This is a genomic window from Pseudomonas sp. GM74, from assembly GCF_000282455.1.
GTDB lineage: Bacteria > Pseudomonadota > Gammaproteobacteria > Pseudomonadales > Pseudomonadaceae > Aquipseudomonas.
In genome coordinates this window covers 113,504-170,159 of record NZ_AKJG01000003.1, presented here as the reverse complement: position 1 = coordinate 170,159, position 56,656 = coordinate 113,504, and the positions used below count along the sequence as shown (strand labels likewise).

At 59.8% G+C, this 56,656-nt stretch carries 56 protein-coding genes (2 of these 56 cut by a window edge); 22 read left to right on the top strand and 34 right to left on the bottom strand.

Annotation, left to right across the window (positions count from 1 at the left end):
• Both PMI34_RS25690 and PMI34_RS25695 read right to left on the bottom strand, forming a co-directional pair.
• Positions 1-350, bottom strand: partial view of a hypothetical protein gene (locus PMI34_RS25690; protein ID WP_008045800.1) — the 5' portion only. 244 nt of this gene lie to the left of the window's left edge; only the first 350 of its 594 coding nucleotides appear in the window; it begins with the start codon at positions 348-350; its stop codon lies beyond the left edge, outside the window.
• Positions 316-1,056: an SURF1 family protein gene (locus PMI34_RS25695; protein WP_008045799.1), complete on the bottom strand. Its 741-nt coding sequence runs from the start codon at positions 1,054-1,056 to the stop codon at positions 316-318. Before PMI34_RS25695 ends, PMI34_RS25690 begins: the two co-directional genes overlap by 35 nt.
• 71 nt (positions 1,057-1,127) lie before the next feature.
• Between PMI34_RS25695 and PMI34_RS25700 the strand changes: the two genes are divergently transcribed.
• The gene (locus tag PMI34_RS25700; protein ID WP_008045798.1) at positions 1,128-1,331 is read left to right on the top strand and encodes a twin transmembrane helix small protein; all 204 of its coding nucleotides are present in this window, start codon (positions 1,128-1,130) and stop codon (positions 1,329-1,331) included.
• Positions 1,332-1,339: 8 nt separating this feature from the next.
• Here PMI34_RS25700 and PMI34_RS25705 read toward each other — a convergent pair whose 3' ends face one another.
• From PMI34_RS25705 to coxB, 4 genes are all read right to left on the bottom strand, one after another.
• Positions 1,340-2,227, bottom strand: a complete 888-nt coding sequence (locus PMI34_RS25705; protein WP_008045796.1) for a cytochrome c oxidase subunit 3 — start codon at positions 2,225-2,227, stop codon at positions 1,340-1,342.
• 25 nt (positions 2,228-2,252) lie between these two features.
• Positions 2,253-2,804: a cytochrome c oxidase assembly protein gene (locus PMI34_RS25710; protein ID WP_008045794.1), complete on the bottom strand. Its 552-nt coding sequence runs from the start codon at positions 2,802-2,804 to the stop codon at positions 2,253-2,255.
• 126 nt (positions 2,805-2,930) lie between these two features.
• A complete protein-coding gene (gene ctaD / locus PMI34_RS25715) occupies positions 2,931-4,523 on the bottom strand; it encodes a cytochrome c oxidase subunit I (protein WP_008045790.1) in 1,593 nt (530 codons plus the stop codon).
• An 82-nt stretch (positions 4,524-4,605) separates the two neighbouring features.
• Positions 4,606-5,733 (bottom strand): cytochrome c oxidase subunit II, encoded by a 1,128-nt coding sequence (gene coxB / locus PMI34_RS25720; protein WP_008045788.1) that lies wholly within the window; start codon positions 5,731-5,733, stop codon positions 4,606-4,608.
• Between the two features lie 369 nt (positions 5,734-6,102).
• On the opposite strand from coxB, the gene PMI34_RS25725 reads away from it, so the two are divergent.
• Entirely contained in the window at positions 6,103-6,753 is a 651-nt protein-coding gene (locus PMI34_RS25725) for a hypothetical protein (RefSeq protein WP_008045787.1), read from the top strand.
• A gap of 109 nt (positions 6,754-6,862) precedes the next feature.
• Here the strand turns inward: PMI34_RS25725 and PMI34_RS25730 are convergent, their stop codons facing one another.
• The 3 genes from PMI34_RS25730 to PMI34_RS25740 form a co-directional block, all read right to left on the bottom strand.
• Positions 6,863-8,389: a SulP family inorganic anion transporter gene (locus PMI34_RS25730; RefSeq protein WP_008045786.1), complete on the bottom strand. Its 1,527-nt coding sequence runs from the start codon at positions 8,387-8,389 to the stop codon at positions 6,863-6,865.
• A gap of 90 nt (positions 8,390-8,479) precedes the next feature.
• Entirely contained in the window at positions 8,480-9,211 is a 732-nt protein-coding gene (locus PMI34_RS25735; protein WP_008045785.1) for a carbonic anhydrase, read from the bottom strand.
• A gap of 243 nt (positions 9,212-9,454) precedes the next feature.
• Positions 9,455-10,513, bottom strand: coding sequence for a PA0069 family radical SAM protein (locus tag PMI34_RS25740; protein ID WP_008045784.1), 1,059 nt, complete (start codon positions 10,511-10,513; stop codon positions 9,455-9,457).
• Positions 10,514-10,722: 209 nt separating this feature from the next.
• On the opposite strand from PMI34_RS25740, the gene PMI34_RS25745 reads away from it, so the two are divergent.
• Together PMI34_RS25745 and PMI34_RS25750 are read left to right on the top strand one after the other, a co-directional pair.
• Positions 10,723-11,028 carry a hypothetical protein gene (locus PMI34_RS25745; protein ID WP_008045782.1) on the top strand — a complete coding sequence of 102 codons (306 nt, stop codon included), beginning with the start codon at positions 10,723-10,725 and terminating at the stop codon, positions 11,026-11,028.
• Between the two features lie 236 nt (positions 11,029-11,264).
• Positions 11,265-11,909 carry a dual specificity protein phosphatase family protein gene (locus PMI34_RS25750; RefSeq protein WP_032829313.1) on the top strand — a complete coding sequence of 215 codons (645 nt, stop codon included), beginning with the start codon at positions 11,265-11,267 and terminating at the stop codon, positions 11,907-11,909.
• A gap of 41 nt (positions 11,910-11,950) precedes the next feature.
• Here PMI34_RS25750 and PMI34_RS25755 read toward each other — a convergent pair whose 3' ends face one another.
• Both PMI34_RS25755 and prlC read right to left on the bottom strand, forming a co-directional pair.
• A complete protein-coding gene (locus PMI34_RS25755) occupies positions 11,951-12,238 on the bottom strand; it encodes a YheV family putative zinc ribbon protein (protein WP_008045778.1) in 288 nt (95 codons plus the stop codon).
• Positions 12,235-14,286 carry an oligopeptidase A gene (gene prlC, locus PMI34_RS25760; RefSeq protein WP_008045777.1) on the bottom strand — a complete coding sequence of 684 codons (2,052 nt, stop codon included), beginning with the start codon at positions 14,284-14,286 and terminating at the stop codon, positions 12,235-12,237. Before prlC ends, PMI34_RS25755 begins: the two co-directional genes overlap by 4 nt.
• 88 nt (positions 14,287-14,374) lie before the next feature.
• Here prlC and PMI34_RS25765 point away from each other — a divergent pair, with 88 nt between their 5' ends.
• Positions 14,375-14,920, top strand: a complete 546-nt coding sequence (locus PMI34_RS25765) for a gamma carbonic anhydrase family protein (protein ID WP_008045776.1) — start codon at positions 14,375-14,377, stop codon at positions 14,918-14,920.
• A 26-nt stretch (positions 14,921-14,946) separates the two neighbouring features.
• Complete coding sequence (locus PMI34_RS25770; protein WP_008045775.1) at positions 14,947-15,597, top strand: HAD family hydrolase; 651 nt, start codon at positions 14,947-14,949, stop codon at positions 15,595-15,597.
• Between the two features lie 129 nt (positions 15,598-15,726).
• Here the strand turns inward: PMI34_RS25770 and PMI34_RS25775 are convergent, their stop codons facing one another.
• From PMI34_RS25775 to PMI34_RS25815, 9 genes are all read right to left on the bottom strand, one after another.
• Positions 15,727-16,350: an ABC-type transport auxiliary lipoprotein family protein gene (locus tag PMI34_RS25775; RefSeq protein ID WP_008045774.1), complete on the bottom strand. Its 624-nt coding sequence runs from the start codon at positions 16,348-16,350 to the stop codon at positions 15,727-15,729.
• Positions 16,347-17,285, bottom strand: coding sequence for an MlaD family protein (locus tag PMI34_RS25780; RefSeq protein WP_008045773.1), 939 nt, complete (start codon positions 17,283-17,285; stop codon positions 16,347-16,349). The genes PMI34_RS25775 and PMI34_RS25780 overlap by 4 nt, the downstream gene beginning before the upstream one ends.
• A 1-nt stretch (position 17,286) precedes the next feature.
• The gene (locus PMI34_RS25785; RefSeq protein ID WP_008045771.1) at positions 17,287-18,090 is read right to left on the bottom strand and encodes an ABC transporter ATP-binding protein; all 804 of its coding nucleotides are present in this window, start codon (positions 18,088-18,090) and stop codon (positions 17,287-17,289) included.
• Positions 18,087-19,235: an ABC transporter permease gene (locus PMI34_RS25790; RefSeq protein WP_008045769.1), complete on the bottom strand. Its 1,149-nt coding sequence runs from the start codon at positions 19,233-19,235 to the stop codon at positions 18,087-18,089. The genes PMI34_RS25785 and PMI34_RS25790 overlap by 4 nt, the downstream gene beginning before the upstream one ends.
• 54 nt (positions 19,236-19,289) lie before the next feature.
• The gene (locus tag PMI34_RS25795; protein ID WP_008045767.1) at positions 19,290-20,318 is read right to left on the bottom strand and encodes a DUF5924 family protein; all 1,029 of its coding nucleotides are present in this window, start codon (positions 20,316-20,318) and stop codon (positions 19,290-19,292) included.
• A gap of 108 nt (positions 20,319-20,426) precedes the next feature.
• A complete protein-coding gene (locus PMI34_RS25800) occupies positions 20,427-21,803 on the bottom strand; it encodes a M16 family metallopeptidase (protein WP_008045766.1) in 1,377 nt (458 codons plus the stop codon).
• Between the two features lie 56 nt (positions 21,804-21,859).
• A complete protein-coding gene (locus PMI34_RS25805; protein WP_008045763.1) occupies positions 21,860-23,518 on the bottom strand; it encodes a Na/Pi cotransporter family protein in 1,659 nt (552 codons plus the stop codon).
• Between the two features lie 286 nt (positions 23,519-23,804).
• A complete protein-coding gene (locus PMI34_RS25810) occupies positions 23,805-24,572 on the bottom strand; it encodes a TerC family protein (RefSeq protein WP_008045761.1) in 768 nt (255 codons plus the stop codon).
• Positions 24,573-24,657: 85 nt separating this feature from the next.
• Positions 24,658-25,965 (bottom strand): CitMHS family transporter, encoded by a 1,308-nt coding sequence (locus PMI34_RS25815; protein WP_008045759.1) that lies wholly within the window; start codon positions 25,963-25,965, stop codon positions 24,658-24,660.
• 418 nt (positions 25,966-26,383) lie between these two features.
• On the opposite strand from PMI34_RS25815, the gene PMI34_RS25820 reads away from it, so the two are divergent.
• On the top strand, positions 26,384-26,785 hold the full coding sequence (locus PMI34_RS25820; protein ID WP_008045756.1) for a GFA family protein: 402 nt from the start codon (positions 26,384-26,386) through the stop codon (positions 26,783-26,785).
• Here PMI34_RS25820 and PMI34_RS25825 read toward each other — a convergent pair whose 3' ends face one another.
• Complete coding sequence (locus tag PMI34_RS25825; RefSeq protein ID WP_008045755.1) at positions 26,786-27,112, bottom strand: DOPA 4,5-dioxygenase family protein; 327 nt, start codon at positions 27,110-27,112, stop codon at positions 26,786-26,788. It lies immediately after the preceding gene.
• 86 nt (positions 27,113-27,198) lie between these two features.
• Here PMI34_RS25825 and PMI34_RS25830 point away from each other — a divergent pair, with 86 nt between their 5' ends.
• Positions 27,199-27,861, top strand: a complete 663-nt coding sequence (locus PMI34_RS25830; RefSeq protein WP_008045754.1) for an NAD(P)-dependent oxidoreductase — start codon at positions 27,199-27,201, stop codon at positions 27,859-27,861.
• On the opposite strand, the gene PMI34_RS25835 is transcribed toward PMI34_RS25830, so the two are convergent.
• A complete protein-coding gene (locus PMI34_RS25835) occupies positions 27,858-28,808 on the bottom strand; it encodes a choline sulfate utilization transcriptional regulator (RefSeq protein ID WP_008045753.1) in 951 nt (316 codons plus the stop codon). The genes PMI34_RS25830 and PMI34_RS25835 overlap by 4 nt on opposite strands.
• Before the next feature lie 114 nt (positions 28,809-28,922).
• On the opposite strand from PMI34_RS25835, the gene betC reads away from it, so the two are divergent.
• From betC to PMI34_RS25850, 3 genes are all read left to right on the top strand, one after another.
• A complete protein-coding gene (betC, locus tag PMI34_RS25840; RefSeq protein ID WP_008045752.1) occupies positions 28,923-30,437 on the top strand; it encodes a choline-sulfatase in 1,515 nt (504 codons plus the stop codon).
• A gap of 16 nt (positions 30,438-30,453) precedes the next feature.
• Positions 30,454-31,374, top strand: a complete 921-nt coding sequence (gene choX, locus PMI34_RS25845; RefSeq protein ID WP_008045751.1) for a choline ABC transporter substrate-binding protein — start codon at positions 30,454-30,456, stop codon at positions 31,372-31,374.
• Positions 31,375-31,527: 153 nt separating this feature from the next.
• A complete protein-coding gene (locus PMI34_RS25850) occupies positions 31,528-33,096 on the top strand; it encodes a SulP family inorganic anion transporter (RefSeq protein WP_008045750.1) in 1,569 nt (522 codons plus the stop codon).
• A gap of 73 nt (positions 33,097-33,169) precedes the next feature.
• Here the strand turns inward: PMI34_RS25850 and aroE are convergent, their stop codons facing one another.
• Positions 33,170-33,991: a shikimate dehydrogenase gene (gene aroE, locus PMI34_RS25855; RefSeq protein ID WP_008045749.1), complete on the bottom strand. Its 822-nt coding sequence runs from the start codon at positions 33,989-33,991 to the stop codon at positions 33,170-33,172.
• Between the two features lie 13 nt (positions 33,992-34,004).
• Complete coding sequence (gene hemF / locus PMI34_RS25860; protein WP_008045748.1) at positions 34,005-34,919, bottom strand: oxygen-dependent coproporphyrinogen oxidase; 915 nt, start codon at positions 34,917-34,919, stop codon at positions 34,005-34,007.
• 163 nt (positions 34,920-35,082) lie between these two features.
• On the opposite strand from hemF, the gene PMI34_RS25865 reads away from it, so the two are divergent.
• Positions 35,083-36,060, top strand: coding sequence for an NADPH:quinone reductase (locus tag PMI34_RS25865; protein ID WP_008045747.1), 978 nt, complete (start codon positions 35,083-35,085; stop codon positions 36,058-36,060).
• A 116-nt stretch (positions 36,061-36,176) separates the two neighbouring features.
• Here the strand turns inward: PMI34_RS25865 and PMI34_RS25870 are convergent, their stop codons facing one another.
• From PMI34_RS25870 to PMI34_RS25880, 3 genes are all read right to left on the bottom strand, one after another.
• Complete coding sequence (locus PMI34_RS25870; RefSeq protein WP_008045737.1) at positions 36,177-36,734, bottom strand: L-threonylcarbamoyladenylate synthase; 558 nt, start codon at positions 36,732-36,734, stop codon at positions 36,177-36,179.
• A 55-nt stretch (positions 36,735-36,789) separates the two neighbouring features.
• Positions 36,790-37,896, bottom strand: coding sequence for a DNA-processing protein DprA (dprA, locus tag PMI34_RS25875; protein ID WP_008045734.1), 1,107 nt, complete (start codon positions 37,894-37,896; stop codon positions 36,790-36,792).
• An 81-nt stretch (positions 37,897-37,977) separates the two neighbouring features.
• Positions 37,978-38,802, bottom strand: a complete 825-nt coding sequence (locus PMI34_RS25880) for a hypothetical protein (RefSeq protein WP_008045732.1) — start codon at positions 38,800-38,802, stop codon at positions 37,978-37,980.
• Positions 38,803-38,986: 184 nt separating this feature from the next.
• On the opposite strand from PMI34_RS25880, the gene def reads away from it, so the two are divergent.
• From def to PMI34_RS25905, 5 genes are all read left to right on the top strand, one after another.
• A complete protein-coding gene (gene def / locus PMI34_RS25885; RefSeq protein WP_008045730.1) occupies positions 38,987-39,493 on the top strand; it encodes a peptide deformylase in 507 nt (168 codons plus the stop codon).
• Positions 39,494-39,550: 57 nt separating this feature from the next.
• The gene (fmt, locus tag PMI34_RS25890; protein ID WP_008045729.1) at positions 39,551-40,510 is read left to right on the top strand and encodes a methionyl-tRNA formyltransferase; all 960 of its coding nucleotides are present in this window, start codon (positions 39,551-39,553) and stop codon (positions 40,508-40,510) included.
• On the top strand, positions 40,507-41,817 hold the full coding sequence (gene rsmB / locus PMI34_RS25895; RefSeq protein ID WP_008045727.1) for a 16S rRNA (cytosine(967)-C(5))-methyltransferase RsmB: 1,311 nt from the start codon (positions 40,507-40,509) through the stop codon (positions 41,815-41,817). Before fmt ends, rsmB begins: the two co-directional genes overlap by 4 nt.
• A 22-nt stretch (positions 41,818-41,839) precedes the next feature.
• On the top strand, positions 41,840-43,216 hold the full coding sequence (trkA, locus tag PMI34_RS25900) for a Trk system potassium transporter TrkA (RefSeq protein WP_008045725.1): 1,377 nt from the start codon (positions 41,840-41,842) through the stop codon (positions 43,214-43,216).
• A 159-nt stretch (positions 43,217-43,375) separates the two neighbouring features.
• Complete coding sequence (locus tag PMI34_RS25905) at positions 43,376-43,690, top strand: tetratricopeptide repeat protein (RefSeq protein ID WP_008045723.1); 315 nt, start codon at positions 43,376-43,378, stop codon at positions 43,688-43,690.
• Here the strand turns inward: PMI34_RS25905 and PMI34_RS25910 are convergent, their stop codons facing one another.
• The 3 genes from PMI34_RS25910 to PMI34_RS25920 form a co-directional block, all read right to left on the bottom strand.
• Positions 43,691-43,930 carry a hypothetical protein gene (locus PMI34_RS25910; RefSeq protein ID WP_008045721.1) on the bottom strand — a complete coding sequence of 80 codons (240 nt, stop codon included), beginning with the start codon at positions 43,928-43,930 and terminating at the stop codon, positions 43,691-43,693. It abuts the gene before it with no gap.
• Positions 43,931-44,002: 72 nt separating this feature from the next.
• A complete protein-coding gene (locus PMI34_RS25915; protein WP_008045719.1) occupies positions 44,003-44,890 on the bottom strand; it encodes a lysophospholipid acyltransferase in 888 nt (295 codons plus the stop codon).
• A 40-nt stretch (positions 44,891-44,930) separates the two neighbouring features.
• Positions 44,931-45,488, bottom strand: coding sequence for a DNA-3-methyladenine glycosylase I (locus PMI34_RS25920; RefSeq protein ID WP_007985082.1), 558 nt, complete (start codon positions 45,486-45,488; stop codon positions 44,931-44,933).
• Between the two features lie 81 nt (positions 45,489-45,569).
• Between PMI34_RS25920 and glyQ the strand changes: the two genes are divergently transcribed.
• The 4 genes from glyQ (at position 45,570) to PMI34_RS25940 (ending at position 49,994) form a co-directional block, all read left to right on the top strand.
• Positions 45,570-46,523, top strand: a complete 954-nt coding sequence (glyQ, locus tag PMI34_RS25925) for a glycine--tRNA ligase subunit alpha (RefSeq protein ID WP_003187265.1) — start codon at positions 45,570-45,572, stop codon at positions 46,521-46,523.
• Positions 46,520-48,574 carry a glycine--tRNA ligase subunit beta gene (gene glyS, locus PMI34_RS25930; protein ID WP_008045717.1) on the top strand — a complete coding sequence of 685 codons (2,055 nt, stop codon included), beginning with the start codon at positions 46,520-46,522 and terminating at the stop codon, positions 48,572-48,574. The genes glyQ and glyS overlap by 4 nt, the downstream gene beginning before the upstream one ends.
• 4 nt (positions 48,575-48,578) lie before the next feature.
• Positions 48,579-49,124: a D-glycero-beta-D-manno-heptose 1,7-bisphosphate 7-phosphatase gene (gene gmhB / locus PMI34_RS25935; protein WP_177318791.1), complete on the top strand. Its 546-nt coding sequence runs from the start codon at positions 48,579-48,581 to the stop codon at positions 49,122-49,124.
• 90 nt (positions 49,125-49,214) lie between these two features.
• Entirely contained in the window at positions 49,215-49,994 is a 780-nt protein-coding gene (locus PMI34_RS25940) for a lysophospholipid acyltransferase family protein (protein WP_032829311.1), read from the top strand.
• A 216-nt stretch (positions 49,995-50,210) separates the two neighbouring features.
• Here PMI34_RS25940 and PMI34_RS25945 read toward each other — a convergent pair whose 3' ends face one another.
• Positions 50,211-51,746, bottom strand: a complete 1,536-nt coding sequence (locus tag PMI34_RS25945; RefSeq protein WP_008045707.1) for a sensor histidine kinase — start codon at positions 51,744-51,746, stop codon at positions 50,211-50,213.
• Between the two features lie 170 nt (positions 51,747-51,916).
• On the opposite strand from PMI34_RS25945, the gene PMI34_RS25950 reads away from it, so the two are divergent.
• The gene (locus PMI34_RS25950; RefSeq protein ID WP_008045706.1) at positions 51,917-52,633 is read left to right on the top strand and encodes a response regulator transcription factor; all 717 of its coding nucleotides are present in this window, start codon (positions 51,917-51,919) and stop codon (positions 52,631-52,633) included.
• A gap of 63 nt (positions 52,634-52,696) precedes the next feature.
• Here PMI34_RS25950 and gyrB read toward each other — a convergent pair whose 3' ends face one another.
• The 3 genes in view from gyrB to dnaN are tightly spaced (at most 20 nt apart) and all read right to left on the bottom strand, a layout consistent with a single transcriptional unit that may run on beyond the window.
• Positions 52,697-55,114, bottom strand: a complete 2,418-nt coding sequence (gyrB, locus tag PMI34_RS25955) for a DNA topoisomerase (ATP-hydrolyzing) subunit B (protein WP_008045705.1) — start codon at positions 55,112-55,114, stop codon at positions 52,697-52,699.
• Between the two features lie 5 nt (positions 55,115-55,119).
• Positions 55,120-56,223 (bottom strand): DNA replication/repair protein RecF, encoded by a 1,104-nt coding sequence (recF, locus tag PMI34_RS25960; RefSeq protein ID WP_007969883.1) that lies wholly within the window; start codon positions 56,221-56,223, stop codon positions 55,120-55,122.
• 20 nt (positions 56,224-56,243) lie between these two features.
• A protein-coding gene (dnaN, locus tag PMI34_RS25965; RefSeq protein WP_007969885.1) for a DNA polymerase III subunit beta crosses the window boundary here: on the bottom strand, positions 56,244-56,656 show its final stretch. Its footprint extends 691 nt past the window's final position; 413 of the gene's 1,104 nt are visible here — the last part of the coding sequence; the start codon falls outside the window, past its right edge; the stop codon is at positions 56,244-56,246.

Sequence of the window (56,656 nt, the reverse complement as noted above, 5' to 3'; positions counted from 1 at the left end):
GCATGGCTGGCGCGGGACGCATCGCGGCCCAGGCCGATCTGAATTTGCCGCGCCAGATACACCAGTTGCTGGCAGTCCACCGCGCAATCCTTGGGCGCGGTCACCAGTATCTGCCAACGCTCTTCCTGGGCCTGCACGCCGATGTCCGCGCGGGTCTGGCCGTTGCCGATCAGTTCGCCGTGATAACTGCGGCCCTCGGGCACCCAGAAATTCAGCTTGTACATGCCGGTGGCGAGGATCATTGGACCGATCACCCCGAGCAGGATCAGCAGCAATTGCATACGGCCCTTGCGCCGGTTCACCGAAGGTTTCGCCTCAGACATGCTGGGTGGATTCATGGCCGCTCCCATGGTGTTTCTCCTTTGCGTTGTGCCAGCCGAGATAGAGATAAAGACCGAACAGGGCGATCGCCATGGCGAACCACTGCACGGCATAAGCGATGTGTTTTTCCGGCCCCATGGCGACTACGGGCCAGTCGGCCTGATAGGTGACGGGGCCGGTTTTGGCGCGCAGTTCATAGGCAAAGCCTTCGCGATTCAGTGCTGTCCAGAGCTTGTCTGGCTCAACGGCCGTAATCAGCTTCGGCCATGTCAACGTTGCGGGATCTGCGTGCAATTGGAACGTTGCCCCGGGGGAGACGTAGACCCACGCGTCGAGGCTTACAGCCTCGGTGGGCGTCTTGAATTGCGGTGGTGTTCGGCGCTCCGGCCAAGGCAACCAGCCGCGATTGACCAGCAGCCAAAGCCCGCTGGCCTGATCGTGAAAGGGTTGTAAGAGCTCGACGCCGACCCTGCCGTTGCGTTGACTGTTATCCAGCAGCAGGCTGTGTTCGGCATCGAACTGGCCGTACAGGTGAACCCGACGGAAGGCCGGGTCTGTCGTGTGTTGCAGTTCGGTGCTGGCCATCGGCTCAGCGGCCCGGCGCTCGGCGTAGGTTTGCAGCAGCGCGCTTTTCTCCGCGCCCCGGCTCAATTGCCAGAACCCCAGGAACACCAGTAGCGGCAGCAACAGCGCCACCACCAGCGTTGGCACGATACCCGGCCGAAAACGCTTCATGGCATCGCCAGAAAGTCGGTCATCGCGATAGCTATACTCAAGTGCATCGCTTATCCCCCCGGAGTCTCACCATGCTCAAAGCAGCCATCGTCCTGATGCTGATTGCCACGGTTGTCAGCCTGTTCAGCGGCCTGTTTTTTCTGGTCAAGGACGACAGCCGCTCAAACCGCCTCGTCATTGCCTTGAGTGTGCGTGTCACTCTGGCCGCCATTACCCTGGGTCTGATCACCTGGGGTTTTTTCAGCGGCCAGCTGGTTTCCCATGTCCCCTGGTAGCTGCTGCTTTAGAGCACGTAGACGAAGACAAACAGCCCGATCCACACCACATCCACGAAGTGCCAGTACCAGCTCGCCGCTTCGAAAGCGAACTGGTGCTCGTTGTCGAAGTGTCCGCGCATGATCCGCACCAGCATCACGAACAGGATGATGGTGCCGATGGTGACGTGGGCGCCGTGGAACCCGGTGAGCATGAAGAAAGTCGCGCCGTAGATGCCCGAACCCAGGGTAAGGCCCAGTTCGTGGTAGGCGTGAATGTACTCTTCGGCCTGGAAGGTGAGGAACGCACAGCCGAGTAATACGGTGAGCAACAGCCAGAGTTTCAGTGCGCCGCGATGCCCCTTTTTCAAGGCATGGTGGGCGATGGTCACGGTCACGCTGGAACTCACCAGCAACACGGTGTTGAGCAACGGCAGACCCCAGGGGCTGATGACCTCCTTGGGCGGCGGAAACAGTTTCGAGTCGGGATTGCTCAGCAGTGGCCAGGTGAACTGGAAGTTCGGCCACAGCATGTGCGCAATGCCTTTGGCGCCTTCACCGCCGAGCGCCGGCCCGGAGATATGACGGACATAAAACAGCGCGCCAAAAAAGGCGATGAAGAACATCACCTCCGAAAAAATGAACCAGCTCATGCCCCAGCGGAACGAGCGATCCATCTGTGCGCTGTACAAGCCGCCGCGACTTTCCTTGATCACCGTGCCGAACCAGCCGAACAGCATGTAGGCCACCATCAGCCCGCCGACGAAAAAGATCAGCGGCCCGTGGGATTCCGGACGCGCTGCTTTCAGATCATTGAACCAGGTGGCCAGGCCAAACACCGTGACGAACATCCCGACCGTGGCGATGATCGGCCATTTGCTCTGGGCCGGAACGTAATAATGTTCATGAGTTGCCATTTATTGTTCTCCTTATCGGGCACGCTCAACCGCCAGTGTTTACAGCTACCGGTGGATGTCGGGCAGTGATATCGAACAGCGTGTAGGACAGCGTCAGGTGCTTCACATCCTTGGGCATGTCACGGTCAACGATGAAACGTACCGGCATCTCGATCCGCTGACCGGGCTGCAGCACTTGCTGGGTGAAGCAGAAACATTCGGTCTTGTGGAAGTACGCCGCGGCTGCGCTGGGCGCGATGCTCGGCACGGCCTGGGCACTCATCGGCTTATCGGTGGGGTTGTGAGCGATGAAGATCATCTCGTTCACCGCCCCCGGGTGAGCGGTCAGCTCATCACTCTTGGGATAGAAATCCCAGGTCATGTCGGCGGAGTTGGTTGACAGAAACTGCACGCGCACCTGCCGCGAGGTGTCGACCGTTTGCTCACCCTCGTACTGCCCGCCGGTCTTGCCATTGATACCGAAGGCCTTGCACATCACGTCGTAGATCGGCACCAGGGCAAAGCCGAACACAAACATTGCCACCACCACGGTCAGCAGGCGCGTGACCAGTTTCTTCATCGAAATCGAATCAGCCATGACTTCGAACCTCCACCGAGAACCCTGTGGGAGCGGGCTTGCTCGCGAAGCAGGCGCTGCGGTTTAACAGAAACACCGCGTCATCGTTCTTCGCGAGCAAGCCCGCTCCCACAAAGGCTAGAGTGTTCATTTCACTTCCGGCGGCGTGGTGAAGGTGTGATACGGCGCCGGCGACGGAATACTCCACTCCAGACCTTCAGCCCCATCCCACGGCTTGGCCGGTGCCGGCGCGCCACCGCGAATGGTCTTGATCACGATGAACAGGAAGAAGATCTGCGTGGCGCCGAACATGAATGCGCCGATCGACGACACCATGTTGAAGTCGGCGAACTGCAGGTTGTAGTCCGGAATCCGTCGCGGCATGCCCGCCAGCCCCACAAAGTGCATTGGGAAGAAGGCCAGGTTCATGCCGATGAACGACAGCCAGAAATGCAGCTTGCCGAGGGTTTCGTCGTACATGTGGCCGGTCCATTTCGGCATCCAGTAATAGGCCGAGGCGAAGATCCCGAAGATCGCCCCCGGCACCAGCACGTAATGGAAGTGCGCGACCACGAAGTAGGTGTCCTGGTACTGGAAGTCCGCCGGGGCGATGGCCAGCATCAACCCGGAGAAACCGCCAATGGAGAACAGGATCACGAACGCCACGGCAAACAGCATCGGCGTCTCGAACGTCAGCGAGCCCTGCCACATGGTGCTGGCCCAGTTGAACACCTTCACGCCCGTCGGCACCGCAATCAGCAGCGTGGCGTACATGAAGAACAGCTCGCCCACCAGCGGAATGCCGACCACGAACATGTGGTGCGCCCAGACGATGAACGACAGGAACGCGATACTCGCCGTGGCGTAGACCATTGAGGTGTAGCCGAACAGTGGCTTGCGCGAAAAGGCCGGAATGATCGAGCTGACGGCGCCGAACGCCGGCAGGATCATGATGTACACCTCGGGGTGACCGAAGAACCAGAACACATGCTGGAACAGTACCGGGTCTCCGCCACCGGCGGCACTGAAGAAACTGGTGCCGAAGTGGATGTCCATCAGCATCATCGTCACGCAACCGGCCAGTACCGGCATCACCGCGATCAGCAGGAACGCGGTGATCAGCCAGGTCCAGACGAACAGCGGCATTTTCATCAGCGTCATGCCGGGGGCGCGCAGGTTGAGGATGGTGGCGATCACGTTGATCGCGCCCATGATCGAACTGATCCCCATCAAGTGGATCGCGAAGATGAAGAAGGTCACGCTTTCCGGCGCGTAGGTCGTCGACAGCGGTGCATAGAACGTCCAGCCGAAGTTCGGCCCGCCACCGGGGGTGAACAGGGTCGACACCAGCAGCAGGAACGCCGCTGGCAACAGCCAGAAGCTGAAGTTGTTCATCCGCGGCAGGGCCATGTCCGGCGCGCCGATCATCAGCGGGATCATCCAGTTGGCGAGGCCGACGAAGGCCGGCATCACCGCACCGAAGACCATCACCAGACCGTGCATGGTGGTCATCTGGTTGAAAAATTCCGGCTGGACGATCTGCAGCCCCGGCTGGAACAGCTCGGCGCGAATCACCATCGCGAACGAACCGCCAAGCAGGAACATGGAGAATGCAAACCACAGGTACAGCGTACCGATGTCCTTGTGGTTGGTGGTCAGCACCCAGCGCATCAGGCCTTTGGCGGGGCCGTGGGCGTGGTCGGTGGCGGTATGAACATGTTCATCGATTACAGCAGTCATGTCCTGTCTCCTGCAAACAGATGGGCTGGGCAGGCCGGGGTGCGTAGCCCCGACCGGTTCCTTACGTGCGCAATAGACCGGGTCATTTGCTTTCCGCCTGTTTCAGCTCCAGCACTTCTTTAGGCGTGACCATGTCGCCCTTGTTGTTGCCCCAGGCATTACGTTCATAGGTCACGACTGCCGCGATATCGACTTCCGAGAGTTGTTTGCCGAACGCGGCCATGGCGGTGCCAGGCTTGCCGTGGAAGACAATGCTCAGGTGAGCGTCTTTTGGCCCGGTGGCGATCTTCGAGCCCTTGAGCGCCGGGAACATCGGCGGCAGGCCCTGGCCTTCGGCCTGGTGACAGGCCACGCAGGTGGTGTGATAGACCTTTTCGCCGCGATCCTTGAGCTCGTCCAGGGTCCATTCCTTGCTGGTCAGCTCTTTGAGTTGCGCGGCCTCGACCTTGCGATCGGCCAGCCATTTTTCGTAATCGGCCTTTTCCTTGACCTCGACCACGGTCGGCATGAAGCCGTGATCCTTGCCGCACAACTCGGCGCACTGACCACGGTAGATGCCGGGCTTGTCGACGCGGGCCCAGGCTTCATTGACGAACCCGGGAATCGCATCGCGCTTGACCGCGAAAGCCGGCACCCACCAGGAGTGGATCACGTCGGCGGAGGTCACCAGAAAGCGCACTTTGGCGCCGACCGGCAGCACCAAAGGCTTGTCGACTTCGAGCAGGTAGTGCTCGCCCTTGGCTTCCTTGTTGTGGATCTGATCCTGGGGGGTGGTCAGGTTGCTGAAGAACTCGACGTCCTGGCCCAGGTATTTGTAGTGCCACTTCCACTGATAGCCGGTGATCTGGATATCGATTTCCGGCTCGCTGGCGTCGTACATCTTGATCAGGGTCGCGGTAGCGGGAATCGCCATGGCCACCAGGATCAGGAAGGGCACGATGGTCCAGAGGATTTCGACGGTGGTGCTTTCATGAAATTTGGCGGCCACCTGCCCGGTCGAGCGGCGGTGGAGAATCATCGACCAGAACATGGCACCAAATACGATGATGCCGATCACCACACAGATCCAGAAAATGATCATGTGCAGGTCGAATACTGCGTGACTGATTTCAGTCGCTCCAGGCGCCATATTCACAGTCCAGGCCGCTTGTGCCTGACTGAAAATCGACCACAACAGGAGGCCCATCCAGACATGTGGATGTCGCATCATTGCGGGTTCCCCTTATCGTTCTTGTTATCCCGCCGGCTTTCACCTGCGGCAAGGGAGCGGCTGCATCAGACTACGAACTTGAGCACCGGGCCTTGCTGCATATGCAGTCGGGCGTCATCAGCTAACTCCATTCCAACCCGAGTATAGACAGCGACTCTCACCTCGCAATGCGAAGGCGTAAATGATCTGAAACAGCATTAACTTGCGTTGCAGGGCACGAATGGAGAAGGATGCAGACGAGTGGTGGCAAACCGATATAACGGAGCCGTCTCAAGGATGAAATAATTATGACAAATGCGTCTTAGCATTTTTCGTAAGCCAGCTAAGTTATGTCTTCCCTATTTCATTGCCTTGTTTCCTGGAGTTTTCATGAACACCGCCGCATTGCGCGAGCAGATCCAAAAAGCCCAACAACACGAAGCCGAGACCGGTCTGCTGACGCGTCAGCTGGAAAGTAAATTGCCTCATCTGCACCCGGCGATCCAGTTGCCGGAGGCCGATACCAACGGCGTACTGACACGATTTGTCGCCGCCTACATCGAAGAAGTGCCCGATCTGCTGGATGCAGCCAATGAAGTCGCCAGGGAAGCGGGCATTGAGTCACAGATCAAACCGGTGTTGAATATCGCCGAGCAGTACTTCCTCCAGCCGCCAGCCATCATGGCCGGCCATGTCGGGCTCGACAGCCTGCTGGATGAAGCCTATCTGGCGCACCGGTTTGTCGAAGAGGTCAACGACCTGTACATCAAACATTTCGGCCAGCCACTGATCCCCTTGGACATGACTGTCGCCAACCTGATTGCTCACCAATTGATCGGTGAGTCGTTCGCCAACCAACTGGACGAAGTGGTGCATCACGCCATCGACGAGATGCTCAACGACGAAAGCTTCGCACTGGAGTCGGTGGAAGCCTACCGCGAGAAGCTCAACAGCCCGGACACGGGTGTCGCGTGGAAACGCTGGCCGTGCATGTCCCGCCGTTTGGGCGTAGGCCTGGAACTGGATCAGCCGGCGGCTTGATCCCTGAAACCTGTGGGAGCGGGCTTGCTCGCGAATGCGGTCAATCATTCAACGTTTATATCGACTGACACGCCGCTTTCGCGAGCAAGCCCGCTCCCACACAGGTACCTCAGCCAGCCACACCGACGCCGGTATTCGTCCGCACCCGTCCCTCAAGCCGACGCTTCAATCCCCGCGATTCAATCAACAGCTTCGACCCCTTGGCTGCATTCGCCCGCCCCCATTCCTCCAGCAGTTCCAGACACGAGTGATCGATATAACTCAGGTTGTTGAGCGGCACATGCACCGTCGCGCCATGTGGAATGCTGCCCAGCACCTGGGTCAGCGCCGGTACTTTGAGGAAGGTCGCAGCGCCCACCAGACGCAATTCCATTTCCCCTTCCCGGGGCAGGTCAATCAGGCTGATTTTCAACCGAGAAGCTTTCAGCGCCAGTTTCACCAGCGTCAGGCCGAAGCCAATCAGTACGCCAGTCAGCAGATCCGTGAAAACGATGGCGAGCGCGGTTGCCGCGTAGGTGAACATCGGCGCCCGACCATACCGTCCCAAGCCACGGAAGACCTTGAGATCCACCAGCTTGAAACCGGTATAAACCAGCACTCCCGCCAGGCTAGCTACCGGAATGCTTTGCAGCACGCTGGACAGCAACAGTACGAACGCCAACAGCCACAGGCCGTGGAAAATGGTCGAAAACCGCGTCGTTGCACCGGCCTGAACATTCGCTGAACTGCGTACGATAACGCCAGTCATCGGCAACGCCCCAAGCAGGCCACACAGCATGTTGCCGATACCTTGCGCCGACAATTCCCGGTCGAAGTCCGAGCGCTGGCCACTGTGCATGCGATCAACCGCAGCGGCTGAGAGCAGGGTTTCGGCGCTGGCGATGAAGGCCACGGCAAACGCCGCGATCAGCAGGGTCGGATCAGCCAGGTTGAGCAGATCCGCGGGCTTCAGCCAGTCGATGGCCTCCGTCAGGTTGGCCGGAACCTCGACCCGTTTGACCGGCAACGCCAGCACCAGGCTGGCAAGCGTGGCCAGACCGACGCCGAGTAGCGCGCCAGGAACGAAGCGCAGGGATTGCGGACGGAATTTCTCCCACAGCCACATGACAGCGATCGTCGACAAACCGAGCAATCCGGCCTGCCAGCCAAACGTGGGCAACGCTTGGGCCAGCGCCGCCGGGAAGGCCGCCAGGTTATCCAGGCCCGAGGGCTTGGGCACGGCATCGAGCATCACATGCACCTGAGACAGGATGATCAGCACACCAATCCCGGCCAGCATGCCGTACACCACCGCAGGTGCCGTCACCCGAAACCAGCAACCCAGCTTCAAACGACCAGCCACCAGTTGCAGCAATCCCGCCAGCAACAGAATGGGGCCAAGCATGGCGATACCGTGCTGGCGGACCAACTCGAATACCAGAACGGCCAGGCCCGCCGCCGGGCCGCTGACTTGTAGCGGCGAGCCGGCCAACCAGCCGACCACCAGACCACCGATGATGCCGGTGATCAGACCTTTGGCCGGCGGCAGCCCCGAGGCAATCGCGATGCCCATGCACAGGGGCAAGGCGACCAGAAACACAACCACCGAAGCCAGCAGCTCCCGTGGCAGAACAGCTTTGAGTCGAGCAGCACGCATGGTGAATCTCCCGAAGTTTTCTTCAGGCATGGCAAAGCAAGGCTGCCTGAACGGCAGCCTCGGCTGAACCACACAACGTTTTAGGAGGGTTTAGAAGCGCGCTTTGGGCGTCGCCACTGGAATTGGCAGGCTGCCATTGAGCGGCAGGAAACAACCTTGATCGGCGTCGTACGCTTTGATTTCGCTGGTTTCGATGTTGTAGACCCAGCCGTGAATAAATAGCTGACCGTTGGCCATGCGCGAAGCCACCGATGGATGGGTGCGCAGATGCTGCAATTGGGCGATCACATTCTCTTCGGTGAGGATGTGCATGCTTTCGCTTTCGCTAGAGCAGTTGCAGTTCTCCTGCACCATGGTCTTGGCCACTTCGGCATGACGCAGCCAGGCTTTGACCGTGGGCATTTTTTCCAGACTGTCCGGATTGAGCACCGCGCGCATGGCGCCGCAGTCGGAATGCCCGCAAATGATGATGTGATGCACCCCCAGAGCCAGTACGGCGTACTCGATGGCCGTTGAAACACCGCCGTTCATTTGCCCGTAAGGCGGCACGACGTTGCCGACGTTACGGGTCACGAACAGGTCGCCGGGGGAGCTCTGGGTAATCAACTCGGGAACGATGCGCGAATCGGCGCAGGCGATGAACATCGCGCGTGGCCGCTGGGCCGTGGCGAGTTTCTTGAAGAGTTCTTCCTGTTGAGGAAAGATCTCATGATGAAAATGCAAAAAGCCGTCAACGATATGCTGCAACGCTGCATCGGCGGTTTCGGCCTCGGGTTGGGCTGAAGCCGACGCAGCCAACGGCTGTTTATCCTTGTCACTCATCAATTCATCCTCATTGGCGGGCTCAGGGAATCTTCCCGTGTGGTCCGGTGTGAAGCCAGTGGCTGGTAAAAAACATCCAGGCCAAACATTTCGACCCATCAGTCACTCGATGAACAAGGTAGCGGCCGAATCTTAATTGAAACTGAATAAAACGCTCTAGAATGCGTGTTCCAGGTCACAAAAAACGTGACCAGCCAAAGGCGTGAGCGCGATCTTCAGTACTCAACCATAGGCCAATTGTCCTCAAATCAACGACATTTGGCGACCGGGCGGACAAAAGGCATTGCAGTCCAGGTCAAAGCCTTCCCGGCGATTGAGCCCCAGTCGCTTGATGGTTTTGGCAAAGCGCTGTGCCAGCAGGTCGGCGAAGGGGCCTTCACCGCGCATTCGAGCACCAAAGCGGCTGTCGTAGAGTTCACCGCCACGGCTCTGGCGAATCAGGCTCAACACATGCGCCGCCCGTTGCGGATAGTGGGCGCCCAGCCATTCTTCGAACAGCGGCGCCACTTCCAGCGGCAGACGCAACATCATGTAAGCAGCACTTTGCGCCCCGGCCGCATGGGCCTCGGTGAGCAAACCTTCAAGTTCACTGTCGTTGATCATCGGAATCATCGGTGAACACAGCACGCCCACCGGAATGCCCGCCTCGCGCATGACCCTGATCGCCCGCAACCGGGCCTTGGGCGCTGCGGCGCGGGGTTCAAGGACGCGTTTGAGTTCGTCGTCCAGTGTGGTCAGGCTGATCATTACCGCCACCAGTCTTTGGCTGGCAAGCTCGGTCAACAGGTCAAGGTCACGAAGAATCAGCGAGCCCTTGGTGACGATTGTCACCGGGTGCCGGTATCGCAGGAGTACCTCGAGGGTTTGCCGGGTGATCTTGTATTCACGCTCGATCGGCTGATACGGATCGGTGTTGGAACCGAGGTTGATCGGTGCACATTGATAGCCACGCTTGGACAGCTGCTCCTCCAGCACATCCGTGGCGTTGGTCTTGGCGATCAGTTTTGTTTCGAAATCCAGCCCTGGTGACATATCCCAATAGGCGTGACTGGGGCGTGCATAGCAATAAATACAACCGTGCTCGCAGCCGCGATAGGGATTGATCGAACGGTCGAAGGGCAAATCCGGCGATGTGTTACGGGTAATGATGGTTTTCGCCGTTTCAATGCGCACCTCGGTGCCCTGGGTGAGCGGTACTTCCTGGTACCAGCCGTCGTCCTCTGCCACCGAATGGCTGGGGGCGAAGCGGTTGTGCGGGTTGGTCGCGGTGCCGCGGCCACGGGGAGGAAATGGCGTGCGCATGAAAAAACACCCAATGACTGTATGCGCATACAGTACATCGATCAAAACCACTCGACCAGCGCCGTTCGGCACTTTCTAATTATTTGTTATGCACGCTTGCGTGAAGCAACCGGGAGAAACATATAAAGCCTGGCTGTTGCGACAAAACTACATGTACCATTTTTTCGCTGCAAAACATAAACACCGATATTCTATAAAAGGATTTATTTATGTCGTTTTTTAATCGCCGCGGTATATTTTTGCAAAAACTTGGACCGTCTGTAGTCGACCCAGATGAAGTACTGGTATCGATGCAGTTCGCACTCAAGGAAGAAGGCTGGGATGAAAAAAACTCGGTCGTGACCACCTCTTTGCTGGACTCCACCACGCTGATTGCGTCCTCATACGACGGCGGCCAGTCTTTTAGTATCGGCCGTGTCGACAAAGATATTGATGGTAACGGGACCATCAACTCCGATGATAAGGAAAAACTGCTGGCTCTGGCCAAAGCGTACGCCGGCATTGCGAAACCTTGAACCAAAGGTCCAGGCAAATATATTTTTATTAATCAGTCCCGGTCGAAGTTAATAATCGAACGGGGTTGATTTTTTTCGCCTACAACAATGCTCTTTCAATGAACGAGGCTCGATCCTTGATGAATTCATCATCCCGTCAGCTTCACGATTCTTTGACAGCCCTCTCACAGGCCTTTGACCGGGCGTGGCTGATCCTTGCCAGCATCTCCCGTCCCTTTCAGAACGGTCGCTCAAGCATGTCCTTACCACGATTCATATCTGCAATCTGCCTGTCGCTCGTTGCACTCGTTAACCTGACACCGGCATTTGCTGACGACAGCACGATGCACCGTCCGGCAGACTGGGCTCAACCGATCGAGAAGCAATACAACCTCTTTCAAATGTCACCGACGCTCTATCGCAGTGCCTTGCCGGACAAGGGCGCGGTGCCGCTGCTGGAGAAACTCAAGGTGGGCACGGTGATCAACTTCCTGCCTGAAGCAGACTCCAGTTGGTTGTCTATGCCAGGCATCACGCAAGTACAGTTGCCTTATCGCACCAACCATGTGGACGACGCCGATGTGCTAAAGGCCTTGCGCGCCATTCAGTCTGCCGAAGCCAAAGGCCCGGTGCTGATGCACTGTAAACACGGTTCCGACCGTACCGGCCTGATGGCTGCCATGTACCGGGTTGTCATCCAGGGCTGGACCAAGGAGGAGGCCCTGAACGAAATGACTCAGGGTGGCTTCGGCGACAGCACCCACTTCAAGGACGGCATTCGCTACATGATGCAGGCCGACGTGGAAAAACTGCGCACGGCCCTGGCCAATGGCGATTGCAGCACCAGCCCGTTCGCCGCGTGCTCGATGAAGAGCTGGTTCAAGTCCGCTCATATCGAATAAAGAAAGCCCCCACGGCATTGCGCAACGGGGGCTTTTTTCACTCAGGTTTGTTCGTCAGGCTTTTTTTTCAGTTTCGGATTAGGGAAGAACTGAACCGCCTGAACCTTGGTGTCAGCGGGTTTGAGTGCGCTGGTATTAACTCGCGTGCCCAACTCCTTGGGCACCGACAGCCCTTGCTCATTGAGTGTGTCGGAGTAACCGCAGGCTACGCACTCTCTGTGCGGGACCTGATCTTCGTTCCACATCATCAATTTGTCCGGTTCGCTGCATGCCGGGCAGACCGCCCCGGCGATAAAGCGTTTTTTCGTAATCACAGGCCCCTCACTCATGCTGCTGCGTCCTCACTCAGGCCGCTGTGGCGCAAGAGTGCGTCAATTGATGGCTCACGACCACGGAAGTCGACGAACAGCACCATCGGCTCCTGGGAGCCGCCACGGGCCAGGATTGCTTCGCGGAACGCACGACCGGTGTCGGCGTTGAGCACTCCCTCTTCTTCGAACTTCGAGAACGCATCGGCGGACAGCACTTCAGCCCATTTGTAGCTGTAGTAACCCGCGGCGTAACCACCGGCGAAGATGTGCGCAAAGCTATTAGGGAAACGGTTGTAGGCCGGCGGACGCATCACCGAAACCTCGTCCCGCACGCCTTCGAGCACTTGCAGCACGCTGCGGCCATCGCCGTGGGTGGCGTGCAGTTCGAAGTCGAACAGGGAGAACTCCAGTTGGCGAACCATCATCAGGCCGGACTGGAAGTTTTTCGCCGCGAGCATTTTCCCGAGCAAGTCCTGAGGCAGCGGTTCGCCGGATTCATAGTGACCGGAAATCAGCGCCAGGCCTTCAGGCTCCCAGCACCAGTTCTCCATGAACTGGCTCGGCAGCTCGACCGCATCCCAGGCCACGCCGTTGATGCCGGACACGCCAGCATGCTCGACGCGGGTCAGCAGGTGATGCAGGCCGTGACCGAACTCGTGGAACAAGGTGGTGACTTCGTCGTGGGTCAGCAGAGCAGGCTTGCCGCTGTCGGCCGGGGTGAAATTGCACACAAGGTTGGCCACCGGGCTTTGCAATACACCGCCAGCGGTGCGACGACGGTCGCGTGCGCCGTCCATCCAGGCACCGCCACGCTTGTTGGCACGGGCGTAGAGGTCGAAGAAGAAGCGTCCGACGTGCTGGCCGTTTTCCTTGATTTCAAACAGGCGGACATCCGGGTGCCAGGTGTCGAAGCCTTTCTGCTCGGCAATCTCGATGCCGTACAGGCGCTGGACGATGGCGAACAGGCCGCTGAGCACCTTGTCGATCGGGAAGTAGGCGCGCAGGGCTTCCTGGGCAACGCTGTAACGCTGTTCACGGAGTTTTTCACCGTAGAAACCGCTGTCCCAGCTTTGCAGGTCCGGGCAGCCTTGTTCGGCGGCATAAGCCTTGAGCTGTTCCAGATCCTGGGCGGCGAACGGCTTGCTGCGCTTGGCCAGGTCGCGCAGGAAACTCAGCACCTGATCGCTGGACTCAGCCATTTTGGTCGCCAGGCTCAGTTCGGAGAAACTGCTGAAACCCAGGAGCTTGGCCAGCTCCTGACGCAGATCGAGGATTTCTTCCATGACCGGGCCATTGTCGTTCTGGCCGGCATTCGGGCCCTGGTCCGACGCACGGGTGCAGTAGGCCGCGTAGACTTCTTCACGCAGTGCGCGGTCCTGGGCGTAGGTCATCACCGCGTAATAGCTCGGGAATTCCAGGGTGATCAGCCAGCCGTCCAGATCCTTGGCTTGAGCTGCGGCGGCCATTTGCGCCTTGGCCGAGTCGGTCAGGCCGGTGAGGGCAGCTTCATCGGTGATGTGCTTGGTCCACGCCTGAGTGGCGTCGAGCAACTGGTTGGAAAAACGGCTGCCCAGTTCGGACAGTTTGCTCTGCACTTCGGCATAACGCTTCTGTTCGGCTTCCGGCAGGTCGATACCCGACAGACGGAAGTCACGCAGGGAGTGTTCCAGGATAGTTTTCTGCGCGACGTCGAAACCGGCCGCTTCCGGGCTGCTGGCCAGGGCTTCGAAGGCCTGGAACAGTTCGCGGTTCTGGCCCATCTCGGTGGAATAGGCGCTCAAGGCCGGCAGGCACGACTCGTAGGCTTCACGCAGTTCAGCGCTGTTGCACACGGCATTGAGGTGGCTGACCGGGCTCCAGGCGGCGCCCAGGCGGTCGTTGAGTTCGTCCATCGCCAGTACCAGGCCAGCCCACGTTGGCTGTTTGACCTGGGTCTTGAGGATCTCGACGATAGCGGCACGGTTGTCAGCCAGGATCTGTTCAATGGCCGGTTGTACGTGTTCGGCGCGGATGGCGGAGAACGGCGGCAGGTCATAGGACTGCAAAAGAGGGTTGTTCACGCTCACGGTTGATACCTTGGCTGGAGAAACATGTAGCCATCTTAATTACAATCGACGTTCACCGCAGCTATCAGCAACAGAGAGAAACCCTATCGTGAACCTTCGCAACTATCAGAACCACACGCCGCTGTTGGGTAAAGGCGCTTTTGTCGACGGCTCGGCAGTGGTGATCGGCGATGTTGAAATTGGCGAAGACAGCTCGGTCTGGCCGCTGACCGTGATCCGTGGCGACATGCACCGAATCCGCATTGGCGCGCGCACCAGCGTGCAGGATGGCTGCGTGTTGCACATCACCCACGCAGGGCCGTTCAACTCCGACGGTTTTCCACTGCTGATCGGCGATGACGTGACCATCGCCCACAAGGTCATGCTGCATGGTTGTTCGATAGGCAGCCGGGTGTTGATCGGCATGGGCAGCATCGTCATGGACGGTGCGGTGGTCGACGATGACGTGATCATCGGCGCCGGCAGCCTGGTGCCGCCGGGCAAGCATCTGCAAAGTGGCTTCCTGTATGTGGGCAGCCCGGTGAAGCAGATCCGCCCGCTGACGGACAAGGAACGGGCCTTTTTCACCTACAGCGCGGCGAATTACGTGAAGCTCAAGGACCTGCATCTGGCCGAAGGCTACGACCAGCTTTGACCCGGCCCCCTTATTCAGGATTCGACATGCATTACCAAACCGTTTTGTTCGACCTCGATGGCACCCTCACCGATCCACGTGAGGGCATCACCCGTTCGATCCAGTTCGCCCTGGGCAAACTGGGTATCGATGAGCCGAACCTGGCCAAACTCGAACACTTCATCGGCCCGCCGCTGTTGCAGGCGTTCATGCAGTTCTATGACTTCGATGAAGCCAGGGCCTGGGAGGCGGTGAATTTCTATCGCGAGCGCTTCAAGGTCACCGGCCTCTACGAAAACCGCGTGTTCGATGGTGTCACACCGCTGCTGGAAACCCTGGGCGGACAAGGGCGGCAGCTGTACATTGCCACCTCGAAACCCTGGGTGTTCGCCCGTGAAATCGCCCGGCATTTCGACTTTGCCAAACACTTCAAGGTGATTTACGGCAGCGAACTGGATGGCACCCGAACCAACAAGGTCGAGCTGATCGCTCACCTGATGGCCGAAGAAAACCTGGACCCGGCCACCACCCTGATGATCGGCGACCGCAAGCACGATTTGATCGGGGCACGCAGCAACGGCCTGGACGCGGCGGCGGTGGGTTACGGGTTCGGCAGCCATGAAGAGTTGAGCGCCGAAGCGCCGGCGTATCACTTTGAAACGCTGGCTGAGTTGCATCAGGCGTTTTTGCAGCGCTGATACAGCCGACACAAATCAACTGTGGGAGCGGGCTTGCTCGCGAAGAGGGAGTGTCAGTCGACATTAATGTTGCCTGATACGCCGCCTTCGCGAGCAAGCCCGCTCCCACAGGGGGGCTGTGTTCTTACCTTAAGGTCTTGGTGGTGGCGCCAATTTCTGTCCTTGCTCCACCGCCCAGTTCACCACCTGCGCGGTCAACTGATCATTCGCCTGACCGAACCCGACCACCACCGCCGGAACCTGCACATTGCTCAAAGGCTGGCGCACTTCAAAGCGGCGGCTGGCGAGGATGCGCTGGTCGTAACTGCGCACCAGCAATGCATCCAGACGCACGACCGCGCTGGCACTCGTGCCCTGGTATTCAGTCTGGAACGCCTGCAGGCTGCCGCCCAATTCAAGATCGGTCTGGAAAATGCTGTCATCGGTGCTCAACAACGGCACCCGTCCGTCATGCTGGAAACCTTCCAGCAGGCGATTGCGTACCAGTACCGGCGCCGGGTCGCTCCAGCGTGAACCCTTGTAGTGACTGAGCACATCGCCTTGAGGAATCACTGCAATGTTCGGACTGTTCAACGCTTCGCTGGACTGGAATTTGCTCAGGCGCAGCGACCAGCGCTGCGGCATGCCATGGCTGGTCGATGCGCTCTGGGCCGACGGCAATCGATAGACCTCGAAGGGCTCTGGCTTGGGCAGGATCGAGCACGAACTGATCAACGTGAAGCCAGTGAAAAGGGCAATCCGAATCAGCTTCATGGTGTGAATTCCTTGGTCTTGTCACCGCCCAGCAGGTAACCGCTGGGGTTGGCCTCCAGGCGTTTGGTAATTGCGCGCAGCGAGGACAGGGTTTCGCGCATCTCGTGTACGGCCGGGCCCAGGCCACTGAGGCCTTGCATGCCGCTGTTGAGCGAATCCTGATTGGCGGTGATCAGTTTGTTGAGGGTGGCGCTGCTTTCCTGCAGCGACTTCATCGCTTGCTCGGCGCTGCCCAGCGCTTCCTTGCCATGCTCATTGAGCAGCCCGTTGGCATTGCGCATCAGCGCCGTGGTCTGCTCCAGCATGGTGTTGGCCTGCTTGCCGACCGAGGTCAGTTGCTGCATGGCCTGGCGAATATCGCCGCGCTGCTCGGCAATGGTCCCGGTGGTTTGCTCCAGGTGCTCCAGGGTATTGCTGATGCGTTCGATGTTTTCCGTAGAGAACATCAGGTTGGCGTTATGCATCAGCGTGGTCACCCCGGCCATCAGATCTTCGCTGTCATTGAGCAGGCGGGCGATGGGCGAGGGCGAGGCGACAATGGTCGGCAGGTTGCCGTCCTTGCCCTTGAGCGTCGGGCTCTGTGGCGTGCCGCCGCTGAGCTGGATGATCGAGGTCCCGGTGACACCGGTCAGGGCCAGTTTGGCCTGGGTGTCTTCCTTGACCGGGGTATCGCCGGCCAGGCGAATTCGCGCCAGCACCCGGCGCGGGTCTTTCGGGTCCAGGCGCAGCGAAATCACGTCGCCGACCTTGATCCCGCTGTACTGCACCGAACTGCCCTTGGACAATCCGCTGACCGCCTCGTTGAACACGACTTCGTAGTCCTTGAACTCGGTGTCGACACTGGACTTGGCCAGCCACAGGCCGAACAACAGCGCAGCCGTCACCACAATCACGGTGAACAGGCCGATCAATACATGATGGGCTCGGGTTTCCATGTCAGACCTCTTTGAGCTGTTGGGCGGCCGTCAATGCCGCGCGGCCGCGAGGGCCATGGAAGTATTCGTGAATCCACGCGTCGTTGGTCTCCGACACCTTGTCGATGGCGTCTGCCACCAGCACTTTTTTCTGCGCCAGCACCGCCACCCGGTCGGTGATGGTGTAGAGCGTGTCGAGGTCGTGGGTCACCAGAAAGACACTCAGGCCTAAAGCATCGCGCAGGGTCAGGATCAGTTGGTCGAACGCAGCAGCGCCGATCGGGTCGAGACCGGCGGTGGGCTCGTCAAGAAACAGGATGTCCGGGTCCAGCGCCAATGCCCGGGCCAGGGCGGCGCGCTTGATCATGCCGCCGGACAGCGACGCGGGGTACTTCTCCGCCGCCGACAACGGCAACCCGGCCAGGGCCATTTTCACTGCCGCGAGGTGCTCGGCGTCGCTGCGGCTCAAGCCGGCATGTTCGATCAGCGGCAGGGCGACGTTCTCGGTCACGGTCAGCGAAGAGAACAGCGCGCCTTTCTGGAACAGCACGCCGAATCGCCGCTCCACCAGCGAGCGCTCGTGCTCCGGCAAGGTTGGCAGGTTCTTGCCGAAGACTTTCACCACCCCTTCGCTGGGCTGACGCAACCCGACAATGCTGCGCAGCAGCACCGATTTGCCGCTGCCGGAGCCCCCAACCACGGCAAGGATTTCACCCTTGTACAAATCCAGGTCGAGGTTCTCGTGCACGCTCTGGCTTCCAAAGCGGTTGCACAACCCTCGGACTTCAATCACCGCCTCGGAGGGCGCTCGGGGGATACGACTCACCAACCCATCTCCATGAAAAACATCGCGGCGATCGCATCCATCACGATCACCACGAAAATCGACTGCACCACACTCGACGTGGTGTGCGCGCCCACAGACTCAGCGCTGCCACTGACCTTGAAGCCTTCAAGACAACCGATGGCGGCAATGAGGAAGGCGAACACCGGCGCTTTGACGATCCCTACCAGAAAGTGCTGAACGCCGATGTCCGTTTGCAGCAGCGACAGGAACATCGCCGGCGAGATATCCAGTGCCACCGCGCAGACCACGGCACCGCCGATAATCCCCGACAGCATCGCCAGGAAGGTCAGCATCGGCAGGGCGATCAGCAACGCCAGGACCCGCGGCACCACCAGCAACTCCACGGGGTCGAGGCCCAGGGTGCGGATGGCGTCGATTTCCTCGTTGGCCTTCATCGAACCGATTTGCGCCGTGAACGCACTGGCGGTGCGCCCGGCCATCAGGATCGCGGTCAGCAACACACCGAATTCGCGCAGGAAGGCAAATCCCACCAGGTCCACGGTGAAGACCGTGGCGCCGAAAGTGGCCAGCACCGTCGACCCGAGGAACGCCACCACGGCGCCCACCAGAAAAGTCAGCAACGCAACGATGGGGGCGGCGTCGAGACCGGTCTGTTCGATGTGGGCAATCATGGGCGTGACGCGCCAGCGCTTGGGACGGAACAGGCCGCGGACGATGGTTTCGATGATCAGGCCAACGAAACCCAGCAGTTGCAGGGTGTCCTGCCAGACGGTGTCCACCGCGCGGCCAATGCGGGTCAGCAACTGAATGGCAACGCTGACTTCCGGTTCCTTGATCGGTACACAGAAATCGGTCAACGAGCAGTAGACGGTTTGCAGTAACGCCCGATCGGCGGCGGAGAGTGTGCAATCCGGGTGTTCGGCGGAGCGGCCGAGGCGCTCGGAGCCGAGCAGCTCGACCAACAGCGAGGCGCCGGCGGTGTCGAGGGCACCGAGGCCATTGAGGTCGATGGGGGTGTTGGCGTCGTACTGGCCGTGGAGTTTTTCGCTCAACAGCTTGAGGTCAGCGTAATGGGCAAGCGTCCAGTCGCCCGTCACCCGCAACCGCGCAGGGGCAATCGACGTGTCCAATCGGGCGTTGCCGGCTATCGTGCTGCTGATCATAAGCTCCGTGCTTGTTCAGTGATTACGCAGATTTACGTAATAGCACGAACCGGATTACTTTTCTTTGATCGCTGTGCTGTCCGTGACTTTGAAACGCAGCACGCCGATCACCTGACCATCTTCGGTCAGCACCCGAACCTGCCATTTGCCGGCCGGATTGCCCGGGAAGTTCTGCTTGTGGGTCCAGGCCCGGTAACCTTCCTTGCGCCCGCCACGAATATCCAGGGGGATGCGGTCGACCTCTTTACCGTTGAACTGCCAGACGTGATAAATCCGTTCGTCCAGGCCACGCGGGGCATTGATCGCGGTGTAGGCGTAGAGCCCGCCATTGCGAATCTGCTCGGCGCTGACTTCGTCGAGGCTGGCACCTGGCGTGCGGTCCTGCATCTGCGTGCTGATGGCCACATCGGTCATCCACAGCGTCGCCGGCGGCACCCACGAGCGCAGCGCCCAGCCAAAGGTGCCGATGCCCAGGGTGATACTCAAGATCGCCAGCGCACTGCGCAGGGTACGAATCGGGAAGATCGACGCCAGGCTCGGGAACGACAACAGCACCGAGATACCCAGTGCCCATTTGAAACTTTGCGCGGTGGTCAGGTGCATGATCACCGGCAATGCAGTGAGCAGCGCGGCGAACAGGGTCAGGGTGTGCAGGGCCAGAAACGCCCAGCGCCGGGGAGCCAGCCACTTGTAGTAAAGCGGGTCGATGATCGAAATCAGCGCCGCGACACCCAGCAGCCCGGTGAAAATCAGCTGGCCGCTGTTCCAGGTCGTGGTGATGAAAAAGAACGGCAGGACAAAGAACAGGCTTTCCTGATGGATCATCTGCGTTGCGTAACGCAGCAACGGTTCCGGAATTTCGCGCTTGAAGATGCGCGTGAACAGCTTGGTCAGGCTGTTTTCCAGCATCAGCCAGATCCAGCTGATCAGCATGATGGTGGTAATCCAGCTCGCCAGGCCTTGCTGGCGATCGACCAGAATGAAACTGCCCACCCCGGAGATGAAACCACAGAGCGCAATGACCCCAGGGTAGCGCTTCATCAATTCGAGGATGCGCTGTACGAAAAGGGTCAGGTTTTGCATTCGGCGGTTTCACAGTCTTCATAGGAAAAAAACCTCGACAGGGTACCGCTGGTGCGGCCTTGTGGCGAGGGCTCACGATCAGTTACACCACGCTCCTACAAGGAATGCTTACCTTGCGCGAACAAAACGCCACGCCACCAGACTTAACACCAGTAAACCCAGCACCCCGACCACCAACCACATCAACTGGTCATAACTGAACAACGGCTTCTCGACCCGCAAATACCCCGGTTGCAGGAGCAATTCAAGCACGGCCTTGTTCGCCTCTTCCAGGGTCACCCCTTGCAGCTCCCGGACCGGGTTGGTGAAGCGACCGTCCTCGTAGTTGCCGATGGCGCTCCAGTAGTAGTCGGCCAACGCGCTGTTGCCTTGTACGGCCCAGGCCTGGCGGGCAATCGCAGCCTGCTTGAGGCGGTTGAAGGTGTCGGCATTGAGGCCGTCCTTGAGCAGTCCGGCCTTCAGGTCCTCGAGTACTTGTTCGGCATCGGCCACGTCGTCGCGCTCAAGGTCGGCATTGAGGCTCATGAAACCCACGCCGCCGAACACCTCGCGTTCGGCCCACGGGCCGTAGGACAAACCGTGAGCCAGGCGTAACTGGCGATAGAGCGCCCAATCCAGATAGTCCTTGAGCAAATCGAAGGTTTCATCGTGCCCATCCTCCAGTACCGGCTCCGGCACCAGCCAGTGCAACTTGGCGCCATTGCCGACCAGACCGTGGGGCAAGGTGCGTTCATGGGCGGCGCTGGCCTGGATTTGCGGCAGCGGCGGGTGCTCGCCGGGGGTGATCGCTTCCAGTGCGCCAAACTCCCGCTCCAGATAGCCCGGCAGCAACTTGTCGAGGTCGCCGACCACAATCAGGGTCATGTTGTTCGGCGCATACCAGTCCTTGCGCACCTGCTCCAGTTGTTCTCGGGTCAGGTCATCGACTTGCGCACGCTCCGGGCATTTGAGGCCCAGCTCCACGGCCAGTTGTTTGCTGGCCGTGTGACCGAGGTCCTGACGATCGAGCCAGCGTTGCAGGTGCGAGTAGTGGCCACCGTCTTCACGCTCGACCACTTGCTTGGCCGCGTTGATGGCGTTGTCGTCGAAGCGGGTCTGGGTCAGCAACGCCAGCAGCAGGTCAAGCACCTTGCGCTGGTTTTTCGCCGGGGCCTCGATGACGAACGTCGTATCGGCATTGCTGGTGAACGCGTTCCACTCACCACCCAGAGCCTGCATGCGTTCTTCCAGGCCACCTTCGCCGCTGGCGTCGATACCGCTGAACAACAGGTGTTCCAGCAGATGCGGTAGCTCCTTTTCTTCGCACTTGAAATCGTCCAGGCCAACGCCGACCACCAGCCGGATCGCCACATGCCCGCGGTCAGTGCCGGGCTTGAGCAGCAACTGCAAGCCGTTGCGCAGCGTGTAGCCCTCGACCTGGAAGCGATCCAGGGCGAATGACGGGAGTGAACCAAGCAACAGGCAGGCGAACAACAGACAACGCATAACAAGCTTCCGTACGACCAGCGTAAGTTCAACAGACTTCAGGCAACTGTGGACGTTCAGGGTGAATGAGTGATGTCGCTCAAATCGTCGACCACCAGCGCACCGGTCTCCGATGTTTCCAGCACCACGTAGGCACTGCTGCAAAACAACGAATTGAGACGCTTCATGTCGGCGATCAGCTCCAGGTGCAACGAACTGGTTTCGATACTTTGCACGATTTTAAGTTGCAAGCGGCTGACATGAGCGTGGGCCAGGCGCCGTTCCTGTGCACGGAAACGACGTTTTTCACGCACCAGCTGGCGGGCACTTTCCGGATCGCCACTGAGAAACACCGACATCCCGAGCCGCAGGTTGGAAATCAACTGAGTTTGCAGCCCGGTCAATTCGTCCAGCCCGACTTCGGAAAACGACCGACGCTGCGAGGTTTTCTGCTGCTGGACCTTGCGCAACATGCGTTCAATCAAGTCGCTGGCCAGTTTCAGGTTGATCGCCAGTTCGATGATTTCCGCCCAGCGTCGGCTGTCCTGATCGCTGAGATCTTCCCGGGGCATTTGTGCCAGATACAATTTGATCGCGCTGTATAGCGCTTCGACATCATCGGTCAGGCGCCGCATTTCCTGGGTGATGGCGGTTTGCTTGCCGTGCAACACGTCAAGCATGGCTTCGAGCATGTTGTCGATCAGGTCGCCCATGCGCAGGGTTTCCCGGGCCGCGTTGGCCAGCGCCAGACCGGGGGTGACCAACGCCGTGGGGTCAAGGTGCCGGGGCTTGGCCGTACCGTTAGCCAGCGGGCGCTCCGGCAGCACCCAGGCACAAAACCTGGCCATCGGCCCAACGCTGGGCAGCAGGATCAGGCAACGCGCGGTGTTGTAGAGCAGGTGAAAGCCAATGACCATTTCCTGAGGACTGAAATCCAGGCCATCGAGCCAGTGCACCAGCGGATCAAGCACCGGAATGATCAATAAAAGACCAATCAGCTTGTACAGCAGGCTGCCCAGCGCCACTTGGCGCCCGGCGGCGTTCTGCATGCTGGTGCTGAGGAAGGCGAGTACGCCACTGCCGATATTGGCACCGATCACCAGCCCGATGGCCACCGGCAGGCTGATTACATTAGCGCCCGCCAGGGTCGCGGTCAGCAGCACAGCGGCCAGGCTGGAATAGGAAACCATCGCGAACAGCGCACCGACCAGGGCGTCGAGCAGGATGTCGCCGGTGAGCGAGGCGAAAATCACCTTTACCCCTTTGGCATGGGTAATCGGGTGCGCGGCCTCGACAATCAGTTGCAGCGCCAGAATGATCAACCCCAAGCCAATGGCGACACGGCCCATCTGCCCGAGTCGGGTCTGCTTGCGCGACAGAAAGAAAATCACCCCGGCAAAAATCAGCAGGGGCGACAACCACGACAGATCGAACGTCAGCACCCGCGCCATCAGGGCCGTACCGACATCGGCACCGAGCATGGTGACCAACGCCGGCGTAAGCGCCATCAGGCCCTGGCCGACAAAGGATGTGACCAGCATGGCGGTGGCGTTGCTGCTCTGGACCATCGCCGTCACGGCGATCCCGGAGAGGAAAGCCAGCCAGCGGTTGGACATGTTATGGCTGATGACATGGCGCAAGTTGGTGCCGTAGACCCGCAGGATGCCGGTTCGGACGATGTGCGTGCCCCAGATCAACAGGGCCACGGCAGAAAGCAAATTGAGCAGGGTGAGCATAAAGACCCCCTGTGGTGTAGCGCCCCAAAGGAGCAAGTTGACGGTACCGCGCGACGTTCTACGTTCTGTACTTAAGCTGTAGTTGGCTAACGGTCTGCGCGCCAGCATCGCATAGCCAAAAAAGGGATTGAAACAAAACTGTCATGAAATCCGGTTCATGCAACCCGCAAAAACAAAGTGGGAGCGGGCTTGCTCGCGAAGGCGTCGTGTCAGTCGACATTAATGTTGTCTGACACGACGCCTTCGCGAGCAAGCCCGCTCCCACAGGGTATTGCGTGCTACCGGGTTACTGGCCCGGAATGTCCTTGCGCAGCTTTACCGGATCCTGCTGTTTCTTCTTTTTCGCAATGGCAGTGCGCATCTTGATGTTGATCGCTTCCACCGCCAGCGAGAACGCCATGGCGAAGTAGACGTAGCCTTTTGGCACGTGCACGTCCAGGGATTCGGCAATCAGCACCGTACCGACGATCAACAGGAACGACAGCGCCAGCATCTTCAGCGATGGGTGCTTGTCGATGAACTCACTGATGGTGCCGGATGCCCACATCATCACCAGTACCGCCACGATGATCGCCGCGACCATGACCGGTACGTGGGAGACCATGCCGACTGCGGTGATCACCGAGTCCAGGGAGAACACGATGTCGATGATCGCGATCTGGACGATGGTGTAGAGGAAGTTGCCGCCCTTGCCCGAAGGTTCTTCGTTGCTTTCGTCTTCACCTTCCAGTGCGTGGTACATCTCTTGCGAGCTTTTCCACAGCAGGAACAGACCACCGAAGAACAGGATCAGGTCGCGTCCGGAAATGCCCTGGTCGAATACTACGAACAGGTCTGCCGTCAGGCGCATGACCCAGGTGATCGACAGCAGAAGCAGGATTCGCGTGATCATGGCCAGCGCCAGACCGAAAATCCGCGTGCGCGCCTGCATGTGTTTGGGCATGCGGCTGACCAGGATCGAAATCATGATGATGTTATCGATACCCAGGACGATTTCCAGGGCGGTCAGGGTGAAGAAGGCAACCCAGATTTCAGGGTTGGTCAGCCATTCCATGTGTATTCCTTTGAGCGATTGTTAAACCACAAAGGGCCCGGGCTTCGAACAGCGAAGCCTGGACCCGAAGTGGTGAGTCTTGGGCTTATAGAGTACTGAACACCGGGAAAGTCCCCAACAGCAGTGCAGCAATCAGTATGCAGATACAAACCAGCACTGCCCACTTCAGGGTGAAGCGCTGGTGGTCACCGAAATCGATGCCGGCCAGGGCCACCAACAGATAGGTCGATGGAACCAGCGGGCTCAACAGGTGGACGGGCTGACCGACGATCGAGGCACGTGCCATTTCCACTGCGGTTATACCGTAATGGCTGGCGGCTTCGGCAAGAACCGGTAACACGCCGTAATAAAATGCATCGTTCGACATGAAGAAAGTGAACGGCATGCTTACCAGTGCCGTGATCACCGCCAGGTACGGGCCGAGGAAGTCCGGAATCACTGCCAACAGGCTTTTCGACATGGCGTCGACCATCCCGGTGCCGGTCAGGATACCGGTGAAGATGCCGGCCGCAAAGATCAGCCCGACCACGGCCAGCACGCTACCGGCGTGAGCCGCGACGCGATCCTTCTGCTGTTGCAGGCAAGGATAGTTGACGATCATGGCGATACTGAACGCCACCATGAACAGTACCGGCAACGGCAGCAGGCCGGCGATCAGGGTACACATCAGGGCCAGGGTCAGGGCGCCGTTGAACCAGATCAGCTTCGGACGACGGGCATCCGGGAACTGCGAAACGCTGATTTCACTGTGGTCGATTTCATCGCCCACCAGGTGCAGTTCACCCAAGCGTGCACGCTCACGCTTGCCGTAGAAGTAGGCAATGACCAGGATCGCCACCACACCGGCCAGCATCGCAGGAATCATCGGTACGAAGATGTCGGACGGGTCCACATGCAACGCACTGGCCGCCCGAGCGGTCGGGCCGCCCCATGGGGTCATGTTCATCACGCCACCGGCGAGGATGATCAGGCCGGCCATGATCCGCGGGCTCATGCCGATACGGCTGTAGAGCGGCAGCATGGCGGCCACGCAGATCATGTAAGTGGTCGCGCCGTCACCATCGAGGGAGACAACGAGCGCCAGAACGGCGGTGCCGACCGAAACCTTCAGCGGGTCGCCCTTGACCAGTTTGAGGATCTTGCGCACGGCCGGGTCGAACAGGCCGGAGTCGATCATCAGGGCGAAGTACAGGATTGCGAACATCAGCATCACGCCGGTTGGCGCAAGCTTGGTGATGCCTTCGAGCATCATCGGGCCGATCTTCGGCGAAAAACCGCCGAACAGGGCAAAGATGATCGGGATGATGATCAGGGCGATCAGCGCGGACAGGCGCTTGGTCATGATCAGGAACATGAACGTGATGACCATGGCGAAGCCAAGGAAAGTCAGCATGGGAATACTCCAGGCGTAGCGCGGCTAGGGAATGGGCGGATCGGGTGGGATCAGCGCAGAACGGGAAGCACGAGACGTACGGGCGGAGTTGCAGCGAAGCGGCGGATAGAAGAGGACATCAGAATCACCATTGTTGTTGTTAAATGGGCTGTGCGAGCGATAAAACGCTGGCATTGGCCAACCGGTCTGTTGCCGGTAGTGGGGGCGATCCTAATCGGGGAAGCTTTCAGCCAGCTTTCGGCGATGAACGCGTTGACCGGAAGTACAACCGGTCGTCGGACTGGGGCATGAAGGTGAACCGAGTTACGGCCTTCGCGAGCAAGCCCGCTCCCACACTGGATCTGTGTCGTACACAAAGCCAATGTGGGAGCGGGCTTGCTCGCGAAGGCGTCAGTAATGACGCATCAGGAGGAATGCCATGAACAAAATTCACACCGGCGGCTGCCACTGCGGGCAACTGCGCTATCAATTCAGCGGGCCGCTGCACGATATCGCCCACTGCCATTGTTCGATTTGCCGACGGGTCAGCGGCGGCATCGTGACCACCTGGATCACCGTGCCGGCATCTGACTTTCAATGGCTGGCCGGGACACCGTCGCGGTACGACTCTTCATCCACCTGCGCGCGATATTTCTGCGGCCGCTGTGGGGCGCAACTGGCGCTGGTGACGCAACTGAGCCCGGACAGCATCGACCTGACCATCGCCACCCTCGACCATCCCGAGCAAGCGCCGGCCGAGCGGCACATCTGGACCGACAGCCGTTTGCCGTGGCTGCATCTGGACGAACACTTGCCCGGTGAGGCTGAAGAAACACTCTGATCAAAAAACAGTCAGGTCCAGCGGACGAATAGCGCCCATCCAGATCGCGTGCTCGGTGTGGTCGAGCAGATCGTCGCCGGTGTTCGGGTGCAGGAACACCACCAGGCCCTTGCGGTTCAGCGCCAGCCACGGCAGCACGTCACCCAGCACCTGCGGCTCGAACGCCAACTGGCAGCTCCAGTCCGGATGCGGACCGACCGGGCGTTCGTGCACACGGCCCATTTTCAGCGGAAACAACTGCGCCGCCTGTTCGCACAAGACCCGCGCCTGCCCGATCGTGTTGGCATCGAAATAAACGTGGGCGTGATAGCCCGTTATCTGCTGCATCTGACTCCCCCTGAGAGCTGTTCGAACCCTCGCCGTTCCCTGTAGGTCAAACATCATATAGGCGCTGGATAACAGGAAGCCCAGCCATGAAAAATGCTGAAACCCCCGTCGTGAAAGTGGTGCTTTATGGTGCCATGAGTAGCCTGGGCAGTGCGCTGATGGCTGAAATGCTGCGGCGCCAGCATGAGGTCATCGCGATTCTCGATGACCTCAATGCGCTGGCACCCCGTCCGGGGCTGCGCACCAAGACTGGCGACCTGTTCGACGCGCAACGGGTCAAGCAGAGTGTGGCCGGCAGCTCCGTGGTCATCTGCTTACTGGACGCTCCAGGTTTACCGTTCAGCAGCGAACACGTGGAAAAAAACATCGTGCCGGGCCCGGTCGAGCAGGTGCTGGCAGTGGATGCGCTAATCGATGGCATGCAGGCAGCAAACATCGCCCGATTGTTTCTGGTGGGTGATTTCGACGTGCTGGACGATCCGGAAACCGAGAACAGCTTGCAACGTCATGCCGCCGAGGAAATCCGTGAGGCACTGCAAAGCAGTCCTTTGAAGTGGACGCTGGTTAACGAACCGCGCGGGGTGCCGGGGCTGACCATCGAACATTTTGCCAACATCGGTGGCAACCTCGAGCCGGGGTTGGCCGAACCGCTCGGACGGCTGGCCCGCACCGCCGTGGGCATTGCCGATGAATTACAGCTGAACCTGCACATCGGCCAGCACGTCAACTTCATCGCAACCGACAGCTAAACCGCAATGGACGGCAGCGTCAGGCCGTTGAGCGATTGCGCACTGCAGGCCTGCTCGGCCATCAACCAATCCACAAACTGCTGGATCAATGCTCCGCGTCGTTTGCGCTGGGGCAAGACCACGTAATAACCCAGCCTCGACATCACCGTTTCGCCGATCGGTCGACACAACAACCCTTGCGCCAGCAAGTTATCCACAAGGTGCCGCCAGCCAATGGCTACGCCCTGGCCACCAATCGCCGCCTGAATCAGCAGGGTGTAGTTGTCGAAGCGCAACTGCCCGGGCGCCGGAGGCGAGGTGATGCCCAGCTCGCGGAACACACCACTCCAGTCGAACCAGTTACTGCTGTGCTCCCCACGCAGGTGCAGCAACGGAAACTCCAGCAATGCCTTGGCCGGCAAGGGCAGGGGACGCTCTCTCAACAACTGCGGGCTGCACACCGGAAACACTTCCTCGCTGAACAGCCAATGGCTTTCACCCTGCTTGAAGCGGCCATCGCCGAACAATACCGCCACATCGATATCGGTACGTAGCATGTTATGGCTGCGTTCACTGGTGACCAGGCTGACATCCACCTGCGGGTTGGCCGCGTGAAAGCGGTGCAGACGCGGCATCAACCAATAGGCGGCGAAGGCAAAATCCGTGGCCACCTGCAGCACTTCATGCTGTTGCTGTGCGCTGATCGCGCTCAATCCTGCATCGATATTCTGCAATCCGAGCTTAACCTGCTCAAAAAGTATCTGCCCGGCCTCGGTCAGTTCGATTCCACGATAAATACGGTCGAACAGGCGTGTCGCCAGTTGTTCTTCCAGGCGCTTGATCTGCTGGCTGATGGCCGGTTGTGTGGTGCCCAGTTCAACCGCCGCGGCGGTAAAACTGCGCTGACGGGCCGCGGCTTCGAAGGCGCGAAGCAGGTCCAGTGACAGGTCACCAAGGGCTTCATACATAAGCTGTGCTTATCCTAGTCATTGCCGCGCATGGGCTTTACCACAAGTTGCCGGGGTTTCATTCTCGAAGCCAGCACTCTCGCATAAACATCCACTATGGAATGCCGCGATCACATGAAGCGCAAGAACATTCTTTTCATCATGGCCGATCAAATGGCCGCGCCAATGTTGCCGTTCTACGGCCCATCGCCCATCAAACTGCCTCATCTGACCCGCCTCGCCGCACAAGGCGTGGTGTTCGACTCGGCTTATTGCAACAGCCCATTGTGCGCGCCATCGCGTTTCACCCTGGTCAGCGGCCAGTTGCCGAGCAAGATCGGCGCCTACGACAACGCCGCCGATTTCCCCGCCGATGTGCCGACCTACGCCCACTACCTGCGCCGCCTCGGGTATCGCACGGCCCTGTCGGGCAAGATGCATTTCTGCGGGCCAGACCAGCTGCATGGCTACGAAGAACGCCTGACCAGTGACATCTATCCAGCTGACTACGGATGGGCGGTGAACTGGGATGAACCGGACGTGCGCCCTACCTGGTATCACAACATGTCGTCGGTGCTGCAAGCCGGCCCGTGCGTGCGCACCAATCAGCTGGATTTCGACGAAGAGGTGGTGTTCAAGGCCCAGCAGTACCTGTTCGACCATATCCGCGAGGACGGCGACCAGCCGTTCTGCCTGACCGTTTCCATGACTCACCCACACGATCCGTACACGATTCCCAAGGCTTTCTGGGATTTGTACGACGATGCCGACATTCCGCTGCCTGCAACCCCGGACCCGCATGACCTCGATCCGCACTCGCAACGTCTGCTCAAGGTCTACGACCTGTGGGACAAGCCACTGCCTGTGGATAAGATCCGCGATGCCCGCCGTGCCTATTTCGGGGCATGCAGCTATATCGACAGCAACGTCGGCAAACTCCTGCAAACCCTCGAAGATACCGGGCTGATCGATGACACCATCATCGTGTTTTCCGGTGACCACGGCGACATGCTCGGTGAGCGCGGCCTCTGGTACAAAATGCACTGGTATGAAATGGCCGCACGGGTGCCGCTGCTGATCAGCGCACCGGGGCAGTTCTGTGCCGGCCGGGTCAGCGCCAGTGTTTCCACGGCGGACCTGTTACCAACGTTTGTTGAATTGGCCGGTGGCTCGCTGGAACCGGGCTTGCCGCTGGACGGCCGGTCGCTGGTCCCGCATCTGCAAGGGCAGGGCGGTCACGACGAGGTATTCGGCGAATACATGGCCGAAGGCACCATCAGCCCGTTGATGATGATCCGCCGCGGCGCCTACAAATTCATCTACAGCGAAGACGACCCTTGCCTGCTCTTCGACGTACAGAATGACCCTAACGAACTGAAAGAACTAAGCCATTCGCCGCAACTTCGCCATATTTTCGACGATTTTCTCGCCGAAGCGCGGGCCAAATGGAACATCCCGGCGATTCACCAACAGGTGCTCACCAGCCAGCGGCGCCGACGCTTCGTGGCCGAGGCGCTGACCCTCGGCAAGCTCAAGAGCTGGGATCACCAGCCGCTGGTGGACGCCAGTCAGCAGTACATGCGCAACCACATCGACCTCGACGATCTGGAGCGTAAAGCACGTTATCCACAACCCTGCCAAAACCAATAATGTTAAGGGGAAGTCCATGCAAAGGTTATCCACAGTACTGACGGTCGGGCTCCTGGCTCTGGGCAGTGCATCAGCGTTTGCCGATCAGAGTTGCGAGACCGTGAAAATGGCCGACCCTGGCTGGAGCGACATCGCCGCGACCAATGCCATCACCGGGTTTCTGCTGGACGGCATGGGCTACAAGGCTAAGGTCGACACCCTGGCGGTGCCGATAACCTTTGGCGGGCTCAAGGATGGCCAGGTCGATGTGTTCCTGGGTAACTGGATGCCGGCGCAGCAGGGCTTCTATGACAAGTTCGTCGCCAACGGCGATGTCACGCAATTGGCGAAGAACCTCGACGGCACCGAATTCACCCTCGCCGTTCCGGATTACGTGTGGGAGGCGGGTGTGCATAACTTTGCCGACCTGAACAAATACGCCGACAAGTTCGACCGCAAGATCTACGGCATCGGCTCCGGCGCGCCAGCGAACATCTCGCTGCAAGAGATCATCAAGAAAAACGATTTCGACATGGGCCAGTGGAAACTGGTCGAATCCAGCGAGCAGGCGATGCTGGCGGAAGTGTCCCGCGCAGTGAAAAAACAGAAGTTCGTGACCTTCCTCGGCTGGACCCCGCACCCGATGAACGTGCAGCTGAAAATGCACTATCTGAAGGGTGGCGAGAAATACTTCGGTGACACCGGCAGCGTGCACACCCTGACCCGCAAAGGTTATGCACAGGCCTGCCCGAACGTTGGCAAACTGCTGACCAACCTGAGCTTCACCCAGGACATGGAGAACAGCATCATGGCCGAGGTGGTGAACAAGAAAGTCAGCAATACCGAGGCGGCCAAGGCATGGATCAAGGCCAACCCGGCCGTGCTGGACAAGTGGCTTGATGGAGTGAAGACCGTGGATGGGCAGGATGCGTTGCCGGCGGTCAAAGCCAAGTTGTAACGTTCAAGGACGCCATCGCGGGCAAGCCCGCTCCCACAGGTTTTCGGAGATCCTTGTGGGAGCGGGCTTGCCCGCGATTCGATGGTCGCCCTTGCACAACTTGTTCTGACCCACCACCCTGACATTTTCGCCGTTTATTCACCGAGAGGCCCCATGGCCCTGCCAAGCCGCCATTCATTGTTCCCCTTCCTCACCTGGCTACCCCGGCAAACCCGCGCCAGCGTCGGTCGTGACCTGATCGTCGGCCTCAGCGGCGCGATTCTGGCGTTGCCGCAATCCATTGCCTACGCACTGATTGCCGGCCTGCCGCCGGAATACGGCCTGTACGCGGCAATCATCCCGGTATTGATCGCTTGCCTCTGGGGCTCGTCGTGGCATCTGATTTGCGGTCCTACGGCGGCCATCTCCATTGTCCTGTACGCCAGCGTCAGTCCTCTGGCCGTTCCAGCGTCGCAGGACTACGTCATGTTGATCCTGTTGCTGACGTTTCTTGCAGGCCTCTTTCAGTGGCTGCTGGGTTTGCTGCGGTTTGGCGCACTGGTGAATTTCGTCTCGCACTCGGTGGTGCTCGGCTTCACCCTGGGTGCTGCCGTAGTGATTGCCATCGGTCAATTGCCTAACCTGCTGGGGCTGGATTTGCCCAGCCAGGCCACCGCGCTGGATAGTTTCATCTCGTTGTTGCGTCATTTCGGCGAGATGGACAAACCTTCGCTGGCACTGGGGCTGGCGACAGTGGTGGTGGGCGTGATCCTCAAGCCGCTGCTGCCACGCTGGCCGACGCTCTTGATCACCCTGATCCTCGGCGGCTTGCTGGTTTGGCTCTGGCCATCAATGTTCGGCCATGTGCAACTGGTCAGCGCCTTCACCGGCAAACTGCCGCCTTTCAGTCCGTTGCCGCTGGATCTCGATCTGATCCTGCGCCTGCTGCCCAGCGCAGTGGCGGTCGGTATGCTCGGACTGGTGACCAGCCTGTCGATTGCCCGCTCGATCTCGGCACGTTCCCAGCAACTGCTCGATGCCAACCAGGAAGTCCGTGCCCAGGGCTTGTCGAATATCGTCGGTGCGCTTTTTTCCGGATCGCTGTCGGCCGGCTCTTTCACTCGCTCAGGCCTGAGCTTTGAAGCGGGGGCCTGTTCGCCACTGGCCGGGATTTTTTCGGCATTGTGGGTGGCACTGTTTGCGATCTTCGGCGCGAGCCTGATCGCACACATCCCGATTCCGGCCATGGCCGGCAGCATTCTGTTGATCGCCTGGGGACTGGTGGACCATCGCGGCATTCGCGCGTTGTTGCGGGTCAGCCGTGCTGAATTCGTGGTCATGGCGCTGACCTGCGTCGCCACCCTGCTGCTGGAATTGCAAACGGCGATCTACGCTGGCGTGTTGGCCTCGCTTTTTTTCTACCTCAAGCGCACATCGCAACCACGGGTGCAGCATATGCGAGATGGCGAAGAGGACATTCTGCGAGTGGGGGGCTCGATCTTTTTCGGCGCCAGCCATTACCTGCAAGTGCGCCTGCAACGCATGAACGGTGCACGCGTGGTGATCGAGGCGCAGCAGATCAACTTCATCGACTATTCAGGAGTGGAAATGCTGCATCAGGAAGCGCGACGGCTGCTTCGCCAGAACCGCAGCCTGACGTTGCGTCGAGCCCGGCCGCAGGTGGTGGAAGAGCTGAGGAAGCTGGAAGGGGCGGAGAAATGCCCGATCCGGTTTGAAGACTGATCCGACTTCACTCCCACATTGGTTTTGTGCATGACACAGATCCAGTGTGGGAGCGGGCTTGCTCGCGAAGCTTTTAAAGAGCCAACTGCCGACGCAACTCAGCCAGCACCGGCGCTGTATCCGGTCGCACACCGCGCCACAGGAAAAACGCCTCCGCCGCTTGCTCGGCCAGCATGCCCAAGCCATCCATCGCCACCGCAGCCCCGTGTTCGCTGGCCCAGCGGCAGAACGAGGTCGGTTCCTTGCCGTACATCATGTCGTAGCACACCGTTTTGCCCGGCTCGATCAGGCTGGCAGCAATCGGCGGTACATCGCCGGTCAGGCTCGCGGAGGTCGCGTTGATGATCAGGTCCACCGACTCCCGCAACCAGTCATAGCCGCTGGCCGAGACCGGCCCCAGATCGCAGAACAGTTCCGCCAGCAACTCGGCCTTTTCCACCGTGCGGTTGGCGATGATCACCGATGCCGGTTGCTCGGCCAGCAAGGGCTCCAAAGCACCGCGCACCGCGCCACCAGCGCCGAGCAGCAGGATGCGTTTGCCCTTGAGGCTAAACCCGGCGTTGACCGTCAGGTCGCGCACCAGCCCGGCACCGTCGGTGTTGTCACCCAGCAGACTGCCATCGGCCAGTTTGCTCAAGGTATTGATCGCGCCCGCCCGCTGCGCCCGCGCCGTCAGGCTGTTCGCCAGCCTATAGGCTTCTTCCTTGAACGGCACTGTCACATTGGCGCCGCGTCCTTCGAGGAAAAACGTCCGGGCACAGGTGGAGAAGTCGTCGAGTGGCGCCAGCAGCGTGTTGTAGTCCAGCTTTTGCGCGGTCTGTTCGGCGAACAGGCGATGGATCAACGGCGACTTGCTGTGGCCAATCGGGTTACCGAATACGACATAACGGTCCATCAGTATTCCTCGTTCAGGCTTCGGCCAACCAATCGCGGTCTTGCAGGAAGTACTCGGTCAAACGCGCTTCTTCGCTGCCAGGCTCGGCCTTCCAGTCGTAACCCCAGCGCACTTGCGGAGGCAGCGACATCAAGATCGACTCGGTACGCCCACCCGATTGCAGGCCGAACAGCGTGCCGCGGTCGTAGACCAGGTTGAATTCAACGTAGCGCCCACGGCGGAACTCCTGGAATTCCCGCTGCTTTTCGGTAAACGCATCGTTCTTGCGGCGCTGCACGATCGGCAGATAGGCGTCGATATACGCATCACCGATGGCGCGCATGAAGGCGAAGCTGGTGTCGAAGTCCCACTCGTTCAGGTCGTCGAAAAACAGGCCGCCGATACCACGCGGCTCGTGACGATGCTTGATGTGGAAGTAGCTGTCGCACCAGGCCTTGTAACGCGGGTAGACGTCCGGGCCGAACGGCGCGCAGGCCTGCTCGGCGATGCGATGCCAGTGGATGCAGTCTTCTTCGTTGCCGTAATACGGGGTCAGGTCGAAGCCGCCGCCAAACCACCAGACCGGTTCTTCACCTTCTTTTTCAGCGATGAAAAAGCGCACGTTGGCGTGGGAAGTCGGTACGTGCGGGTTATGCGGGTGAATGACCAGCGACACGCCGAGGGCTTCGAAGCCACGGCCGGCCAGTTCCGGTCGATGAGCACTGGCAGACGGTGGAAGACCGCTGCCGAATACATGGGAAAAGTTGACGCCACCCTTTTCAATCACCGCGCCGTTTTCTATCACACGGGTGCGACCGCCACCACCCGCCGGCCTGGTCCAGGCGTCTTCGACGAATTGCGTGCCACCGTCTTCGGCTTCCAGGGCGGCGCAAATACGGTCTTGCAGGTCGAGCAGGTAGGCTTTTACGGCCTCGGTGCGGGTCGTCATGTCATCACCTTGAATCGGGCAAAACAACGCGGCGCTCCATTGGAGCTCAGCCTGCGCAAATGGGCCCGTAGCATACCATCGCAAGTCACCCCGTCGCAGTTGACGAAGATCAAGCTTAGGAGTCCGATAGGGAGCTTGGTAAAACGACCTATGGAGAGTTCTGATGGCAAAGCGTATCCAGTTCCGCGCCCATGGCGGCCCCGAAGTGCTCGAATATGTGGATTACCAACCCGCCGAGCCAGGTCCGAAGGAAGTGCGCGTGACCAACAAGGCCATCGGCCTGAACTTCATCGATACTTATTACCGTAGCGGTTTGTATCCACCGCCATCTCTGCCGTCCGGTGTCGGTTCAGAGGGGGCAGGCGTGGTCGAGGCGGTGGGCAGCGACGTGACCCGCTTCAAGATCGGCGATCGCGTGGCCTATGGTAGCGGCCCTCTGGGCGCCTACAGCGATGTTCACGTCTTGCCCGAGGCCAATCTGGTGAAACTGCCGGACGCCATCAGCTTCGAACAGGCCGCCGGCGTGATGCTCAAGGGCCTGACCGTGCAGTACCTGCTGCGTCAGACTTATGAACTCAAGGGTGGCGAAACCATCCTGTTCCATGCCGCGGCCGGTGGGGTCGGCTCTCTGGCCTGCCAATGGGCCAGAGCCTTGGGCGTAAAGCTGATCGGCACTGTCAGTTCGGCGGAGAAAGCAGCGCTGGCCAAGGCCAACGGTGCCTGGGCGACCATCGACTACAGCCATGAAAATGTCGCGCAACGCGTGCTGGAATTGACCGACGGCAAAAAAGTCCCGGTGGTGTACGACGGCGTGGGCAAGGACACTTGGCTCACTTCACTCGACAGCGTCGCGCCGCGCGGGCTGGTGGTGAGTTTCGGCAATGCGTCCGGCGCGGTCGACGGCGTGAACCTGGGGATCCTGGCAGGGAAAGGCTCGCTGTACGTGACCCGGCCAACCCTGGGCACTTATGCGAACAACGCCGAGAACCTGCAACGCATGGCCGACGAGTTGTTCGAAATGATCATCAGCGGCAAGTTGACCGTGGACATCAGCCAGCGTTATCCACTGGCTGACGCGGCGAAGGCGCAGACCGAGTTGTCGGCGCGGCGTACGACGGGTTCGGTTGTTCTGTTGCCCTGAATGGGTAGTTGACTGGTAGGGCCCCTTCGCGAGCAAGCCCGCTCCCACACTGGATCTGTGTCGTTCACAGATCCAGTGTGGGAGCGGGCTTGCTCGCGAATGAGGTCAACCCGGTCTCAATCCGGGCGCACAACCTTGCCGGTCGCCAGATCACGAATCACGCTCGGGTTCTTGCGCCCGCCCAGATTGCCACCCAGCACCAGATCCACCTGGCCACGGAAATACTGTTCTACGCGAAGCCGCGTACGTGCCGCCGGGCGCCCCTGCGGGTTGGCCGACGTCGACACCAACGGCCCGACCAGCGCGCACAAGTCCCGCACCAGAGGGTGATCGCTGACCCGCAGCGCCACGGTTTCATGCATGCCGGTAATCCACTCCGGCAGCAGGTTCTGGTGCGGCACCAGCCAGGTGTTCGGACCCGGCCAGGTGCTGGCCATGCGGTCCATCCACAACTCGGGGAAGTCTTCGAAGAGGAAATCGAACTGACGGATGTTGTCGGCGACCAGAATCAGCCCCTTGTCCACAGAACGGCCCTTGATCAGCAGCAGACGCTCCACCGCTTCCTCATCCCACGGATCGCAACCCAGCCCCCAGACTGCTTCGGTTGGGTAGGCAATCACCGCCCCGGCGCGAATTGCTTGCGCGGCTTGTTGCACACGCCAACTGTTGACCATGAAAAAACACTCCAGAATAAGGCTCTGCGCAGTTTACCGATCTTGTTTATAAAACCTAGCTCACCCGCGCAAACCAGCGCCCGCTTTCGCACACGGCGCGGCCATCCATTTCCAGTTCCGTCAGCGCCGCCAGCACCTTCGGCAAGGTCCAGCCGCTTGCGTCGGCCAGCGCTTCACTGGTGTGAGGCGCGGCATGCAGCAGTTTCAGCAATGGGTGGGTCGTTGCCGGGGTGCAGATTTCTGTGGATAACGGCAGTCGTTGCCAGCCGCGCAAGGCTTCGAGGATATGTTCGATGGTTTCCACCAGCACCGCACCGTCCCGAATCAACTGATGACAACCGCGGGCGCCGGGGTGATGGATCGACCCTGGCATCGCAAACACCTCGCGCCCCTGTTCCGCCGCCAGCCTCGCGGTGATCAATGAACCGCTGGCAACACTGGCTTCGACCACCAGCACCCCGAGAGACAAACCACTGATGATCCGGTTGCGCCGGGGGAAGTTGCCGGCGCTGGGGCCTGCATCCAGCGGAAACTCCGAAAGCACTGCGCTGCCCGAAGCGATCATGGCGTCCGCCAGGCGTCTATTGCGCTGTGGATAAAACTTCTCGAGCCCCGTACCGAGCACGCCGACCGTTTGCCCGCCAACATCCAGCGCGGCCTGGTGCGCGGCGGCGTCAATGCCCAGGGCCAGGCCGCTGGTAATGACAAAACCGGCACCTGCCAGGCTGCGGGAAAACGCAGCAGCAGTGTCCATCCCCGGCCGGGATGCACGACGGCTGCCGACCATCGCCAGTTGTGGTTTTTCCAGAATGCCCGGATCGCCCGCGACAAATAACAGCGGTGGTGCATCGCTGATTTGTGCCAGCAGGGCCGGGTAGTCCGGTTGGTCCCACATCAGTAAATGCTGGGCCGGATGCTCTAGCCAGGCCAATGCATGGCTGGCGCCGTCACGGATCTCGGGGCTACGCCTGACCTCGGAACAGGCCAATGGCAAACCCAGCGCGCGCCAGGCACTGGCCGGTGCGCTGATCGCTTTGGACGCCGAGCCGAAGGCTTCAAGCAGTTTCTTGAACCGTGCCGGACCGAGTTCCGGCAAACGGTGCAGACGTAATCGAGCTTCCAGTTCCGCGGGGGAAACCGGTGTAACAGCAGGCAGCGACATGGATCATCCTTGATCGAAATAAGCCCCCGTACAAACGGGAATAAGCTGTGGATAACTCTGTTGGTAACTTGTGAAGCACGCTTACGGATTTCGCACCTTGTCCATCACCGACAGCGAGCGTGAAGCACTAAGCACCAGCCCATAACTGAGTTTGTCGTAAGTACGGAAAACCATCAGCAGACCGGCGCGCTCATCGGGAATTTTCAACGGCTGACCGGTGATCCGGTCGCGCACGGTTTCGCCGGTTTTCATTACCGCCAGCAGGTTGCCTTCGGCCAGGCCATCGCGCTGCCCCTTGTTCAGCGTGACCACGTCCAACTCGCCGATCTGCGTGACCCCGCGCGGCACATCGATGATCAAACCGTTGATATCGTGGCTCGGTGCGCTCGGAGTGAAGGTCGAGTTGATCGCGTGCTCTTCACCGCTGAACAAGCGATCGCCCAGGCGAACCTCCTGGGTCGTGCGTTGCAACTCCAGGGTGGCGACGTCACCTTCGATGGCCACGACCTCGCCGCCGCCAATGTCGTCGGCGTTGATCCCAAGAATCTCCTTGCTCTGCGGATCGGTGTAGACCTTGCCTTGGCGGAAGATGCCGTATGCTGGTTGCGCCGGATCGAAATGGCCTCGCGCAAAGATGCGGTCACCCGCGCCGCTGAGCACCCGTTCGGCATCGCCAGCGACGATGTAGGGTGCCTTGTCGAAATCTTCGGCCTTGTCGACGATGCGGTTGCTCAGCAGAAAGCTGTTGATCGATTTCAGCGCAATGCCGGGGATAGCCTCGGTTACCGGGCTGCTGCGCACCTGAGGCGAGAGCTTTATGGTGGGAATATTTTCCCGAATTTGCACTTGCCCGTACGCCAGACCGGCCGAGGCCAGTAGCAGCAGGGCGAGTAGTGATTTCCTCATGCGGTGAATCCCTTTATTATGTGCATTCGCGTGAAACGCCAGAGCCGTCAGAGGCTCGCTCCCTGCTTGCTTATCAAGACTTGCTTGTCAACAAAAGGGAGCTACGTTTTACAACGGTAGCCTGCATCTTCGGACCGCCAGGCCATCGACCCGACCTTACTTCACACGTGCACTAATCAAGCTTATGGCCATTTTAAACATCCTCGAATTCCCTGATCCGCGTCTGCGCACTATCGCCAAACCAGTGGCCGTAGTGGACGACGAAGTGCGTCAGTTGGTCGACGACATGTTTGAAACAATGTATGAAGCGCCTGGCATCGGCCTCGCCGCTACCCAGGTCAACGTGCACAAACGTATCGTCGTGATGGACCTCTCCGAAGACCGCAGCGAACCACGAGTGTTCATCAACCCAGAGTTCGAACCCCTGACCGACGAGATGGGCCAGTATCAGGAAGGCTGCCTGTCGGTGCCCGGCTTCTACGAAAACGTCGATCGCCCGCAACGGGTCAAGGTCAAGGCACTGGACCGCGACGGCCAGCCTTACGAACTGATCGCCGAAGATTTGCTCGCCGTGTGCATCCAGCATGAATGCGACCACCTCAACGGTAAATTGTTCGTCGATTACCTGTCGACGCTCAAACGCGACCGCATCAAGAAGAAACTGGAAAAGCTTCATCGCCAGAACGCCTGATGCCCATCTTCAAAGGCTTGCCGCGGCAAGCCTTTTTCTTTTCAAGAGACGTCACCCATGACTGAGCCACTGCGCATTGTCTTTGCCGGCACCCCGGAATTCGCCGCCGAACACCTCAAGGCCCTGCTCGACAGCCCTTACGAGATCGTCGCGGTCTACACCCAACCGGATCGTCCGGCCGGTCGCGGGCAAAAACTGATGCCGAGCCCGGTCAAGCAGCTGGCGCTGGAAAACAGCATCCCGGTGCTGCAACCGCCCACCTTGCGCAACGAAGATGCTCAGGCCGAACTGGCTGCACTGAAGCCGGACTTGATGGTGGTCGTCGCCTACGGACTGATCCTGCCGCAAGTGGTGTTGGATATTCCGCGCCTGGGTTGCATTAACAGCCACGCTTCGCTGTTGCCACGCTGGCGTGGTGCGGCGCCGATCCAGCGCGCCGTGGAGGCAGGTGACGCCGAAAGCGGTGTGACCGTGATGCGCATGGAAGCCGGCCTCGACACCGGGCCGATGCTGCTCAAGGTAGCTACGCCGATCAGCGCCGATGACACCGGCGGCAGCCTGCACGATCGTCTGGCCGAAATGGGCCCGCCGGCCGTGGTCCAGGCGATTGCCGGCCTCGTCGCCGGAACCCTGGAGGGCGAAGTGCAGGACGACAGCCTCGCTACCTACGCGCACAAGTTGAACAAGGACGAAGCTCGCATCGACTGGACTCGCCCGGCGGCTGAGCTGGAGCGCCTGGTCCGCGCCTTCAACCCGTGGCCGATCACCCACAGCACCTTGAACGGCGAAGCCCTGAAAGTGCTGGCCGCAAATCTGGCTGATGGCAAAGGTGCCCCGGGTGAAATCCTCGGCGCCAGCAAGGATGGTCTGATCGTCGCCTGCGGCGAGCAGGCGTTGTGCCTGACCCGTCTGCAATTGCCCGGCGGCAAGGCGCTGAACTTCAGCGACCTGTTCAACAGTCGCCGTGAGAAATTCGCCACCGGCACTGTCCTCGGTCAAGCGGCGGACGCTCAATGAACCCGCGTCTGGCCGCCGCCAAGGCACTCGCCGCTGTCCTGAGCGGAAAAGCCTCGCTCAACAGTTCGCTGCCAACGCAAATGGACAAGGTCGAAGACCGTGATCGCGGCTTCACCCAGGACCTGGCGTTCGGCACCGCACGCTGGCAGCCGCGCTTGTCGGCCCTGGCGGCCAAGCTGCTGCAGAAACCGTTCAAGACCGCCGACGCCGATGTCGAAGCGCTGTTGCTGGTCGGTCTCTATCAGTTGCTCTACACCCGCGTCCCGGTCCATGCCGCCATTGGTGAAACCGTCGGTTGTGCTGACAAGCTGAAAAAGCCCTGGGCCAAGGCGTTGCTCAACGCTGTGCTGCGTAATGCTCAGCGCGATAGCGAAACGATTTTCGCCGAGCTGGAACGTGATCCGGTGGTGCGCACCGCCCACCCACGCTGGCTGCAGAAATCCCTGAAGGCGTTCTGGCCAGAGCAATGGGAAGCCATTTGCGCGGCGAACAATGCGCATCCGCCAATGATCCTGCGGGTCAACCGTCGCCACCACAGCCGTGATGCCTACCTCGGTTTGCTGACTGAGGCCGGTATTGCCGCCACGCCGTGTGTGTACAGCCGCGACGGCATCGTGCTGGACGCCGCCGCCGATGTGCGCAGCCTGCCGGGTTTCGCCGAGGGCTGGATCAGCGTACAGGACGAAGCCGCGCAACTGGCTGCCGATCTGCTCGACCTCGCGCCGGGCCAACGGGTGTTGGACGCCTGCTGCGCACCGGGCGGCAAGACCTGCCATATTCTCGAAGCCGAGCCAAAACTGGCCGGTGTCGTGGCGGTAGACCTGGAGGCCAAGCGGCTGGTGCGGGTGCGGGAAAACCTCGAACGCCTGAAACTGAGCGCTGAACTGATTGCCGCCGACGGCCGCGACACGCAGGCGTGGTGGGACGGCAAACCGTTCCAGCGCATCCTGCTGGACGCGCCATGCTCGGCCACCGGCGTGATTCGTCGCCACCCGGACATCAAGCTGACCCGCCAACCCGACGACATCGCCGCGCTGGCGGTTCTGCAAGGCGAGTTGCTCGATGCCATGTGGACCACATTGGAGGTGGGCGGCATCCTGCTGTACGCCACCTGTTCTACGCTGCCGACCGAGAACACCGAAGTCATCGAAGCCTTCCTCGCCCGCACGCCGGGTGCTCGTGAACTGGACCTCGCCACGGCGGCCGGCATCAAGCAGCCCCATGGTCGCCAGTTGCTGGCCCAGGAAGGTGGCCACGACGGGTTCTACTACGCCAAGCTGATCAAGATCGCCGCCGCGCGCGGTTAAATGGATTCAATGGAGTGACTGGATGAAAATCATCATCCTCGGTGCAGGGCAGGTCGGCGGTTCGCTGGCGGAACACCTGGCCAGTGAAGCCAACGATATTACTGTGGTCGACACCGATGGCGAACGCCTGCGCGACCTTGGTGATCGCCTGGACATTCGCACGGTGCAGGGTCGCGGTTCATTCCCGACCGTGCTGCGTCAGGCCGGTGCCGATGACGCCGACATGCTGGTCGCCGTAACCAACAGCGACGAAACCAACATGGTCGCCTGCCAGGTCGCCCACACCCTGTTCCACACCCCGACCAAGATCGCCCGGGTTCGCGAAGCCGCCTACCTGACCCGCGAAGAGCAGTTGTTCCAGAACGAAGCGATTCCGGTGGACGTGCTGATCAGCCCGGAACAAGTGGTGACCAACTACATCAAGCGCCTGATCCAGCATCCCGGCGCCCTGCAGGTAATCGACTTCGCCGAAGGCAAGGCGCAACTGGTGGCGGTGCGGGCGTACTACGGCGGGCCGCTGGTGGGTCAGCAACTGCGGCAGTTGCGCGAGCACATGCCGAACGTGGAAACCCGCGTCGCGGCGATTTTCCGTCGTGACCGGCCGATCCTGCCTCAGGGCGACACGGTGATAGAGGCCGACGACGAGGTGTTTTTCATCGCTGCCAAGGCAAACATTCGTGCGGTGATGAGCGAAATGCGCCGTCTCGACGAAACCTACAAACGCATCGTCATCGCCGGTGGCGGGCAGATCGGCGAACGTCTGGCCGAGGCCATCGAAAGCCGTTATCAGGTGAAAATCATCGAGATGAACCCGGCACGCTGCCGTCATCTCTCCGACACGCTGGACAGCACGGTGGTGTTGCAGGGCAGTGCTTCGGACCGCGACCTGCTGATGGAAGAGAACATTGCCGACGCCGACCTTTTCCTGGCCCTGACCAACGACGACGAAGCCAACATCATGTCTTCGCTGCTGGCCAAACGCCTGGGCGCGAAGAAGGTGATGACCATCATCAACAACCCGGCCTATGTCGATCTGATCCAGGGCGGCGACATCGACATCGCCATCAGCCCGCAACTGGCAACCATCGGCACCTTGCTGGCCCACGTACGCCGTGGCGACATCGTCAGCGTGCACTCACTGCGCCGGGGCGCGGCGGAGGCCATCGAAGCGATTGCCCATGGTGATGCGAAATCGAGCAAGGTGATCGGCAAGGCCATCGAGAACATCGGACTGCCACCGGGCACCACCATCGGTGCGATCATCCGCGACGAAGAAGTAATCATCGCCCACGACGACACCGTGATCGAAGCGGGCGACCATGTGATCCTGTTCCTTGTGGATAAAAAGCATATTCGCGATGTGGAGAAGTTGTTCCATGTGGGGTTGAGCTTCTTCTGATCCGGACTTTGCGTTGATCAGACTGGCCTCTTCGCGGGCAAGCCCGCTCCCACAGGGGTTTTGGTCGTACACAAGATGTATGTTCACTTCAATTACTGTGGGAGCGGGCTTGCCCGCGAAGGCAATCTCACAACCACCACATAAGCCAAGGCACAAAAGATGATCGAATCCCTGGAAAAAATGCTCGCCAAGGGTGTGGATAACGCTTTGCTGCGCTTCGGCCTGGGCAAGGGCTATCTGGATCTGGGGGAAAACGCCAAGGCTGCGGAGCATTTCCAACGCTGCGTCGAATTCGATCCGAAATATTCGGCGGCGTGGAAACTACTGGGCAAGGCCCACCTGGCACTGGCGGATTTTACAGCCGCGCGCCAAGCCTGGGAGCAAGGCCTGGAAGCCGCTCGCGGCCATGGCGACAAGCAGGCCGAGAAAGAAATGACAGTGTTCCTGAAGAAGCTCGAGCGTCAGTCGCACTGATCAGAGGTAACGCAAACCGATGCCGTCGGCGTCCACCAGCACCACTTCCATGCGCACCCGCGGCGCGCCTGTGGGTAAGTCCTGCACCTGCCCGTAGACCACCGCCCCTCGGGGCAGCGCCGACAGTTGCGGATGCTTGACGTAAACGCCGGTGGTCGACAGGTTACGCGTCTGCCCCAGGCAATCACCGATGCTTTCGTGACTGATCTTGATGCGGAACGACTTGCGGTGTTCGGACATCTTCTGCGCCCTTGAGTGAACGGTTGTGGATAACCCCAAGTCCAGGGTTATCCACAGATCATGCCAATTGAATCAATACCAACGCTCTTCACCCGGCGGGCGCTTCTTGAAGCGCTTCATGCTCCACATGTACTGGCTCGGGTACGCTCGCACATAGCGCTCGACTACCTGGCTCATGGCCGCACAGGATTGCGCTGTATCGGTGCTGTACATGGCCTCTGGCGCGGCTTCAAGGATCACTTTGTAGCCTGAGCCGTCCGGCAGGCGCAGGGCGTGCAGGAACACGCCGACCGCTTTGCCGCCAGCGAGCATGTTGGGCACGAACTTGCTGGTCAGCGCCTGGGTGGCGAAGAACGGCACGAAGATCCCGGCGGATTCGGACGGTTCCGGGTCAGCGGGAATGCCCACCGCACCACCTTTGCGCACTTCCTTGATGACGCTGAGGATGCCTTCTTTTGTGGAAGCGGCGACCTTGTTACCCAGTTGCACCCGCTGCTTTTGCAGCAATTCATCCACCGCCTTCAACTTCGGTGGGCGGTAGAAAATGATTGGCTTGCACTGACTGCAATAGAAGTGGTTCAGCACTTCCCAGTTGCCCAAGTGGCTGGTGATGCCGACCACGCCTTTGCCGGAGGCGAGGGCGTCCTTCAATATGTCGAGGCCTTCGACTTCGCGCACCAGATCAATGGAGCGCTGGGCTGGCCAGATCCAGGCGCAGGCGCTTTCGGTCAGGGACTTGCCGATGTCCTTCAGGCTCTGGCCCACCAGGCGTTCACGCTCGGCGGGGTCCATGTCCGGAAAGCACTTGGACAGATTGATCCGTACCACGTCGCGGGAACGGTTCGGGGTTTTCCACATGACCCAGCCAATCGCCGAGCCCACGGCCTGCACGGCCCGCCACGGAAGCAGGGCAAACAGCCGCAGAGCGCCTACCAGCAAGGCGCCTTTCAACTTATCCACAGGTCACTCCTGATTTTGTGCTGTGCGCGAGGCGGCCATTCTAACCGCCGTTCGCCAACTGCGCGTAGCGGTCGCAGTCCCGGGTGTGATCCATGACCATGCCCGAGGCCTGCATCAGCGCGTAACAAATGGTCGGCCCGACGAACGTGAATCCGGCTTTTTTCAGGCCTTTGCTCATCTCCACGGCGGTCGGCGTCACGGCCGGGACTTCGCTACGATCCTTGAAATGATTGATCACAGGCGTGCCACCAACGAACGACCAGAGAAACGCCACCGGGTCCTCCAACGCCAGCCAGGCCTGGGCATTGCGCCGGGCCGCGTTGAGCTTGAGGCGGTTGCGGATGATCCCCGGATCGAGCATCAACTCGTCGATTTCGGCATCGCTCATCTGCGCCACGCGCTGGACATCAAAACCGAACATCACCTGACGATAATGCTCGCGTTTGCGCAGCACAGTGATCCAGGAAAGCCCGGCCTGGAACCCTTCGAGCAAAAGCAACTCGAACAAACCCTGCGCATCGCGTAGCGGCGTGCCCCACTCCTGATCGTGATAAGCCATGTACAGCGGATCTTCGGAACACCAAAAGCAGCGTGGCATAAGGCTCCAGGGGGCGTGCGCAGCAATGAATCGGGTATACTCCCGCTCTTTAAATCGCAGCCCAAGAAACAGGTGAATTTCGTGAGCCAGCCTACGCCAGCCGTGCGTACCTTCCAAGACTTGATCCTCGCCCTCCAGCAATACTGGGCCGAGCAAGGTTGTGTGGTACTTCAGCCCTACGATATGGAAGTAGGCGCCGGCACTTTCCACACCGCAACGTTCCTGCGCGCCATCGGCCCGGAAACCTGGAACGCGGCCTACGTGCAGCCAAGCCGCCGTCCGACTGACGGCCGCTACGGCGAAAACCCGAACCGTCTGCAGCACTACTACCAGTTCCAGGTGGTCCTGAAGCCGAACCCGGACAACTTCCAGGAACTGTACCTGGGCTCCCTCAAGCACGTCGGCCTGGACCCGCTGGTCCACGACATCCGCTTCGTCGAAGACAACTGGGAATCGCCGACCCTCGGCGCCTGGGGTCTGGGCTGGGAGGTCTGGCTCAACGGCATGGAAGTGACCCAGTTCACCTACTTCCAGCAAGCGGGCGGCATCGAGTGCTACCCGGTGACCGGCGAGATCACCTACGGTCTCGAGCGTCTGGCCATGTACCTGCAAGGCGTGGACTCGGTCTACGACCTGGTCTGGGCTGACGGTCCGTTCGGCAAAGTGACCTACGGCGACGTGTTCCACCAGAACGAAGTGGAGCAGTCCACTTACAACTTCGAACACGCCAATGTCGACAAGCTGTTCGAACTGTTCGATTTCTACGAAAGCGAAGCCAAGCGCCTGATCGAACTCGACCAGCCGCTGCCATTGCCGAGCTACGAAATGGTGTTGAAGGCTTCCCACACCTTCAACCTGCTGGATGCGCGCCGGGCAATCTCGGTGACCGCGCGTCAGCAATACATCCTGCGTGTACGCACCCTGGCGCGTTCCGTTGCGCAAGCCTACCTGCTGGCTCGCGCCAAGCTGGGCTTCCCGATGGCGACCCCGGACCTGCGTGACGAAGTACTGGCCAAGCTGGAGGCTGCACAATGAGTGCTCTGGATTTTCTGGTTGAACTGGGCACTGAAGAACTGCCACCCAAAGCCCTGAACACCCTGGCCGAGGCGTTCCTCGCCGGTATCGACAAGGGCCTGCAAGCTGCCGGCCTGAACTATGAGAGCAAAACCGTTTATGCCGCCCCGCGCCGCCTGGCCGTGCTGATCACCGCACTGGCCACCCAGCAGCCGGATCGCAGCATCAACCTCGACGGCCCGCCACGTCAGGCCGCGTTCGATGCCGAAGGCAACCCGACCCAAGCAGCACTGGGCTTCGCCAAGAAGTGCGGCGTCGACCTGAGCGAAATCGATCAGAGCGGCCCGAAACTGCGCTACAGCCAGAGCATCGCCGGCAAGGCGACCGCGAGCCTGCTGCCGACCATCGTCGAAGATTCCCTGAACGACCTGCCGATCCCGAAACGCATGCGTTGGGGCGCCCGCAAGGAAGAGTTCGTTCGTCCGACCCAGTGGCTGGTGATGTTGCTCGGTGACCAGGTCATCGACTGCACCATCCTCGCTCAGAAGGCCGGCCGCGACTCCCGTGGTCACCGCTTCCATCACCCGGAAAACGTGCGCATCGGTTCGCCGTCCAGCTACCTGGCCGACCTGCGTGCCGCCTACGTGCTGGCCGACGCCAACGAGCGTCGCGAGATCATCAGCAAGCGCACCGAAGAGCTGGCCACCCGTCAGGAAGGCACGGCAATCGTTCCGCCAGCGCTGCTCGATGAAGTGACCGCGCTGGTTGAATGGCCAGTGCCGCTGGTGTGCTCGTTCGAGGAACGCTTCCTCGATGTGCCGCAGGAAGCCCTGATCACCACCATGCAGGACAACCAGAAGTACTTCTGCCTGCTGGATGCCGACGGCAAGTTGCTGCCACGTTTCATTACCGTGGCCAACATCGAAAGCAAAGACCCGCAGCAGATCATCGCCGGTAACGAGAAAGTGGTTCGCCCACGCCTGACCGACGCCGAGTTCTTCTTCAAGCAAGACAAGAAGCAGAAGCTCGAAGACTTCAACCTGCGCCTGCAAAACGTGGTGTTCCAGGAAAAACTCGGCAGCGTCTACGACAAGGCCGAGCGTGTTTCCAAACTCGCCGCCTACATCGCGGCGCGTATTGGCGGCAACGCTTCGTGGGCTGCTCGTGCAGGCCTGCTGTCCAAGTGCGACCTGTCGACCGAGATGGTCGGCGAGTTCCCGGAGATGCAAGGTGTCGCCGGTTACTACTACGCCCTCAACGACGGCGAGCCGGAAGATGTCGCACTGGCGTTGAACGAGCAGTACATGCCGCGCGGTGCCGGCGCTGAACTGCCAAGCACCCTGACCGGTGCGGCCGTGGCCATTGCCGACAAGCTCGACACCCTCGTGGGTATCTTCGGCATCGGCATGCTGCCGACCGGCAGCAAAGACCCGTACGCCCTGCGCCGTGCCGCACTGGGCGTGTTGCGTATCCTGATCGAGAAGCAACTGGATCTGGACCTGAACGACGCCGTGGCCTTCGCTGTGAATGCGTTCGGGACCAAGGTCAAGGCTGCCGGTCTGAACGAATCGGTGCTGGAGTTCATCTTCGACCGCCTGCGTGCCCGTTACGAAGACGAAGGTGTCGATGTCGCGACCTACCTGTCGGTACGTGCCCTGAAGCCGGGTTCGGCCCTGGACTTCGACCAGCGCGTGCAAGCGGTACAGGCTTTCCGCAAACTGCCGGAGGCTGCCGCCCTGGCCGCCGTGAACAAGCGCGTGTCGAACTTGCTGAGCAAGGTCGAAGGCTCTGTTCCGACAGTCGTGGAAGCCAAATACTTCGACAACGCCAACGAGTTCTCCCTGTACTCGGCGATCCAGCAGGCTGACCAGGCTGTACAGCCAATGGCCGCCTCGCGTCAGTACAGCGAATCCCTGGCACGCCTGGCTGCACTGCGCGAGCCGGTGGATGCGTTCTTCGAAGCCGTGATGGTCAACGCGGAGGACGCAAAAGTCCGCGCCAACCGTTATGCGTTGCTGGCGCGTCTGCGTGGGTTGTTCCTCGGCGTCGCCGACATTTCGCTGCTGGGTTGAGGGATTGCTGTTGAAACTGCTGATTCTCGATCGGGACGGAGTGATCAATTACGACTCCGACGCTTACATCAAGTCGGTGGAGGAGTGGATTCCACTCCCCGGTTCGATCGAAGCCATCGCGCAGTTGAGCAAGGCCGGCTGGACGGTAGCGGTCGCTACCAACCAGTCGGGCATCGCTCGCGGCTATTACGACCTCGCCACCCTGGATGCCATGCACGAGCGCTTGCGCGCGCTGGTGGCGGAGCAGGGCGGTGAAGTCGGGCTGATCGTCTACTGCCCCCACGGGCCGGACGAAGGCTGCAATTGCCGCAAGCCGAAACCCGGGATGTTGAAAACCATCGCCGCTCATTACAACGTGTCGCTGACCAATCTCTGGTTCGTCGGCGACAGCCTTGGTGACCTGGAAGCCGCCAAAGCCGTCGATTCACAGCCAGTTTTGGTAAAGACCGGGAAAGGCGAAAAGACGTTGGGTAAGACCCTTCCGGTTGGCACATTGATTTTTGACGATCTGGCGGCGATTGCCGCAGAACTTGTGCACAAATGCACTTAACCAAGTGTGCGCTTCTGAATTTCCTGGCAAAGGATGATAGGGAAGTGCGCTTTACATAGGTGGGCAATGCCCGCAACGGTAAACGTCACCATGTCGATACTGCAGGCCATCAGAACCTTCCTCTTTTACCTGCTGCTGGGCACCAGCTCCTTGCTGTGGTGCAGCCTGAGTTTTTTTATCGCGCCGTTTCTGCCCTTCAAGGCACGTTATCGCTTCATCAACGTGTACTGGTGCCGCTGCGCCTTGTGGCTGAGCAAAGTGTTTCTGGGCATTCGCTACGAAGTGAAGGGTGCCGAGAACGTACCTGAACGGCCTTGCGTCATTCAGTCAAACCACCAGAGCACCTGGGAGACGTTCTTTCTCTCGGCCTACTTCTCACCGCTGAGCCAGGTGCTCAAACGTGAATTGCTCTATGTGCCGTTCTTCGGTTGGGCCATGGCCATGCTGCGACCGATCGCCATCGATCGCGACAACCCGAAAGCCGCACTCAAGCATGTGGCGCAAAAAGGCGATGAGTTGCTCAAGGACAATGTCTGGGTGCTGATCTTCCCCGAAGGCACTCGCGTTCCTTTCGGCACCGTCGGAAAGTTCTCGCGCGGTGGTAGCGCCTTGGCGGTCAACGCCGAATTGCCGGTGCTGCCGATTGCGCACAACGCAGGCAAATTCTGGCCGAAAACCGGTTGGGCGAAGAAGCAGGGCGTCATCACTGTGATCATTGGCGAGCCGATGTATGCCGCAGGCACCGGACCGCGAGCCATCGCTGAATTGAACGACCGGGTCCAGGCGTGGAACGAGCAGATGCAACGGGAAATGGGCTCGCTGCCACCGGCTCCGCAAGCGCCGGTTTCAAACGATCAGGTGGCTGTCTGAGATTCTGTGGATAACCTGTGTACCGTTTCATCGAAAAACGTCTTTTTTTGCTCCTAAGTTTTTGATTTTTTTACATATTTCTTAGGATGATAAAACCCATAAAAACGTGCATAAGTTTTTTTCGGACGTAAAAAAACCGACTGATATAGCCGGTTTTTTTATGCCCGGAGCAAACGCTGGCTGTCGTCATGACAGGTCAATCCGAATCACTCGCTTTCATTCGGCAAGCAGCGGAAATTGCAGACTGAATGTCGTGCCCCGACCCACCTCGCTCCGGCACTCGATTCGCCCGCCGTGCCGATCCACAACGGCTTTGACCATCGACAATCCCAACCCCACGCCATCGATACCCTGGGCGGAAGAAAAGCGTCGGTATTGGCTGAACAGTTCGGGTAACTCCTCAGCGGCGATGCCTTTGCCTTGATCGATGAGTTCACAGATCAGCCAGCCGTCCCGTTGGCTGACGCACAAACGGATACGAGTACCTGAAACACTGTACTTGATGGCATTTTCCAGCAGATTGAACAACGCCCGGGTCAGCAGCGCCTGATCCGCCAGAACCAGACTTTCCTGGGCTTGCTCTTCCACTTGATGAACCAGTTCGATCTGTTTCAGCTGGGCGATGGGCAGCGCCTGGTCGAACACATCCAGCACCAGCATCGCAAACAGGCTCGGCTGGAACTGATAAGCCTCGGACTCGGCCCTCGCCAGGTGAACGAAACCGTCAGTCAGTTCCAGAGCCCGGCGTACCTGCAACTCGATTTGATCGAAGAGCTGCGAATCACCGCCCACCTGATGACGGTGGACGTCGAGCAACGCGAGGATGGCCGAGTGAGGCGCCCGCAGGTCGTGAGACAGAAACCGCAACAGGAGCGCACGCTGCCCCTCAGCATCACGCTCCACACTCAAATCAGTCAGGTTCCATAGCCAGCCGACCGGAACATCACCGTCCACCGGCAACAACCCGGCACGCTCCAGGCGCAGGCTGCGCTCCTTGATGTCGCGAAACTCCAGCTGCGGCAGTATAGATAAAGACGAGTCCAGGCCACGGTTAATGTCCGGATAACCTAGCTGTTGAAGTCGCTTGAGTACATCATCGCCGACCAGATTCCCACCAAACAGGTCACGGGCCTTGCGATTGCCGAGCAGAATCTGCCCCAGGGGATCGGTGATCAACGTGGCCACCGGCAAGTACTCCAGGCCATCGGCGATGAATCTGTGAGTATCGCGGGTCAGGCTCATGGCTTGTTCCAGCGCCATGATTTGTTTCTGCAAACTGTCGTCGCCAGGATACTGGGCACGACGGCGCTCCGGAAACACTTTCGGCTCGCTGTCCAGCCGCGCCAATTCCCAACCGAAATAGGTCAGCACCACACTGAGACGCCGCCAGTTCCAGATCAGATAACCAAACAGCATTCCCAGCACCGCAGGCGTCGGTGACCACCACCAGCGCTTGAACTCCGCAAGGCCGGCACTGGTCAGCAACGCACAAGCCATCCCCGTGAGCGTCAACCAGAGCGCCAGGCGCGGACGCCACAGCAGCAGCCCGAGCACACACGTCACCAGACCAAGGGAAAGCCCTGCGCTCAAGCCTGGGGATACATCACCCAAGTTGATTTGCGCGCGATAGGACAGCAACGTCGTCAGCGGCAACAGCACGAGACTTATCCACAACCACTCGCGCACCAATTGCCGAAACAATCGCTGTACCTGGCTGGGACCTCGGCTTTCACGGCGGCGTTGGTCAAACATGGCCAACAGGGCAGGGCGGGGTGAAAGGTTTCATGATTCCTACGTCTGAGGTTTCGACTCAAAGAATCATAGCGGACGTCGCGACCAACGGCGGGCCGCTTGCTTTCACTGTTTCGATTGAGCCGCTATGGTCGATAAAGAGCTGTCCAAGCGACAAGGAATCACTCTGTATGCGCGTAGCGATTCTGGATGATGAGCCCGCCGAACTGCGCCGGGTCGAACAAACCCTGCAACAGATGGCCGAAGCCGGAGAGCAGCCGTGGTCGCTGTTCAGCTTCGAACGGGGCGAAGACCTGTTGCGTCAATTGCGTAGGGAAACATTCGACCTGCTGATCCTCGACTGGCAACTGCCCGACCTCACGGGCTTGTCATTGCTGCGCTGGACCCGCGAACACATGGAGGCGCCGCCTGCGGCAATCATGCTGACCAGTCGCGACGGCGAAAGCGATATCGTTCAGGCCCTGAATGCCGGTGCCGATGACTACGTCAGCAAACCCTTCCGCCCCAATGAACTGAAAGCCCGTGTTGGTGCAGTCCTGCGCCGACATGGCCAACAGCGCGCGGCTGCCGAAGGGTTGAGCTTCAATGATCTGGTTTTCGACGACGCCGAACTGACCGTCACTCGTGACGGCAAAGCCATCGTCATGACCGAACGCGAATACCGCCTGGCGCATTGCCTGTTCAGCAACCTCGGCCGACCGCTGTCGCGGGATTACCTGTACGAGCGATTCTGGCCCCATGAACAAATGTCATCGTCCCGACCGCTGGACACCCACATCTATCGCCTGCGCAACAAGCTTGGCCTGACAGCGGATCGCGGTTGGCAGTTGCTGACGATTTACGGGTATGGGTATCGGTTGGAGAGTGTGGCGTCGACGAGCGAGTGAAACGCGGACAATAAAAAAAAGGCCAACGCAATGCGTTGGCCTTTTCGTTGGCATCGACCGGGATCAAAAGTCCAGGTTGGACACTGCCAATGCGTTGCTCTCGATGAAGTCACGACGAGGCTCGACCGCATCACCCATCAGGGTGTTGAAGATCTGGTCCGCGCCAATGGCGTCTTCGATGGTCACTTTCAGCATGCGACGCACGCTTGGGTCCATGGTGGTTTCCCACAGCTGATCCGGGTTCATCTCGCCCAGACCTTTGTATCGCTGGATAGTATGGCGCTTGGTGCTTTCGGCCATCAGCCAATCCAGGGCTTCCTTGAACTCGGTGACCGACTTACGACGTTCGCCACGCTGGATGTACGCGCCGTCATCCAGCAGTGTGCTCAGTTGAGCGCCCAGGGAAACAACGGTCTTGTAGTCATTGCTGCCGAAGAAGTCGCGGTTGAAGGTGACGTAGTTGGACAGGCCGTGGGAGATCAATTCGACCTCTGGCAGCCACACGCCACGCTCACGGTCTTCACGCAGGCTGGCCTTGTAGACCAGACCCGACTTCTCGACTGTGCGCAGACGCACTTCGTACTGAGCCAGCCAATCCTGCATCGCTGCGTGATCGGACAGCTGGTCCATGCTGACAGCCGGCAGGTAGATGAAGTGCTCGGTCAGTTCCTGTGGGTACAGGCGCGACAGGCGCTTGAGGGTTTTCATCACCAGGCGGAAGTCATTCACCAGACGCTCGAGGGCTTCGCCGGAAATACCCGGTGCATCCTCGTTCAGGTGCAGGCTCGCATCTTCCAGGGCCGACTGCGTCATGTACTCTTCCATGGCGTCGTCGTCTTTGATGTATTGCTCTTGCTTGCCTTTCTTCACTTTGTACAGCGGCGGCTGAGCGATGTAGATGTAACCACGCTCGATCAGCTCCGGCAGCTGACGGAAGAAGAAGGTCAGCAGCAGGGTACGGATGTGCGAACCGTCGACGTCAGCATCGGTCATGATGATGATGTTGTGATAGCGCAACTTGTCGATGTTGTACTCTTCGCGACCGATGCCACAGCCCAACGCGGTGATTAAGGTGCCCACTTCCTGGGAAGAGATCATCTTGTCGAAGCGTGCCTTCTCGACGTTCAGGATTTTACCCTTGAGGGGCAGAATCGCCTGGGTCTTGCGGTTACGTCCCTGCTTGGCAGAGCCGCCCGCGGAGTCACCTTCCACGAGGTACAGTTCGGACAGGGCAGGGTCTTTTTCCTGGCAGTCGGCCAGTTTGCCCGGCAGGCCGGCGATGTCCAGCGCGCCTTTGCGGCGGGTCATCTCACGGGCTTTACGTGCCGCTTCACGGGCACGGGCCGCGTCGATCATCTTGCCGACGACCAGTTTGGCTTCGTTCGGGTTTTCCAGCAGGAAGTCGGAGAAGTATTTGCCCATTTCCTGTTCGACCGCGGTCTTCACTTCGGAAGACACCAGCTTGTCTTTGGTCTGGGAGCTGAACTTCGGATCCGGCACCTTCACCGAAATGATCGCGGTCAGACCTTCACGGGCATCGTCACCGGTAGTGGCGACCTTGTGCTTCTTCGCCAGGCCTTCTGCTTCGATGTAGGTGTTCAGGTTACGCGTCAGTGCGGAACGGAAACCCACCAGGTGAGTACCGCCGTCGCGCTGTGGAATGTTGTTGGTGAAGCACAACAGGTTCTCGTTGAAGCTGTCGTTCCACTGCAGGGCGATTTCCACGCCGATGCCGTCTTCACGCTGGATGTTGAAGTGGAACACCTGGTTGACCGGAGTCTTGTTGGTGTTCAGGTATTCAACGAACGCGCGCAGGCCGCCTTCGTACTTGAACAGCTCTTCCTTGCCGCTGCGCTCGTCCTTGAGGACGATGCCGACACCGGAGTTGAGGAAGGACAGTTCACGAATCCGCTTGGCCAGGATGTCCCAGCTGAAGTGGATGTTCTTGAAGGTTTCGCTGGAAGCCTTGAAGTGGATCTGCGTACCGGTGGTTTCGGAGTCGCCAACGATTTTCATCGGCTCTTGCGGAACACCGTGGACGTAAGTCTGCTCCCAGATCTTGCCGCTACGGCGCACAGTGAGAACAAGCTGTTCCGACAGGGCGTTAACGACCGACACACCCACGCCGTGCAGACCGCCGGATACTTTGTAGGAGTTGTCGTCGAACTTACCGCCGGCGTGCAGCACGGTCATGATGACCTCGGCTGCCGAAACGCCTTCTTCCTTGTGCACGTCTACCGGGATGCCACGGCCGTTGTCGCGAACGGTGATGGACTCATCCGGGTGGATGATGATGCTGATGTCGTCGCAGTAGCCGGCGAGCGCTTCGTCGATCGAGTTATCGACCACCTCGAACACCATGTGGTGCAGACCGCTGCCATCGTCGGTGTCGCCAATATACATACCGGGACGTTTGCGTACGGCATCCAGGCCTTTCAGCACTTTAATGCTCGTTGAGTCGTACGTATTTTCTTCGCTCAATGCCTTCACTCCCGATGGTCGTGGGTCTGGGTGATACGGCCCTGTTCCACGTGGAACAGAGCGACTGGCGTTTCCGTCTGCCAGCCTTCCCTCAATAATTCGTGATCTACACAGGTGATAAATACCTGGCAGCGTAAGTCTTCCAACAAGCGGCAAAGGGCGCGACGGTGGTGCTCGTCCAGTTCGGACGGCAAGTCATCCACCAGATAAATACACTGACCGCGTCGAGCCTGGCTGACCAGGTGCCCTTGGGCAATCCGTAATGCGCAAACCACCAACTTTTGCTGGCCACGGGACAAGATGTCCGCGGCGTTGTGCGCACCCAGTCTGAGACGCAAATCAGCACGTTGTGGTCCGGCCTGGGTATGCCCCATTTGCTGGTCCCGCTGCAAAGACCCGGCGAGCACAGCACTCAGTTCACGGTCCTTGTCCCAGCCGCGGTAATAGCTGAGCGTCAAGCCTTCAAGCTCAACCAGTTCGCTCAAGGTTTGTTCAAAGACTGGTTTCAAGGCTTTGATATAAGCGCGGCGGTATTCATCAATTTCAGCGCTGGCCTGGCACAGTTCCCTGTCCCAAACCGCTTGCGAAACGGCGTCAAGTGTACCATGCCGCAGCCAAGAGTTTCTCTGGCGCAGGGCCTTCTGCAAGCGCTGCCAGGTTGACATAAAGCGCGGTTCCACGTGGAACACACCCCAGTCGAGAAACTGTCGGCGAATCTTCGGCGCGCCTTCCAGCAAGCGGAAGCTGTCGGGATTGATCAGTTGCAGAGGCAGGATTTCGGCCAGTTGCGCGGCGCTGCGCGCGTTCTGCCCATCGATACGGATCTGGAATTCGCCTTGTCGATCCCGTGAGATGCCCAAGGCGCTATGCCCACCCTCCGCCAGTTCAACCTGGCCAAATACCGTACAGGCAAGCTGTTCGTATTGAATGACCGGCAACAGACGGGTGCTACGAAACGAACGGGCAAGCCCCAGCAGATGGATGGCTTCCAGAACACTGGTTTTGCCGCTGCCGTTGGCGCCGTAAAGAATATTGATGCGGGGGGAGGGGGAGAAGGTCACCGGGTGCAGATTGCGCACCGCGGTGACCGAGACGCGACTTAAGGACATCTAGCTTCTGCTGAGCATGATTACAGACGCATCGGCATGACAACGTAGGCCGAGTCGTCGTTATCCGATTCCTGCACCAGCGCACTGCTGTTGGAGTCGGACAGGATCAGACGAACCTGCTCGGTGGTCATCACGCCCAATACGTCGAGCAGGTAGCTCACGTTGAAGCCGATTTCCAGAGAGCCGCCGTTGTATTCAACGCCCACTTCTTCTTCCGCTTCCTCCTGCTCCGGGTTGTTCGCCTGGATCTTCAGCTGACCGCTGGCCAGTTGCAGACGGATACCACGGTACTTCTCGTTGGACAGAATCGCGGTACGGCTGAACGCTTCGCGCAGAGCCTGGCGATCGCCAAGTACCAGCTTGTCGCCGCCCTTAGGCAGAACACGCTCGTAGTCCGGGAATTTGCCGTCGACCAGCTTCGAGGTGAAGGTGA

Coding starts and splice junctions, on each gene's coding strand:
- betC (WP_008045752.1), top strand. CDS start 28,923: ATGAAGCGCAAGAACATTCTTTTCATCATGGCCGATCAAATGGCCGCG.
- PMI34_RS25735 (WP_008045785.1), bottom strand. CDS start 9,211: ATGAGTGACAAGGATAAACAGCCGTTGGCTGCGTCGGCTTCAGCCCAA.
- aroE (WP_008045749.1), bottom strand. CDS start 33,991: ATGGACCGTTATGTCGTATTCGGTAACCCGATTGGCCACAGCAAGTCG.
- choX (WP_008045751.1), top strand. CDS start 30,454: ATGCAAAGGTTATCCACAGTACTGACGGTCGGGCTCCTGGCTCTGGGC.
- PMI34_RS25730 (WP_008045786.1), bottom strand. CDS start 8,389: ATGCGTGCTGCTCGACTCAAAGCTGTTCTGCCACGGGAGCTGCTGGCT.
- PMI34_RS25820 (WP_008045756.1), top strand. CDS start 26,384: ATGAACAAAATTCACACCGGCGGCTGCCACTGCGGGCAACTGCGCTAT.
- PMI34_RS25790 (WP_008045769.1), bottom strand. CDS start 19,235: ATGATCAGCAGCACGATAGCCGGCAACGCCCGATTGGACACGTCGATT.
- PMI34_RS25940 (WP_032829311.1), top strand. CDS start 49,215: ATGTCGATACTGCAGGCCATCAGAACCTTCCTCTTTTACCTGCTGCTG.
- PMI34_RS25745 (WP_008045782.1), top strand. CDS start 10,723: ATGTCGTTTTTTAATCGCCGCGGTATATTTTTGCAAAAACTTGGACCG.
- fmt (WP_008045729.1), top strand. CDS start 39,551: ATGACTGAGCCACTGCGCATTGTCTTTGCCGGCACCCCGGAATTCGCC.
- PMI34_RS25740 (WP_008045784.1), bottom strand. CDS start 10,513: ATGCGCACGCCATTTCCTCCCCGTGGCCGCGGCACCGCGACCAACCCG.
- PMI34_RS25950 (WP_008045706.1), top strand. CDS start 51,917: ATGCGCGTAGCGATTCTGGATGATGAGCCCGCCGAACTGCGCCGGGTC.
- PMI34_RS25865 (WP_008045747.1), top strand. CDS start 35,083: ATGGCAAAGCGTATCCAGTTCCGCGCCCATGGCGGCCCCGAAGTGCTC.
- def (WP_008045730.1), top strand. CDS start 38,987: ATGGCCATTTTAAACATCCTCGAATTCCCTGATCCGCGTCTGCGCACT.
- PMI34_RS25800 (WP_008045766.1), bottom strand. CDS start 21,803: ATGCGTTGTCTGTTGTTCGCCTGCCTGTTGCTTGGTTCACTCCCGTCA.
- PMI34_RS25870 (WP_008045737.1), bottom strand. CDS start 36,734: ATGGTCAACAGTTGGCGTGTGCAACAAGCCGCGCAAGCAATTCGCGCC.
- PMI34_RS25795 (WP_008045767.1), bottom strand. CDS start 20,318: ATGCAAAACCTGACCCTTTTCGTACAGCGCATCCTCGAATTGATGAAG.
- PMI34_RS25850 (WP_008045750.1), top strand. CDS start 31,528: ATGGCCCTGCCAAGCCGCCATTCATTGTTCCCCTTCCTCACCTGGCTA.
- PMI34_RS25920 (WP_007985082.1), bottom strand. CDS start 45,488: ATGCCACGCTGCTTTTGGTGTTCCGAAGATCCGCTGTACATGGCTTAT.
- PMI34_RS25705 (WP_008045796.1), bottom strand. CDS start 2,227: ATGGCAACTCATGAACATTATTACGTTCCGGCCCAGAGCAAATGGCCG.
- PMI34_RS25710 (WP_008045794.1), bottom strand. CDS start 2,804: ATGGCTGATTCGATTTCGATGAAGAAACTGGTCACGCGCCTGCTGACC.
- PMI34_RS25750 (WP_032829313.1), top strand. CDS start 11,265: ATGTCCTTACCACGATTCATATCTGCAATCTGCCTGTCGCTCGTTGCA.
- PMI34_RS25755 (WP_008045778.1), bottom strand. CDS start 12,238: ATGAGTGAGGGGCCTGTGATTACGAAAAAACGCTTTATCGCCGGGGCG.
- PMI34_RS25770 (WP_008045775.1), top strand. CDS start 14,947: ATGCATTACCAAACCGTTTTGTTCGACCTCGATGGCACCCTCACCGAT.
- hemF (WP_008045748.1), bottom strand. CDS start 34,919: ATGACGACCCGCACCGAGGCCGTAAAAGCCTACCTGCTCGACCTGCAA.
- ctaD (WP_008045790.1), bottom strand. CDS start 4,523: ATGACTGCTGTAATCGATGAACATGTTCATACCGCCACCGACCACGCC.
- PMI34_RS25815 (WP_008045759.1), bottom strand. CDS start 25,965: ATGCTGACTTTCCTTGGCTTCGCCATGGTCATCACGTTCATGTTCCTG.
- PMI34_RS25910 (WP_008045721.1), bottom strand. CDS start 43,930: ATGTCCGAACACCGCAAGTCGTTCCGCATCAAGATCAGTCACGAAAGC.
- PMI34_RS25905 (WP_008045723.1), top strand. CDS start 43,376: ATGATCGAATCCCTGGAAAAAATGCTCGCCAAGGGTGTGGATAACGCT.
- glyS (WP_008045717.1), top strand. CDS start 46,520: ATGAGTGCTCTGGATTTTCTGGTTGAACTGGGCACTGAAGAACTGCCA.
- PMI34_RS25700 (WP_008045798.1), top strand. CDS start 1,128: ATGCTCAAAGCAGCCATCGTCCTGATGCTGATTGCCACGGTTGTCAGC.
- PMI34_RS25725 (WP_008045787.1), top strand. CDS start 6,103: ATGAACACCGCCGCATTGCGCGAGCAGATCCAAAAAGCCCAACAACAC.
- coxB (WP_008045788.1), bottom strand. CDS start 5,733: ATGATGCGACATCCACATGTCTGGATGGGCCTCCTGTTGTGGTCGATT.
- PMI34_RS25880 (WP_008045732.1), bottom strand. CDS start 38,802: ATGAGGAAATCACTACTCGCCCTGCTGCTACTGGCCTCGGCCGGTCTG.
- dprA (WP_008045734.1), bottom strand. CDS start 37,896: ATGTCGCTGCCTGCTGTTACACCGGTTTCCCCCGCGGAACTGGAAGCT.
- PMI34_RS25695 (WP_008045799.1), bottom strand. CDS start 1,056: ATGAAGCGTTTTCGGCCGGGTATCGTGCCAACGCTGGTGGTGGCGCTG.
- PMI34_RS25805 (WP_008045763.1), bottom strand. CDS start 23,518: ATGCTCACCCTGCTCAATTTGCTTTCTGCCGTGGCCCTGTTGATCTGG.
- PMI34_RS25810 (WP_008045761.1), bottom strand. CDS start 24,572: ATGGAATGGCTGACCAACCCTGAAATCTGGGTTGCCTTCTTCACCCTG.
- PMI34_RS25825 (WP_008045755.1), bottom strand. CDS start 27,112: ATGCAGCAGATAACGGGCTATCACGCCCACGTTTATTTCGATGCCAAC.
- trkA (WP_008045725.1), top strand. CDS start 41,840: ATGAAAATCATCATCCTCGGTGCAGGGCAGGTCGGCGGTTCGCTGGCG.
- PMI34_RS25945 (WP_008045707.1), bottom strand. CDS start 51,746: ATGTTTGACCAACGCCGCCGTGAAAGCCGAGGTCCCAGCCAGGTACAG.
- PMI34_RS25830 (WP_008045754.1), top strand. CDS start 27,199: ATGAAAAATGCTGAAACCCCCGTCGTGAAAGTGGTGCTTTATGGTGCC.
- rsmB (WP_008045727.1), top strand. CDS start 40,507: ATGAACCCGCGTCTGGCCGCCGCCAAGGCACTCGCCGCTGTCCTGAGC.
- PMI34_RS25775 (WP_008045774.1), bottom strand. CDS start 16,350: ATGAAGCTGATTCGGATTGCCCTTTTCACTGGCTTCACGTTGATCAGT.
- recF (WP_007969883.1), bottom strand. CDS start 56,223: ATGTCCTTAAGTCGCGTCTCGGTCACCGCGGTGCGCAATCTGCACCCG.
- PMI34_RS25780 (WP_008045773.1), bottom strand. CDS start 17,285: ATGGAAACCCGAGCCCATCATGTATTGATCGGCCTGTTCACCGTGATT.
- PMI34_RS25835 (WP_008045753.1), bottom strand. CDS start 28,808: ATGTATGAAGCCCTTGGTGACCTGTCACTGGACCTGCTTCGCGCCTTC.